This window comes from Mesorhizobium sp. M0048, from assembly GCF_040323405.1.
Taxonomy (GTDB): Bacteria; Pseudomonadota; Alphaproteobacteria; order Rhizobiales; family Rhizobiaceae; genus Mesorhizobium.
On record NZ_JAMYUV010000019.1, the window covers coordinates 1 to 55,040 of the forward strand.

Below are 55,040 nucleotides of genomic sequence, written 5' to 3' on the forward strand. Positions count from 1 at the left end.
ATATATCGACCTGGAACAGAGAACCTTGCAGACCATCGACAACCCGTTCGGCACGAGGTTGTCACCCATGTCTTAGGTACATTCTGTTACCCATGTCTCCGGGCCGTACCTGTTTTTTCTGGTCGGAGTGGCAGGATTTGAACCTGCGACCCCATCGTCCCGAACGATGTGCGCTACCAGGCTGCGCTACACTCCGTGACCAGACCGCGGGCTTATAGCCGCCGCGTTTGGTTACTGCAAGCGCCAATGGAGACGCTTCTGTCGCATTTCTTTCGCTTTCGCCGCCACGTCATACAGGTTTCAGTTTCCTGTCGCACAAACACGGCTTAAAGGGCTTCTGGGTAACCGTCGCCTTGCCTCGAAGCACCTGATTCAGCAGCCTGGAGTTTGCAGCCTTGTCGATGAAGATCGTTAGCGATGTCAGACCAAACACTTTTGAGTTTGAAACCTCGGCACTGATCAAGCCGTCCGGGTTTCGCGAATATGATGCGCGCTGGTGGTTCGGCCATCCCGGCTCGAACGAAACGCCGGAACTCAATCTGATCGGCGTCCAGGCGCTCGGCATGGGGCTCGGCACGCTGATCCGTCGCCTGGGTGCCGGGCCCGACATCGTCACCGGTCACGATTTCCGCTCCTATTCGCTTGCCATAAAGCTGGCGCTGGTTTCCGGGCTGATGGCAGCCGGCGCACGGGTCAAGGATGTCGGGCTGGCCCTGTCGCCGATGGCTTATTTCGCCCAGTTCGCGCTCGACACCCCGTCCGTCGCCATGGTCACTGCCTCGCACAACGAGAATGGCTGGACCGGCGTCAAGATGGGCGCGGCGCGCCCGCTGACTTTTGGTCCGGAGGAGATGAGTGCGTTGAAGGCGATCGCGCTGTCCGGCGATTTCGATCTTGTCGGTGGCGGCTCCTATGACTTCGTTGCGGACTTCCGCAAAACCTACCTTGACGATCTGACAGCGGGAAAGCGTATCTCCAGGAAGCTCAAGGTGGTGGCCGCTTGCGGCAACGGCACCGCTGGGGCTTTCGCTCCCGAGGCACTGGAAAGGATCGGCTGCGACGTGATCCCACTCGACGTCGAGCTCGATCATACATTTCCCAATTACAATCCAAACCCCGAAGACATGCAGATGCTGCACGCCATTCGCGACAAGGTGCTGGAAACGGGCGCCGATGTTGGGCTCGGTTTCGACGGCGACGGCGATCGCTGCGGCGTGGTCGACAATGAAGGCAACGAGATCTTCGCCGACAAGGTCGGTGTCATGCTGGCGCGCGACATTTCGCACCTTTATCCCGGCTCGACTTTCGTCGTCGACGTCAAGTCGACCGGATTGTTCATGACTGACAAGGTGTTGCGGGAAAATGGGGCGGTCACCGACTATTGGAAAACCGGTCACTCCTATATCAAACGGCGCGTCGCCGAACTCGGCGCCGCCGCCGGTTTCGAGAAATCGGGCCATTTCTTCTTCAATCCGCCGATCGGCCGCGGTTATGACGATGGCCTGGTAACGGCCATCGCCATCTGCCAGATGCTGGATCGCAGCCCGCAAAGCAGCATGGCCGACCTCTATCGCGATCTGCCGCTGACCTTCGGCACGCCGACCATGTCGCCACACTGCGCCGACGAGCTCAAATACGGCGTCGTCGAGCGCGTCGTAGGCGATTTTCGCAAGATGAAGAACGACGGCGCGGTCTTCGCCGGCCAGAAGATCGCCGAACTGATCACCGTCAACGGCGTAAGGGTCGTGGCGGAGGACGGCACCTGGGGCCTGGTGCGGGCATCCTCGAACAAGCCGGAGCTTGTGGTGGTGGTGGAGAGCCCGGTATCATCCGAGCGGCGCCGGCAGATGTTCGAAGCCGTCGATGCGGTGCTGCGCCGCAGCCCCGAAGTCGGCGCCTACAACCAGACCTTTTGAGCGGGGCTCGTTTTCATGACCGAACGGATCGTCAGTTTTGTGATGAGTGGCGGCGTCGGCTCGCGGCTGTGGCCGCTGTCGCGCGAGGATAATCCCAAGCAGTTCCATGATTTCTCCGGCGACGGCTCGATGCTGGCCAAGACGCTGCGTCGGCTGACCGCGCGGCCGGAGGGCGAAACGCCGGTCTTCCTGATTGCCTCGGAAAGGCACGCCGACCGCGTTCATGCCGATATTGCCGGTCACGAGCTTTCCGGCGGCGGCCCGCTGTTCGAGCCGACCGGCCGCAACACTGCCGCGGCCGTTGCCCTGGCAAGCCTGCGCACCTGGTCGGAATTCGGCGACAGCCTGGTGCTCGTGGTGCCGTCCGACCATGAGATCGCGACGGCGCAGCAATTCTGGCGGAGCGTCGAAGCCGGTACCGCGGCGGCGCGCGAGGGCAGGCTGGTGGTTTTCGGCATCAAGCCCGCGCAACCCGAGACCGGCTACGGCTACATCGAGGTGGCCGGCGAGCGGGACGGCATCTGCGACGTCTCGCGTTTCGTCGAAAAACCCGATCTCGCCACGGCGCAGAGCTATCTCGAGGCCGGTAACTTCTATTGGAACACAGGCATCTTCCTGTTTCGCGCCAGCGCCATGCGCGACGCATTCATGGCTTTCCAGCCCGACATCTGGAGCGCCACCGAGGCTGCCTATCAGGCGGCGACATCAGACCTTTCGGGCCTCTACATGCCTCTGGAGCTCTATGCCGCCATCCCATCGACATCGATCGACTATGCGATCATGGAGCGCGCCAGCGGCATCGCCATGGTGCCGGCGGGCTTTCGCTGGAACGATCTCGGCTCCTGGCAATCGCTGCTCGACGTCGGCCCCTCCGACAGACAGGGCAATGTCATCGTCGGCGATGTTGTCGCCATCGATTGCGAGAACTCCTATATCCGCAGCGATGGTCGCCTCCTGTCGGCCATTGGCCTGAAGGACGTCGCCATCGTGTCGACCGCCGACGCCACTTTCGTCGCGCCGGTGAGCCACAGCCAGAATGTCAAAAAAATAGTCGAGCAGCTCGAAAAGAGCGGTCGCCTTGAGACCAGGTTCACGCCCGCCGACGATCGCGTCATCGAAAGCGGCGCCTGGCAGCGCCGCGTGCACCATTGGCTGTTCGAGGAGACGGTGCCGTTGTGGTCGACGGTCGGCGTCGATGAGCGCCATGGCGGTTTCCACGAAGCGCTCGGCTTCGATGCCGCCCCGCTGATGAAACCCAAACGCATGCGCACGCAGGCCAGGCAGATCTACGCCTTCGCCGTCGCCAAGGCGCGCGGCTGGAACGGCCCGGCCGATCGGCTGATCAGCCACGGCCTCGAATTCATGGCCAGGCACGGACGTACCGACAATGGCGGCTGGGTACGCACCCTCAACATCGACGGCACCGTCGCCGACGGCGCCGAGGATGCTTACGATCATTCCTGCGTGCTCCTGGCGCTGGCGCATGCCCATATGTGCGGCAATCCCGATGCGTTGCGGCTTGGCGAGGAGACCTTTGCGTTCATCGACGCGCATCTCGAGGACGAACGCCTGACCGGCTTCCGCGAGACCTCGAGCGGCGAGGGCGAGCGCCGCTCCAACCCGCACATGCATCTGCTCGAGGCGTTCCTGGCCTGGCATCAGGCGACCGGCGAGCGCGCTCATCTCCGCCGCGCCGCGCGCATCGTCGATCTGTTCCGCAGCCATTTCTTCGACCCGGAAAGCTGGACCCTTGGCGAGTATTTCGACCATGAATGGCGGCCGGCCCCTGGCGAGAAGGGCACCTGGACCGAACCGGGCCATCATTTCGAATGGGCCTCGCTGCTGGTCGACTTCGCCGGTCGCAGCCGCCAGAGCGACTTGACCGGCCTCGCCAGGAAGCTCTACGCGTCGGCGATCGCCAATGGCCTGAACCGCGCCACGGGCCTCGCCTACGGCGCCGTCTAGCGGCAAGGACAGCCCCGAGACCCCCGCTAGCGCAGCAGGCCGCAGGCCGCACCGATCAAGGCGGCCATAGCGCGGGACGGTTCGGGGGGTCCCGACCTGAAGCCGGAAATCGAGGCGCGGGTCGGCCGGCTGTTCCGCTGGCACATCAATCCGGCACCGCTCGGCCTGTGGATCGACCGCATCGACGAGCGTGGCCGCTCGCTGGCAAACGAGGTGCCGGCCAGCATCTTCTATCATCTCGTCTGCGCGCTGACCCAGTATCTCGACGGCACGGCCCGCAAGGATCAGTACGGGCTGGCGACATCCCCGGTCTCGACATAGACCGACTTCAGCTGCGAATAGAGTGCTAGCGCCGCGAGCGAGTTCTCGCGGCCGATGCCGGACTGCTTGAAGCCGCCGAAGGGGATTTCGACCGGCGTCAGATTGTAGGCGTTGATCCAGCAGGTGCCGGCCTGCAGTTCGGCGATGACACGATGGGCGCGCGCCAGGTCGCGGGTGAACACGCCGGCGGCGAGGCCGAATTCGGTATCGTTGGCGCGCTCGATCACCTCGTCCTCGCTGTCGAACTTCAGCACGCTCATCACCGGCCCGAAAATCTCCTCGCGCGCTATGCGCATCATGTCGGTGACACCGGTGAACACCGTCGGCTCGACGAAGAAGCCACCCTGGAAACCCTGCAGCGAAGGCACATTGCCGCCGCAGGCGAGCACCGCGCCATCCTGCTTGCCGGCCTCGATGTAAGAGACCACCTTGTCGTGCTGCGCCCTCGAGACCAGCGGCCCCATCTGCGTGTCCGGATCGAGCGGATCGCCGATGCGGATTTTCTTCGTCCGTTCGGTCAGCCTCTCGACGAAACAGTCATGGATGCCGCTCTGCACGAAGACCCGCGTGCCGTTGGAGCAGATCTGGCCGGTCGAATAGAAATTGCCGAGCATCGCGCCGCCGATGGCATTTTCGAGGTTGGCGTCTTCGAAGACGATCAGCGGCGACTTGCCGCCGAGCTCCATCGTCGCGTGCTTCATCTTCGAGCCGGCGAGCGACAGCACCTTGCGGCCGGTCGGCACCGAGCCGGTCACCGAGACCTTGGCGACGACATCGTGGCCGACAAGGCCGGCGCCGACATCGCCAAAACCCTGCACGACATTGAACAGCCCGTCCGGCAGGCCGGCCTCGGTGTAGATTTCGGCGAGCGCCAGTGCTGAGAGCGGGGTGTTCTCCGAGGGCTTGAACACCATCGCATTGCCCATGGCGAGGGCCGGTGCGGATTTCCAGCCGGCGATCTGGATCGGGTAGTTCCAGGCGCCGATGCCGACGCAGACGCCAAGCGCCTCGCGCCTGGTATAGGCAAAGGGTCCGCCGAGATCGACAGCCTCGCCATTAAAGGCGGCAACGGCGCCGCCGAAATATTCCAGGCAGTCGGCCGCCGACGGGGCGTCAGCAACCAGCGTCTCCTGGATAGGCTTGCCGGTATCCAGCGTCTCGATGCGCGCCAGATCGGCATTGCGCGCGCGCAAAATGTCGGCGGCACGGCGCAGGATGCGGCCGCGTTCGACCGGCTTCAGCCGCGCCCAGGCGGGTTGTGCCGCACGCGCCGCCTCGATCGCGAGCTCCAGCACGTTCGGCGTCGCCGAGCGCAGCATGGCGATGGTCTCTCCGGTTGCCGGATAGATGACCGGCAGCGCTGCGCCGCGCTCGTCGTCGATATAGCGGCCGTTGACATAATGCGATGCCGTTGGCTGGGCGCGCATGACTGTTCTCCAAATCGTCTTGTCGCGGCATGCGGAATATGCGTCCGCCGGATCATGGCCTATCTGTCCGACACCTGCCAGCGCGGATTGATCCATGGTTCCTGGTTGGAAGGTGGCAGCGGCGTGCGCCCGAGAATGTGGTCGGCGGCCTTCTCGCCAGTCATGATCGACGGCGCGTTGAGATTGCCGTTGGTGACGCGCGGGAAGATCGAGGAATCGGCGACCCGCAGCCCTTCAACGCCAATGACGCGGCATTCCGGATCGACCACGCTCATCGCATCATCGGCACGGCCCATCTTGCAGGTGCCGCAAGGGTGGTAGGCGCTTTCGGCGTGGTCGCGAATGAAGGCGTTGAGGTCGTCGTCGGACTGCACATGCGAGCCCGGCGACAGTTCCTTGCCGCGGTACGGATCGAAGGCCGCTTGCCCGAAGATCTCGCGGGTCAGCCGGATGCAGTGGCGGAACTCCTTCCAGTCGTCCGGATGCGACATGTAGTTGAAGCGGATCACCGGCTTCGATTTGGGATCGGGCGAGCGCAGCGTGACCGAACCGCGCGACTTCGACCGCATCGGCCCGACATGCGCCTGGAAACCATGCGCCTTGGCCGCCGCTTTGCCGTCATAGCGGACCGCGGCCGGGATGAAGTGATACTGGATATCGGGATAATCGACGCCAGCGCGCGAGCGCACGAAGGCGGCTGCCTCGAAATGGTTGGTAGCGCCGAGGCCGGATTTGAAGAACAGCCATTGTGCCCCGATCATCGCCTTCGAAAACGGATTCAGCACCGAGTTCAGCGTGATCGGCTTTGTCGATTCCTGCTGGATGTAGAGCTCCATATGATCCTGCAGATTGCGGCCGACGCCCGGCCGGTCGGCGATCACGGGAATGCCGTTCTCCCTAAGGTGCTGGCCGGGGCCGATGCCGGACAGCATCAGGATCTTGGGCGAGTTGATCGAGGACGCGGCAACGATCACCTCGCGCCGCGCTCTGACTACCTGAATCCGTTTGCGCGCTTCGATCTCGACGCCGGTGGCGCGTTGATTCTCGATGATCACCCGCCGGGCGAAACCCTTGACCAGGATGACATTTTTCCGCCTCAGCGCCGGCCTCAGATAGGCGCTCGCCGCCGACCAGCGACGGCCGCCGCGGATGGTCTGCTCCATCGGCCCAAAGCCCTCCTGCTTCGCGCCATTATAGTCGTCGGTCAGCTCGAAGCCGGCCTGACGGCCTGCCTCGACGAAGGCGCCATAGAGTGGGTTCGTCCTCGAGCCGCGCTGCACAGTCAGCGGGCCGCCATGGCCGCGCCAGCCATCCTCGCCGCCTGCGCTGTCCTCCATGCGCTTGAAATAGGGGAGCACGTCGGCAAACCCCCAGCCGGCCGCGCCCTGTTCGGCCCAGTGGTCGAAGTCGCGGGCATGGCCGCGCACATAGACCATGCCGTTGATCGAGGACGAGCCGCCGATGACCTTGCCACGCGGCGTCGCCAGCACGCGGCCACCGAGGTGCGGCTCGGGCTCGCTGGCAAAGCCCCAGTCGTAGAGGCTCATATTGAGCGGGATCGACAGCGCCGACGGCATCTGGATCAGCGGCCCAATATCGCTGCCGCCATATTCGATGACGATGACCGAATGCTTGCCCTCCTCCGACAGCCGGTAGGCCATGGCCGAGCCGGCCGAGCCGGAGCCGATAATGACGAAATCCGCTTCAAGCATGGTTCATGCGCGCCCGTGGTTCATATGCGCAATGAAATCGGCCAGCGAGACGTTGCCGCCGGTTGCCACTACGAGAACGGTCTTGCCGGTCGCGTCGACCTTACCGCCGAGCAACGCCGCCAGCGAAGCAGCGCCGGATGGTTCGAGCACCAGCTTCAGCCGCTCGAAGGCGATGCGCATGGCGCGCCGCACCGAGGCATCGTCGACGGTGACGCCGCGAACGCCGGCCGCCTTCACCGCTGCGAACGGCGCGTCGCCCGGCCGCCGCGACATCAGCCCGTCGCAGATCGATTTCGGCCCGATCGGCATGGTTTCGATGGCGCCATGCGCCAGCGACGAGCCCATGCCGTCAAAACCTTCGGGCTCGACGCCGATGATCTCCGTGGCGGGCGACAGGTAATGGAAGGCCAGCGAAACGCCCCCGATCAGGCCGCCGCCGCCGACTGAGCAGAACAAGAGATCGGCCTCCGCTTGCCTGGCGGCGAGCTGGTCGAGTGCCTCCAGCCCGGCACCGGCCTGGCCGGCGACGATCTCCGGATCGTCGAACGGGTGCAGCAGCGCCAGGCCTTCGCTCGAGGCGATCTCGCGCGCCTTGGCGGCGGCGACTTCCTCACGCGCGCGCTCGCCATGGTCAGTCAGCACCACGCGCGCGCCGTAGCCCGATGTGGCGTCGCGCTTGGCGGCCGGCGCGTCGATCGGCATGACGATGGTGACGGGAATGCCAAGCGCTTCGCCTGCCGCCGCCAGCCCTTGCGCAAAATTGCCGGAGGAGTAGGCGACGACGCCCTTTTTGGTTTCGTCAGGCGAGAGCTTCTTCAGCCGCCAGTAGGCGCCGCGCACCTTGAACGATCCGGCCCATTGCAGCGATTCGGCCTTAACGAAGACGCGGGCAGCGCCGGTCTCGCGGGCGAGTGCCGCCGATTCCAGCAGCGGCGTGACCTGCGTTGCCTTGGAGGTGACGGCATAGGCCTGCCTGAGATGGTCGAGCGAGGGGACGAGACGGTCTGCCATCATTTGCCTCGCGGAAAGCGCTTCTGCTCTTCGAGCAGGTCGAGGTTCATATGGTTGCGCATGTAGCGCTCCGATGCCTTCTGCAGCGGCTGGAATTCCCAGGGATAATGGGTGCCGTTGCGCAGCGCCGGGTAGACCACCCAGCGGCGTGCCTGGCTGGCACGCACCGCGGCATCGAACGCCGCCATGTCCCAACGCGCCCGCACCTTGTCGGTGAAAGCGGCCACCAAAGCCGCATTGGCCGGATCGGCGGCGAGATTGGTCAATTCCCGCGGATCCGATTCAAGATCAAACAGTTGCGGCGGATCGATCTCGCAATGGATGAATTTGTAGCGGCCCTCGCGCATCGCCACCATCGGCGCGTTGGAGCCTTCGGCGGCATATTCCATCAGCACCGGCGCGGAGCGTTTCTTTCCGTTCAGCAACGGCAGCAGCGACTGGCCGTCGGTCCACGGCGCAATCGCGCTGATGTCGATGCCGGCGAGATCGCAAAGCGTCGGCGTCACGTCGAGGTTGGAAACCGGCGTCTCGATCAGCCCGGCGTGTACGCCCTTGCCGGCGATCATCAGCGGCACCCGCGCCGAACCTTCGAAAAAGCACATCTTGAACCACAGGCCGCGCTCGCCGAGCATGTCGCCGTGATCCGAGCAGAACAGGATGATCGTATCGTCGAGCATTCGCGTGCGCTCGAGTACCGACAGCAATTCGCCGACCTTGTCGTCGAGATAGGAGATGTTGGCGAAATAGCCGCGCCGTGCGCGGCGTATCTGCTCAGCGGTGATGTCGAACCTGTCATAGTCGCTGGCGCGGTAGAGCCGCTGCGAATGAGGGTCCTGCCTGTCGTAAGGAATGAAGCCGACCTCGGGCTCGAGCGCCGGGCAATCCTGGTAGAGGTCCCAGTAGCGCCGCCGTGCGACGTAGGGATCGTGCGGATGGGTGAAGGAAACCGTCAAGCACCAGGGCCGATGTGCGGCATCGTCGGAGACGCGGGCAAAATCGTAGAGCTTCTGCACCGCATGGAAGGCGACCTCGTCGTCATATTCCAGCTGGTTGGTGATCTCGGCGGTACCGGCGCCGCTGACGGAGCCGAGATTGTGATACCACCAGTCGATGCGCTCGCCGGGTTTGCGATAGTCGGGTGTCCAGCCGAAATCGGCCGGATAGATGTCGGTGGTCAGCCGCTCCTCGAAACCGTGCAACTGGTCCGGCCCGACGAAATGCATCTTGCCGGAGAGGCAGGTGTGATAACCTGCGGCGCGCAGATGATGGGCAAAGGTCGGGATCGAAGACGCGAATTCGGCGGCGTTGTCATAGACCCCGGTGCGTGACGGCAACTGGCCGCTCATGAATGCGGCGCGGCCCGGCGCGCAGAGCGGCGAGGCCGTGTAATTGTTGCAAAAACGCGCCGAACGCGCGGCGAGCGCCTTCAGATGCGGCGCGTGCAGGAAGTCCGCCGGCCCATCCGGAAACAGCGTTCCGTTGAGCTGATCGACCATGACGATCAGGATGTTGGGTCGCTTGGATGTCACTGCTTCTGCCGTCCGCTGAGCTTCGTTTCGAGATAGTCCTCGACCAGTGCAATCGCGGTCGCGGCATCGGGAACACCGTCCTTCAGCGCGCGCCTGATATAGAGCCCGTCGATCAGCGCCGCGGTCGCTTCGGCGACCCGATCGGCCTCGCTTCTCGGCAGGATGCCGGCCAGCCCGCTGAGCAGATTGGAATGCAGCCGGCGCGCATAGACCTTGAGCAGCCGGCGGAGTGCTGCCGATTTCTGCGCCTCGACATAGAAGGCGAGCCAGGCGGCGATCGTTTCGGGCTGGAACTGGATGTCGGAGAAATTGACCGCGACCACCGCCGAGACGCGCTGGCGCGCCGTGCCGGCCGCGCGAAGTGCGCAGCGCGTATCGGCGGTGAGTTCGCTGAGGATGTGCCGCATCGTCGCCAACAGCAATTCGTCCTTGACGCCGAAATAATGGTGGGCAAGCGCCGAGGACACGCCGGCGCGCCCGGCGATTTCCGACATCGTCACATCAAGCGAACCGCGCTCGCCGATCGCCGAGATCGTTGCGTCGATGAGCGCCCTGCGGCGCAACGGCTCCATTCCGAGTTTCGGCATTCCTGCTCCGGCCTGTTGGGACAAGATTATTTTTTATTGACGCATCAATCAACAAAAATCCAGCCTGATTTGCTGGCAAAAGCCAGGCACTATGACCAGATGATCAAGATCAAGCGATTGTGCGGTTCTGGCCCCTTCACGAAGCCGGCGGAACGGTTCATGCTTGAACAATGCTGAGGCGGGCCGCGACATACGTTGCCCGGCCCGCAGGATGGAGGTTGCCATGACAGCATGCATCGTCGGCTGGGCGCATTCGCGCTTCGGCAAGCTCGAAGGCGAGACGCTGGAGAGCCTGATCACCAAGGTGGCAGTCGAGGCGCTCGATCATGCCGGCATCGGTCCGGATGACGTCGACGAGATCGTGCTCGGCCACTTCAACGCCGGGTTTTCCGCCCAGGATTTCACCGCGAGCCTGGTCCTCCAGGCCGACGACCGCCTGCGCTTCAAGCCGGCGACCCGCGTCGAGAACGCCTGCGCCACCGGCTCGGCGGCGGTCAGGCAAGGCATCCGCGCCATCGACGCCAATGCCGCCCGTATCGTGCTGGTGGTCGGCGCCGAGCAGATGACGACGACGCCCGGTCCCGAGATCGGCAAGAACCTGCTCAAGGCCTCGTATCTGCCGGAGGACGGTGACACGCCGGCAGGCTTCGCTGGCGTCTTCGGCAAGATCGCCCAAGCCTATTTCCAGCGCTACGGCGACCAGTCGGATGCGCTGGCGATGATCGCCGCCAAGAACCACAAGAACGGCGTCGACAATCCCTACGCGCAGATGCGCAAGGATTTCGGCTACGAGTTCTGCCGGCAGGAAAGCGAAAAAAACCCCTTCGTCGCCGGTCCGCTGAAGCGCACAGACTGCTCGCTGGTGTCGGACGGTGCCGCCGCGCTTGTCCTTGCCGACACGGCCACGGCGCTGAAGATGCGCCGCGCCGTCGCCTTCCGCGCCAATGAGCATGTGCAGGATTTTCTGCCGATGTCGAAGCGCGACATTCTCGCCTTCGAAGGCTGCGAGCAGGCCTGGAACCAGGCGCTGAAGCAGGCGGGCGTGACGCTCGGCGACCTGTCCTTCGTCGAGACGCATGACTGTTTCACCATCGCCGAACTGATCGAGTATGAGGCGATGGGCCTGGCCAGGCCGGGCGAGGGCGCCAAGCTGGCCCTGGATGGCGAGACGGCGAAAGATGGAAGGCTGCCGGTCAATCCGTCTGGCGGGCTGAAGGCCAAGGGCCACCCGATCGGTGCCACCGGCGTATCGATGCATGTGCTGGGCGCGATGCAACTCGTCGGTGAGGCGGGCGGCATCCAGGTGCCGGGAGCAAAGCTCGGCGGCATCTTCAACATGGGTGGTGCCGCGGTCGCCAACTACGTTTCCATTCTCGACCGGATCAGATAAACCCGCCCGCATTTGCGGGAGGTGACATGACAAATCCGGTTCTGGTCGAGGTCTTGCGCGGCGCTCTCGTCGAGAGCGCCCATCGCGGCGCTGTTGCCGTCTTCGACGCCGACGGCAAGCCGGTCTGGGAGATCGGCGACACGGCACAGCCGGTGTTCCCGCGTTCGGCGGTCAAGGCGATCCAGGCGCTGCCGCTGGTCGAGAGCGGCGCTGCCGATGCCTACGGCTTCGGTGACCGGGAGCTGGCGCTGGCCTGCGCCTCCCATTCCGGCGAGCCGCCGCATGTCGAGCTGGCACGCGCCATGCTGGCGAAAGCCGGCCTCGACGAGACGGCACTCGAATGCGGCGCGCATTGGCCGTCGAGCCACGGGGCGACGCTGGCGCTTGCCCGCGCCGGCCGTGCGCCGAACACCTTGCACAATAATTGTTCCGGCAAGCACTCAGGCTTCCTATGCACCTGCGTTCACAGCGGCATCGCCCATCGTGGTTACGTCGAGGCTGGCCATGCCTCGCAGGAGATGGTGCGCGAAGCGATGCAGGCGGTGACCGGTGCTGCCCATGACGCCGATCACCGCGGCACCGACGGCTGCTCGATTCCGACCTATGCCGTGCCGCTGCGCAGCTTTGCCCTTGGCTTTGCCCGCATGGCGACAGGTGCCGGCTTCGAGCCGGTGCGCGCCCGGGCGGCGAAGCGGCTGCTTTCCGCCTGCATGGCCGAGCCGTTTTTCGTCGCCGGCACGGGCAGGTCCGACGTCGCGATGATGGAGGCCGCGCCGGGCCGGATTTTCGTCAAGGGAGGCGCCGAAGGTGTTTTTTGTGCAGCCGTTCCGGAGCTTGGCCTTGGCATCGCGCTGAAGTGCGACGATGGCGCCGGCCGCGCCGCTGAAGTGATGGTCGCAGCCGTGCTGGCTAAGCTTTTGCAAGCCGACCAGGCGCTCGCAGCGAAACTGACCGAACAGGCAAATCCGCCTATCGAAAGCCGGATCGGCGCCAAGGTCGGCGCGCTCCGGCCGACGGCCACCCTCAACTGACGTGGTTGCGCTCGACGGTCAAATGCGCGTAGCCGGCATTGCCTGATGCGGCGAGGTCACCGGTCACTCGCTCGGCCCAGCGTTGGCCGACGATCGCGCCGTTCTGGACTCGGTCGATGACATTGTCGGAGATGATTGCCGTTCCGGCACCTTCGACCACGGTCACGACGATGCCGGTCCCCGCCTTGCGGACGATGTTTCCCGTGGCGACCACATTGCGCATGAACGGTCCCCAGCCGATCTGCATGCCGTAGAGCGGCGCATTCTCGACGACATTGCCGGAAACGGTGGTGTCGGCCTCGACGCTGATGCCGACGCCGAAGCCGGGCGCGTCCGCAGGGTAGGGACCGCTGGTCGACAGATTGCGGACGATGTTGCCGGAGCACACGCCCATGCGGCCGCCTTCGTTGAAGTTGACGATCGAAATACCGTTCGCAGCACCATCGACGATGTTGTTGCCGATGACGGCGCCTTCGAACGAGAATTCGGAATACACGGCCGTCTCGCCCGAACGCGAGCAGGTGTTGCCGGTGATCTGCAAATTGCTGGAACTGTTGGCGCGGATCGCCGAGAACGCGCAATCCGAGACAATATTGCCGGAGATGATGACATTGCCGGCGCGGAACGCATTGATGCCGTTGCCGTTCTGGCCGGTTCCGCCGCTGCGCGCCTGGATGCGCTCGATCCGGTTGCCGCTGACGATGGTGCCGTCTTCCGCTGCCTGCCAGCGGTGCACGAGAATGCCGCCATTGGCGCAGTCGGAGACGCTATTGCCTGATATTTCCAGGCCATCGGCCTCGACCGAATAGATGCCGGCATCGGCCGCACCGGATATCTCCGAGCGCTCGATGCGGCCCGAGGCATGTTCGAGCGCCAGACTGTTCTTGCCGCTGCCGGTCATCTGGCAGTTGTCGACGACCAGATGGGCGATGCGGCGCAGATCGAGCAGGCCTTGCGTGTAGTCGCCCATCCAGCGGTTGCTGCCGTCGAACACCAGCCCGCTGAGTTCGATATGCTCGGCCCGTTCGGCCATAATGAGATGGCCATTGCCACCATAGACGATCCGCGATGCGCCCGGCACGCCGGACAGGCGCACCCGGCCGGGCAGCGACAGGTTGGAAACGATATAGATCCCCGGCGGCAGGAACACCGGCATGTCGCGGTCGTGCGCGTCGCGCAGCAGCTTGGCGAAAGCCTTGCTCTGGTCGTCAAGCGCGCCGGGCCGGACGCCGAGCTCGGTCGCGTTGATCGCCCCGCGCATCGCGGCTTTCTCGATGCCGGCCAGGTTTTTCGCCGCTGCTTTGCCGAGCGAAATCCCCATGACGGCAAAGCCGGCGGTCTGCGCAAGCAGCGTTCGTCTGTTCAACATCGGCACAGATCCTTGCGTCCAACGCTCACGCCGCAGGATTCGTGCCAGACTAGCCCGGTCGAACTCGTGGTGAAAATCTGACGCTTGGCCCCTATTCGATCCTCGTTGGCTCAGCGATCACCGCATTTACCCCGTTGAAGGCAAGTTGCAGGAATGTCTGGTCGATCTCCGCGGGGGACAGCTTCGTATCCCTCTCAAGCCACCAGTGCATCACTTCAAAGAACGCGCCAACGATGAAGCGTGTGGCGATCTCAAGTCTGGCCCCGCCTTGATCACCTTGGATATTCGCCAACTCATGGCGAACCTGCCTGCTTATCCAGCCGCGGATCTCTTCTGGCATTTCGCGCTTTTTCCCGCCCATCAGCGCACGGTGCATCTCCCGCGTGGCAAGAGCATGCTCGAACACCGGACCGCTGAAGGAAAAGCCCTTGGCGTTTCGCTGCGAATAGCGTTCGGCACCGTGCGCCTGCAAGGTCTTCAGATGGTCGTCGATCGTTGCTTTCCTCAAGCGGTCCTTGTCGGGATAGTGTGTGTAGAAAGTCGAGCGGCCGACATCGGCTTCCCTGCAGATATCCTCGACCGTGATCGCCGTATATCCCTTCTCGGCGGTCAGTCTGAAAAGCGCCTGCTGCAGTCGGCTGCGGGTCCTGGCGACCCGACGGTCGATCGGTCCGGCTGGCATCGGCAACATCCTTTTCCGGCCAAAGGACACCAAATCGTCCAGTATTGGGCGCGTCGGTGCGATGTGGCCAGTAAAACTGATACTGGACACACTGTCCAGTATCCTATGCTCTTGCGGAAGGCCCAGCGCGATGCCCGGCTGGCCGGAGATAAAGCAATGCACCAACGTCTTTTCGGAACAATAGTCGGAGGGCATGCGTTAGTCGCGCTCGTCAAAGTGGCCGTGGTGCTCGCGGCATTTTTCTCGTTGGGACAGGCAAATGCGGTCTTTTCCTTGGGAGTTCCCGTCCTCCTGCTTCATGCTGGTGCACTCGTCGTAGTCGCGAGCTTATTGATATGGCAAAGCGCTCACGGGCGGCTGTCCGGAAAGGACCGCAGACCGGCCGCCGGCGAGGAGAAGGCGCTGCATGTCGGCATCACGCTTCATTCCGCCGCCCTGTACGATATGCTGGCGTGGCTTCTGACCTTCGGTCGCGAACGTGCTTTTCGCGAAAGGATATTAAGCTTTGCGGAGCTGAAGCCGGGAGAAGTGGTCCTGGATGTCGGGTGCGGCACCGGCACCACCGCGCTCCTTGCCAGACAAAAGTGGCGCCGGAGGGGCGCGTGCACGGCGTCGACGCCTCCGCCGAAATGGTTGCGCGCGCGACGGCAAAGGCCCGGCGAGCCGGGCTACAAGTCGGGTTCTCGACCGCCACCGCTCAGGAACTGCCTTTCAAGGATGGGGAATTTGATGTCGTCCTCAGCACGCTGATGTTCCACCATCTTCCAAAGAAGGGCCGCGAGGAATTCGGCAGAGAGGCCTTCCGCGTCCTGAGGCCGGGCGGTCGTGTGCTTATCGTCGATTTTGCGAAACCGCCGCGCCAGAAGAGCACCTTTCGGCTCCACCGGCATGGTTACGTCGATTTGGACAAAGTTGCAGCGGATCTCGGCCGGCACGGCTTCAATATCGTTGAGCAAGGCGACGTCGGAACCAAGGGGCTCCGCTACCTAGTTGCGCAACCGGACCTTAGCCTTGCGGCCCTCGAAGCGCGATAGTGCGCCAAGTTGAGGCATTCGCATGGCCAGCTTTACACCCCAAGCAGCTGTCTAATCTCGGGTACTGAACCCCAGATCTTCACCATTAGCCTCTTCATCAGCAATGGCTTGTGGAGTCGCCATTCCAAGCCTAAGTTCGTCAGATGAGCAGGGCCTTCACCCGCGAGGAAGACAGCGAAAACGCCATCGCCGGCATCGGCGAGCGGCCGATCAGCCATCACCGCAATCTGGTCACGGAACGCGGCATGGCGCTGATCGATGCCGAGGTGGCCGCTCTGCGCGACGAACTGGGCAGAGCCGAGAAGAGGGCCGACCGCGAGCGCATCGCGCTGGTGTCGCGTGATCTCCGCTATTGGACGGCGCGGCGTGAAAGCGCCGAGCTTTCGGTGCCCGAACCGGGGAGCGACCTGGTTCGTTTCGGCATGGGTGTCACCCTGGAAAGCGACGACGGCAAGAAGGTGCACTGGAAGATCGTCGGCGAGGACGAAGCCAATCCGGGCAAAGGGACAATTTCCCATATGTCGCCGATGGCGATGGCGCTGTTCGGCAAGAAGGTCGGCGAAGTTGCCGTGGTCAACGGCAAGGAATGGGAGATCGTCAAGCTCTCCGACAGTTAGTCTTCGAGCTTGACGACATGATCACGGAAGAACGCCGCGGCGCCGGCCTCGTCGATTTCGCCGGCGGCGACGCCGATGACGAATTCGTAAAGCATGCCGTCATTGGCCGACAGGGCATAACCATTCACAATCAGAAATGCGCCGGCCGCGACAATGGCCGTGCGTTTGTTGCCGTCGACAAAGGCATGATTTCTGGCAATACCGAAGACATAGGCGGCTGCGAGTTCCTCAACCGACCGGTCTCCGTAGTTGGCCTTGTTTTCGGCGCGAGCGCCCGCCGATTCGAGGGCATTTTCATCCCTCAAGCCTTGTGCTCCGCCGTGTCGGCGCAACTGCTCCGCGTGCATGGCTTCGACTGCACGCCTCGTCAGAAACTCCCAGCTCATTCGGCGAGCTTCTGAAGCGCGACCTTGTATTTATCCATCACCTCGCGGGCGGCTTTCATTTGCCGCTCGAAGCTGTCGTCCACCGGCTTCAGCGCAAGACCGTCACCTGTTTCAACGATTTGAAGCTGGTCGCCGGCCTTCAGGTTCAGACGATCGAGAAGCTCCCTCGGCAGGATCACGCCTTCGGAATTGCCGATCTTGCGAATGGTCGTGTTCATGGTGAGGCATCCTGTTGCAACGCTGATTATAACGCAGTGTGTTTCTTGTTACAACAGACATTATAACAAGGCGTCAGCCGGCCTGCAGCAGCCGGTCCATCAGCCGCTCCGCCGCTTCCGGGATGACCGTGCCGGGCGGGAAGATTTCAGTGGCGCCTGCCTGCCGGACTGCGTCGTAATCCTGCGGCGGGATAACGCCGCCGGCGACGATCAGCATGTCGTCGCGGCCCAACTTCTTCAGTGCAAGCTTGAGTTCGGGAATGAGCGTCAAATGGCCCGCAGCCAGCGACGAGGCGCCGACGATGTGCACGTCATGCTCGACTGCCAGTCTGGCGATCTCGTCCGGCGTCTGGAACATCGGCCCGACGGTGACGTCGAAGCCTAGGTCGGCAAAGGCGGTGGCGATCACTTTCTGGCCGCGATCATGGCCGTCTTGCCCCATCTTGGCGACCAAAATGCGCGGCTTGCCGCCGGACCTCTCCTCGAACGCGACGATCTTGTCCTGCAGCCGGTCGACCACGGGATTGTCGCCGAGCGCGTTGCGATAGACGCCGGAGATCGTCTGCACCGAGGCGACATGGCGGCCGAAAACCTTTTCCAGCGCCAGCGAAATCTCGCCGACCGTGGCGTTGGCGCGTGCGGCCCGGATGGCGAATTCCAGCAGGTTTCCGTTACTCCTGGCAGCACGGGTAAGCGCATCGAGCGCGCGCTCGACGGCGGCGACGTCACGCGTACCTTTCAGCCGCTGCAGCTTCGACAATTGCCGTGCCCTGACCTCGGCATTGTCGATCTTCAGCACGTCGACTTCGATGTCCGTGCCGGGACGGTGGGCATTGACACCGACCACGATCTGTTCGCCGGAATCGATGCGCGCCTGGGTGCGCGCGGCAGCCTCTTCGATGCGCAGCTTCGGTAGGCCCTTTTCGATCGCCGCGGCCATGCCGCCGAGGCTCTCGACCTCCTCGATATGCGCAAGCGCACGCGCCGCCAGATCATGTGTCAGCCGTTCGACATAGGCGGAGCCGCCCCACGGGTCGATAATGCGCGTCGTGCCGGATTCCTTCTGCAGGATGAGCTGTGTGTTGCGGGCGATGCGGGCCGAATGGTCGGTCGGCAGCGCCATTGCCTCGTCGAAGGAATTGGTGTGCAGCGACTGCGTGTGGCCTTGAGTGGCGGCCATCGCCTCGATCATGGTGCGGATGATGTTGTTGTAGGGATCCTGCGCCGTCAGCGACCAGCCCGAAGTCTGGCAATGGGTGCGCAGCGACAGCGAGCGCTCGTCTTTAGGCGAAAAGTTCTTCAGCATCAGGCTGGCCCACAAAAGGCGCGCTGCTCTCAGCTTCGCGACTTCCATGAAGAAATTCATGCCGATCGCCCAGAAGAAAGAAAGGCGCGGCGCGAAACGGTCGATGTCGAGGCCGGCCGCGACGCCGGCGCGCGCATATTCGATACCGTCTGCAATCGTGTAGGCGAGCTCGAGGTCCGCCGTCGCTCCCGCCTCCTGCATGTGGTAGCCGGAGATCGAGATCGAATTGAACTTCGGCATGTGCTTCGACGTGTAGGAAAAAATGTCCGACACGATCCGCATCGAAGGTTTTGGCGGATAGATGTAGGTGTTGCGCACCATGAACTCTTTCAGGATGTCGTTCTGAATGGTCCCAGTGAGATCCTTCTGCGCGACGCCCTGTTCCTCCGCCGCCACAATATAGAGCGCCATGATCGGCAGCACCGCGCCGTTCATCGTCATCGATACCGTCATCTCGTTAAGCGGGATGCCGTCGAACAACTGGCGCATGTCGAGAATGGAATCGATGGCGACGCCGGCCGTGCCGACATCGCCGGCGACGCGCGGATGGTCGCTGTCGTAGCCGCGGTGCGTGGCGAGATCGAAGGCGACCGACAGGCCCTTCTGGCCGGCGGCAAGGTTGCGCCGGTAGAAGGCGTTGGACTCTTCGGCAGTCGAGAAGCCGGCATATTGCCGGATCGTCCAGGGTTGCTGGACATACATCGTCGGATAGGGGCCGCGCACGAAAGGCGGCAGGCCTGGATAGGTATCGAGGTGCGGCAAGCCCTTGAGATCGCCCTGGTTGTAGAGATGCTTGACGGCGATGCCTTCCGGCGTCATCCGCTGGCCTTTGATCTCGACCGGCGCCCGCCGTGGCGGCGACCAGGCGATCTGGCTGAAATCCGGGATCATGGCGCGGCTCCGATCGACTGATCGATGCGGATCGGAAATAGCGGCTCGCACACCGCAACGCCTTCGGTGAAGGCAGGCCGCCGCTCCGCCGCCAGCGTCTCGACCGGACGCTCGGTCTTCGACGGGTGCAGCGTCGTGCCGACGATCGCCCGTTCGCCCGCCTGGTAGGCTGTGTTGCGACGGGCGGAAGCTGCCTGGACGCGCCTCTGGATGTGGCCTTGCTCAAGGCTGGTCAGCACGCCGCCTTCCGCCTCGATCTGCTGGAACTCCTGCCAGGCCGCCGCGCAGAGCTCCGCAGTCAGCGCTTCGACGGCCCCCGAACCGCAAACCGGATCGGCGACGTGGTCGATATTGCTTTCATTGGCCATGATCAGTTGCGCGTTGCGGGCAACGCGGCGGGCAAAACCCGCGGGCAGGCCGTGCGCGATCGTGTGCGGCAGGATGGCGATCGAATCCGCGCCGCCGGCGGCAGCCGCAAAAGCGGCGATGGTGGTGCGCAGGATGTTGGTTTCCGGGTCGGCCGCCGTCATCATCCGGAAGGAGGTTTCGGCATGGACGCTGGCGCTGGAGGGCGGTATCGAGCAGGCCTCCTGGACACGCGCCCACAGCCTGCGCAACGCCCTGACCTTGGCCGTCGAAACGAACTGGTCCTGGTCGACGCTGAGCGCAAAACCGATATGCGGCGCCGCGTAGACGAGCGGCTGGCGCGCCTTCTCGAACAGCCTCAAATAGGAGACGGCCGAGGCGAGCATGGTGCCAAGCTCCTGCGCCTCGGTGGCGCCGGCATTGTGGAATACCCGCCCGTCGGCCTCCAGCAGCACGCCGGGCACACCCATCGAAAAGAAATGCGCCAGCGATTGCGGCATCGAAGCCTGTAAAGCCTCGATCGACATGCGCAGCCTGCCGGTCCCGGCAAAGATCGCCGCCGGATCGATGCCGAAGGAGAGGTTGAGCTTTGCCGGGTCGGAGCGGCGCTTGGTCAAAAACGCCACCAGCCAGTCGGCCACGGCACGGCTCCAGGGATGGGCGTCGATGCGGACCTGGACGCGGTTGAGCGGCACGCCGTCGAGCACGCCCTCCAGCGCCTCCGCCGTCCTCGGCAAGCCATAGCCGAAGGCGTTCGGCGCACCCTCGAAGACAAGCGACAGTCCGGTGGCACCCTGCGCGACGTCTTCCAGCGCCTGCGCACTGGCGCGGCCTATGTCCGGATCGTCGATGCGCTGGCTGACGATCCACGGTGATCCCGGGTTGGCGCGCACGACAGGCTCCGCCGTGACCGAACGCTCGTAGAGCGGCTCGATGCGGATGGCGTCGTCTGTATGCGAGACGAGCTTTTCCTCGAAGGACCCGCCGGCCAGCGCCTTCTCCGCCAGCGCCAGCCATCGTTGCCGGTCGGCGTTCGGAAGTTCGGCATCCTGGGTCAAGGCACCGGCGCCCATCGGTTCTCCTCGTTCTAGCGGCCGCAGCGGCCGACTATGTCAGTCTACGGTCCCCGGCCCGATATCACAATGCAGCACACTTGCCGTGCAACGCGCCTTCCGTGATGGTGACCGTCAACCGATTGCCAAACATGGGCAGGTTCCGCAAGCTCCAAAGGCCATTTTCGACAACGCCCATTGTCGCTGCGCAATGGCCTCACTATACCTGCGGCGGGGCTCCCTTTTCTTCAAGGGATCAGGGCATTCAACCCTATAGGTTTGCGGAGACCGGACACATGGCCGACGATACCAGTATCTTCATAGGGGCCAGCCGCAAGCCGGACGACAGCTATCAGCGGCCCGAACAGCTTTTGCTGCAATATGGCAATCGTCATGGCCTGGTCACCGGCGCGACCGGCACCGGCAAGACGGTGACCCTGCAGATTTTGGCCGAGGGTTTCTCCAATGCCGGCGTGCCGGTATTCTGCGCCGACATCAAGGGCGACCTGTCGGGTATCGCCATGATGGGCACAGCGCAGGATTTCCTGGTCAAGCGGGCCGAGCAGGTCAAGCTCGATCCTTATGAATTCCAGGAATTCCCGGTCATCTTCTGGGATCTGTTCGGCGAGCAGGGCCACCCGATCCGCGCCACCATCTCGGAGATGGGGCCGCTGCTTCTGTCGCGGCTGATGAACCTTTCCGAGGCGCAGGAAGGCATCATGAACATCGCCTTCCGCATCGCCGACGAGGAAGGCCTTTTGCTGCTCGACTTGAAGGACCTGCAGTCACTGCTTGCCAACATCGCCGACCGCGCCGAAGAGATCGGCGCCCGCTACGGCAATGTGACGAAACCTTCGGTCGGCGCCATCCAGCGCACGCTGCTGGTCCTGGAGCAGCAGGGCGCTGCCAATTTCTTCGGCGAGCCGGCATTGCGGATCGCCGACATCATGCGCACCACGCGCGATGGACGCGGCGCCATCAGCGTGCTCGCCGCCGACAAGCTGATGATGAATCCGCGGCTCTATGCGACGTTCCTTCTGTGGCTGATGTCGGAACTGTTCGAGGAACTGCCGGAAGTCGGCGACCCGGACAAGCCGAAGCTGGTCTTCTTCTTCGACGAGGCGCACCTTCTGTTCGACGACGCCCCGAAGGTGCTGGTCGACCGCGTCGAGCAGGTGGTCCGGCTGATCCGTTCGAAGGGCGTCGGCGTTTATTTTGTCACGCAAAATCCGCTGGATATCCCTGAAACCGTGCTGGCCCAGTTGGGCAACCGCGTGCAGCACGCACTTCGTGCCTATACGCCGCGCGAACAGAAGGCCGTCAAGACGGCGGCCGAGACGTTCAGGCCCAATCCCGATTTCGACTGCGCAACCGTGATCACGCAGCTCGGCACCGGCGAGGCGCTTGTCTCGACGCTGGAAGCCAAGGGCGTGCCGTCCATGGTGCAGCGGACGCTGATCCGCCCGCCATCGTCGCGCCTTGGCCCGATCACGCCCGAAGAGCGCCGCAAGCTGATCAATGAGAGCCCGGTCGCGGGACAGTACGACCAGACCGTCGATCGCGAATCGGCCTTCGAGATCCTGCAGAAAAAGGCTAAGGACGCCCAGGAGGCACAGGCGCAGCAACAGGACGCAGGCCGTTCGCGCTGGACCATTCCCGGCTTTGGCAACGACGATCCCCAGCCGACCGGCGGCCGCCGCGCGCCGCGGCCCTCCAACCGCCAGACGGTGGCGGAGGCTGCGATCAAATCCGTGGTGCGCTCGGTCGGCTCGTCGGTCGGACGAGCGATCGTGCGGGGTATTCTGGGGAGCCTGTCCAGGGGCAGGTGAGGGGCATCGGACCCGAAGGCGGGCATCGGTGTTGGCAATTCTGTCCTGGAATCAAGCGCCAGTATCCAGATCTGGAGGACAGCGGACGGCGGCTATGCGGTCATGAGCTGTCACTGGTGGCGTCTGCCCACAGCACGGCAAAATCCGCTGCTCGGCGTAAGCATCGGACCTAAAGGCCGGCACCGGTACAGGCACGCCGACGCGCAGCAAAACCAGCGGGAGCGAGGAAGATCCCGCCCGCGCTTTCGACCAGCTCAGAAGATCGAATTTGTGATCGATTTTATCGGACCGAGCAGGATCGATCCTTCCGGCACGCCGGCGTCGATCGGAATGGCTCTGCGGTTTGCTGTTGCCACCACCGGCTGGCCGACATCGGCTGTCACCACGACCGGGGTCTTGTTCGGCACACGATCGTAGAGATCGATAATGTCCTGGTTCATCAGGCGCACGCAGCCCGACGACACCGACTTGCCGATCGACCGCCATTCCGGCGAGCCGTGCAACCGGTACAGCGTGTCCTGGTTACCCTGGAACAGGTAAAGCGCACGCGCGCCAAGCGGGTTGTCCAGCCCGCCGGGCATGCCGCCATTATCGGCGCTGTATTTTGCGAGCTCGGGCTGGCGGGCTATCATGTCCTCCGGTGGCGTCCATTTCGGCCATTTCTGCTTCCATTGGACCACCGCATCGCCCGACCATTCGAAGCCGGCGCGGCCGAGGCCGACGCCGTAGCGGATCGCCTGGCCGCCGGGGCGCACCAGGTAGAGGAAGTGGTTGGTCGTGTCGACGACGATGGTGCCGGGCTGCTGCCCGGTCGGATCGTCAACGATCTGGCGCAGGAACTGCGGGTCGATCTTGTCGACAGGTATGGCCGGCAGCTCGAAGCCGCCATCCGACATCGGCCCATACATCGTCACGTAGTCGCCGAGCGCCGGCTCGACATAGGTCGGCGGCGGTGGCTCGACTGGCTGCTGCGACAGCGTGGTGCAACTGGAAACCGCGACCGAGGCGGCGCCAAAGGCGGCCGCGTTGAGGAAACCGCGACGGCTCAGGCGAAGAGAGGACGATTGGGGTGTGAACATGATTGCCTTTTTTAAGTCTCAAATCGCAACAAAGCATAAATGCGTCCTGTTGCGCAGGTGCCGAGCAATGCCCGGCGCGATAGGCGGTTCCAATTCTGGCCGCAGGGTGGACAAACAAAGGCAAAGCTGTGACTGGATCGTCACTGTTGCGCCGAGGCAACATGTCCGGCCGTCAAACCCCGGCGACCAGACCTTCAAGGGACGGCAGGATCAGGGCCGGTGGAAAATCCCGGTATTCCTCTGGCTGATTGGCGCGGTTGATCCACACCGTCCTGAAGCCGAATTTGGTGGCGCCGGCGACGTCCCAGCGGTTGGATGACTGGAAAGAGACAGCGCCCGGATAGAGGCGCCAGCCCGTGGTGACCATGTCGTAGACCGACGGATCGGTCTTGAAGCGCCTGACGCTGTCGACGGAAAAGACGTCGTCCAGGACCTGGTCGAGCGCGGCGGATTTGACGGCCGCTTCCAGCATCTCAGGCGAACCGTTGGACAGGATCGCCAGCCTTGCTCCCGATGCCTTGAGCGCCTTGAGCACGGCCGGCACCTCCGGATAGCAGTCCAGCCGCCAATAAGCCTCGAGCAGCTTCGCCCTCAGCCCGGCATCCGCGGATGGAACCTTGCGCAGGGCGAAGTCGAGCGCCTGCTCGGTGAGCTGCCAGAAATCGGCGTAGGCCCCCATCAGCGTCCTGACCCAGGAATATTCCAGTTGCTTGGCGCGCCAGATATCGGACAGCAACTGGCCGTCCGGCCCGATCTGGTCGGCGTGACGGCGCACGGCCGCATGCACGTCGAACAGCGTGCCATAGGCGTCGAAAACGTAAGCCGCGAACTGCATTCGACAGTTTTGAGGCCGCGTAAGGCAAGGCGCAAGCGCTGATTGCAGTCCGCCAGCCCGCTGGCCTCAACAAATCTCAGCCAAGCCGGTTGACGGCGGCCGCCAAAGCATCTTCCAATGCGCCGCAACAAGCATCGAACGGAACCTGGCAATGACACTGGCGACTGCGGCGCAATCCGCGACATGGACCTTCGTCGACGGCGACTGGTACGAGGGCAATGTTGCCATTCTAGGGCCGCGCAGCCACGCCATGTGGCTCGGCACCAGCGTGTTCGACGGCGCCCGCTGGTTCGAGGGCGTCGCTCCCGATCTCGATCGCCATGCAGCGCGGGTAAATGCCTCGGCGATCGCGCTCGGCCTGAAGCCGACGATGAGCACCGACAAGATCGTCGGCCTGACCTGGGACGGACTGAAGAAGTTCGACGGCAAGACGGCAGTCTACATCAGGCCGATGTATTGGGCCGAGCATGGCGGCTATATGGGCGTGCCGGCCGACCCGGCCTCGACGCGTTTCTGCCTTTGCCTCTACGAATCGCCGATGATCTCGCCGGCGGGGTTTTCGGTGACGGTGTCGCCGTTCCGGCGCCCGACCATCGAAACCATGCCGACCAATGCCAAGGCCGGCTGCCTTTATCCCAACAATGGCCGGGCTATCCTCGAAGCCAAGATGCGCGGCTTCGACAATGCGCTGGTGCTCGACATGCTGGGCAATGTCGCCGAGACCGGCACCTCGAATATTTTTCTGGTCAAGGACGGCCATGTCATGACGCCGGCGCCGAACGGCACCTTCCTGTCCGGCATTACCCGCGCGCGCACCATGGCCCTGCTGGGCGAATACGGCTTCACGACGACGGAAAAGACGCTGTCGATCCGCGATTTTCTCGAGGCTGACGAAATCTTCTCGACCGGAAACCACTCGAAAGTCGTGCCGGTCACCCGTATCGAGGAGCGCAATCTGCAGCCCGGACCGGTGGCCAAGAAGGCGCGCGAACTCTATTGGGAATGGGCGCATTCGACTTCGCCCGGCTGACCCGCTAAAAAGCGGCCGGCGCTTCGTTTCCGGAGTTGTTCCAGACCAATCCAGTCCTATGTTAGTCCGGTATCGACACCGGATTTTTCCACGAGGGAGTACGACCGATGGCTTTTGAATTGCCCGCCTTGCCCTATGATTACGAGGCCTTGCAGCCTTATATGTCAAAGGAAACGCTGGAATATCACCACGACAAGCACCACAAGGCCTATGTCGACAACGGCAACAAGCTGGCCGCCGAGGCGGGCATGGGCGATTTGTCGGTCGAAGAGGCCGTCAAACAGTCCTTCGGCAAGAATGCGGGCCTCTTCAACAATGCCGCCCAGCACTACAATCACATCCATTTCTGGAAATGGATGAAGAAGGGCGGCGGTGGCAACAAGCTGCCGGGCGCATTGCAGAAGGCGGTCGACAGCGATCTTGGTGGCTACGACAAGTTCAAGGCCGACTTCATCGCCGCCGGCACCACCCAGTTCGGTTCGGGCTGGGCCTGGGTCTCGGTCAAGGACGGCAAGCTGGCGATCTCGAAGACGCCGAATGGCGAGAACCCGCTCGTCCATGGCGCGACGCCGATCCTCGGCGTCGATGTGTGGGAACATTCCTATTACATCGATTATCGCAACGCCCGGCCGAAATATCTCGAAGCCTTCGTCGACAGTCTCATTAACTGGGACTATGTGCTCGAACTCTACGAAAAGGCCTGATCCGTTCCAGAAAGCCCCGGCAAAACCGGGGCTTTTCTTTTTCACCATCAGAACGACAGTTGCAAAATTTCACGCAAGCGTGAGGCGAAGCGTCGGAATTTTTAAGCCATCCTTGCCGTTTGTCATCGGGGTGGGACCGCATCCTGAATTGCCTTCAACATGGAGCCAAGTGAATGAGAAAGCTTATCCTCGCCATCTCGATGCTCGCCTTCGCCGGTTCGGCGGCATTTGCCGACCCGGTTGCTGACCGGCAGGCGCTGATGAAGGAACGTGGCAAGATCGCCGCCGGCTTGTCGAAAGTGGTCAAGGGCGAGACGCCCTACGACGCAGCTTCGGTGCTGACCGCGTTGCAGGCACTGCAGGCCAATGCCGAGAAATTCCATGCCGGCGTCGACACGCTTTTCCCGGCGGGCAGCGACACCGGCGACACCACGGCGTCTCCCAAGATCTGGCAGGACATGGCCGGCTTCAAGACGGCTGAAGGCAAGTACCTCGCAGACGTCAAGGCAGCGGTCGCCGCAGCACCTGCGGACGCCGAGGCGTTGAAGGCACAGTTCAACACCATCGGCGGCGGCTGCGGCAACTGTCATCAAAACTACAGGGTGAAAAAAGGCTGATGGCGGGCAATGCGCTTGCTGAAGAAACTTGTCGGCGCCGCCCTCGTTCTGGGCGGCGCGGCCGCGATTGCCGGCTGGTTCCTGTCGGCTCCGGTCAGGCTCGATGCCGCAACGCTGGCTGAGCTTGGTCCCGGCGACGCCGCCAGGGGCAAGCGCATCTTCTACGCCGGCGGCTGCACGTCCTGTCATGCCAAGCCCGGCTCGCAAGGCGACGCCCGCCTTCAGCTGGTCGGCGGCCTCGAGCTCAAGACGCCGTTCGGCACCTTCGTGCCGCCGAACATATCGCAGGATGCCAGGGACGGCATCGGCGCCTGGTCCGTCGAGGACTTTGCCAACGCCATGCTGAAGGGCGTATCACCGCCGGCCGAGCATCTTTATCCGGCATTTCCCTATACTTCGTACGCGCGCATGAAGCCGGCCGACATTGCCGATCTCTATGCATTCCTCAAGACCTTGCCCGCGGTCGCCGGCAAGGCGCCCGCCAATTCGCTGGCATTTCCCTTCAATGTCCGACGCGGTCTTGGCTTGTGGAAGCTGCTCTATTTGAGTGACCAGCCGGTCGTTTCCTTTCCCGACGGCACGCCCGACCCGGTGCTGGCCGGCCGCTATCTGGTGGAAGGCCCCGGTCATTGCGGCGAATGCCACACGCCGCGGGACCTCGCCGGCGGCACCAGGAAGGGCCAGTGGCTGGCAGGTGCGGCCGCCGCCGAAGGCAGCGGTATCGTGCCGAACATCACGTCGGGCGAGGGCGGCATCGCCGATTGGTCCGAAGCTGACATCGCCAACTATCTCGAAACCGGCTTCACGCCGGACTTCGATACGGTCGGCGGCGCGATGGTCGACGTGCAACGGAACATGGCCGTGCTGACCCCGGAGGACCGTGCGGCGATCGCCGCCTATCTGAAAGCCGTGCCGCCGCATCCCAACGGCTATCCGGCTCGCAAGAAGCCGGCGAGCTGACGGCCGTTGCGTCAGCGGTCGCCGAGAAAGTCGAAGCCGGTTTCGAAGAAGTGATTGTAGTCGCAGGTCATTTCCTCGCCAGGCGCAATGTCGCGCAAGGCATAGGTCTCCTCCGGCTGCGAGACGTCGCAATTCGGGTCGTCGGCATGGTTCATGTAGCGCGCATCGTCGGCTTCGAAGACGATGTAGTTCGGGTCGCACCGGTCCGGGTAGGCGTAGCGGTCAAGATAGGTTTTCACCGGCCCGGTTTCCCGCTCATAGGTCGTCACCTCGATGCGGCGGTCGTATTTCGGGTCGAGCTTCCAGACCAGCGTGCCGCGGCGAATGTGGTTCTTGGCAAAGACGCCGATGCCCTGGATGGGCGATTTGTCGAGATAGACATCGACGAGCAACATGGCAGATCCCTGGGTGATTGAGTGTTGGCGGCGACCGTGAAAAGGCCGCGCACTGGGTAGCGCGCGACCTTTGCAATTGCGAGCGGAAAATCAACTGTGCCTGCCCAGTATCCGAAGCCTCATAGGCGTCGCATGTCGAGACCCTAGCGCTGTTGCAGCGCCAGCCGGATGCCCAAGGCGCAATAGATGCAGCCGACAGCCTTGCCCTGCCATCTCAGCACCGTCGGGTTTCGGCGCAGGAAAGCGCCGAGGCCGCCCGCACCCACGGCGAAAACCACCGTGCTGACGAGGCCCAACAGAACAAAGATCACGCCCAATGTCGCCAGTTGAAGCATCACCGATCCGTTTTCAGGCCGCACAAACTGCGGAAGAAATGCAAGGAAGAAAAGCGCGGTCTTGGGGTTGAGAATCTCGGTCAAAACAGCCTGCCGAAATGCTTTGGCAGCGGGGATCGCAAGTGCGCCGGCGGCCGGATAGGCAGGCGTTTTCTCGATGATCGCGCGAACGCCGAGATAAATGAGGTAGGCTGCGCCGATGTACTTCACTATGCTGAAAAGCGCCGCCGACGTGGCAATGATCGCCGAAATGCCGACGATCGCCATGAAGGTGTGAACCACGTCGCCGGCCGCGATCCCCGCGCCGGTCGCGATGCCCACCCTGGTTCCAGAGCTGGTTGCTCGCGCCACGGTCAAAAGGGTGGCAGGACCCGGGATGAAGACAAAGCCAAGCACAACCGCGACATACGCAATCAATGTGGCAAGATCGATCATTGGTGGGCTTCTTCGCAACTTCCATCCTCAATGAAGGCATGTAGCGGAACAGCAAGCAATACCTGCCTATCCGCGGTGTTCACGCGGCAAGCTCGGCCTTGCCTGTGACCTTGAGCGCAAAGGCATAGGTGAAGGCGATTTCCTCCAGCCTCGAAAACCGGCCGGAGGCGCCGGCATGGCCTGAATCCATGTTGATCTTGAACAGCACCGCATTCTCACCTGTCTTGCGGTCGCGCAACCGCGCTACCCATTTGGCCGGCTCCCAATAAGTGACGCGCGGGTCGGTCAGGCCGGCCAGCGCCAGAATCGGCGGATAGTCGAGTGCGGCGACATTGTCGTAGGGTGAATAGGCGGCGATGGTCCGGTAATCCTCCGCCGAAGCGATCGGATTGCCCCATTCCGGCCATTCCGGCGGCGTCAGCGGCAGGCTGGCGTCGAGCATGGTGGAGAGCACGTCGACGAAGGGAACCTCGGCGACGACGGCGCCGAAGCATTGCGGCGCCATGTTGGCGACCGCCCCCATCAGCATGCCGCCGGCCGAACCGCCTTGCGCGACGATGCGGTCATGCTGCGTATAGCGTTCGGCGACGAGGTGCTGAGCGACCGCGATGAAATCGGTGAACGTGTTCATCTTGTTCGCCCGCTTGCCGTCGTCGTACCAGCCATAGCCCTTGTCCTTGCCGCCGCGAACATGGGCTATCGCGTAGACAAAGCCGCGGTCGACCAGCGAAAACAGATTGGTATTGAACGCGGCCGGCACGGTGATGCCGTAGGAGCCGTAGCCGTAAAGCAGGCACGGCGCCGACCCGTCGAGCGGCGTGTCGCGGTGATGGAGGAGCGAGATCGGCACCAGTTCGCCGTCGGCGGCAGGCGCCATCAGCCGGCGCGTGACATAGTGCTCCGGGTCGTGGCCGGACGGCACTTCCTGGGTCTTGAGCAGCACCCGCTCGCGGGTGCGCATGTTGTAATCGAAGACCTGCGCCGGGGTCGTCATCGACGAATAGGAAAAGCGCATGATCTCGGTGTCGTATTCGTAGGAGCCGGACAGGCCGAGCGAGAAGGCCTCCTCGTCGAAGGAGATCAGGTGCTCCTCGCCGCTCTTGCGGTCGTGCACGACGATGCGCGGCAGGCCTTCCTTGCGCTCGAGCCGGACCAAGTGATCCTTGAAGCCGATCACCGAAAGGATCAGTCGGCCCGCTTCGTGCGGCACCAGTTCCTGCCAGTTGGCGCGCACCGGATCATGCGCCGGCGCCGTCATGATCTTGAAGTCCTTGGCACCGTCGGCATTGGTGAGGATGAAGAAGATGTCGCCGCCTTCCTCGAGCTCGTACTGCAGGCCGGTCTGGCGCGCCGCAACCAGCTTCGGCTCTGCGAACGGATCGTTGGCGCTCATGATGCGGTATTCCGAGGTCTCATGGTCGTTTATGCCGATCATGATCCACTCGTTGGAGCGCGTGCCGCCGACATCCATGAAGAAGCCGGGATCAGTCTCCTCGTAGATCAGCCGGTCGTTTTCAGGACTGTCACCAAGCGCATGGAACAGCACTTTGGAAGGACGGTGGTTGGGGTCGAGGCGGGTGTAGAAAAAACCGTCATTGCCGGCATCCCAAACACCGCCACCGCCGGTGTTCGGAACCCTGTCCGCCAGGTCATTGCCGCCGGCCAGATCGCGGACGCGCAGCGTGTAGAATTCGGAACCCTTTTCGTCGAAGGCCCACAGCAGCTTGCTGTGGTCGTCGGAATGATCGACGCCGCCCAGCCGGAAATAGGGCTTACCCTCGGCCTCGGCATCGCCGTCGAGCAATATCTGCTTGTCGCCGCCGTGACGCGCCGTGCGGAAGTAACGCGGCTGCTGGCCGCCAAGCTTGAAGGAGGAGCCGTAGGCATAGGGCCCATCCTTCATAGGCACAGAGGAATCGTCTTCCTTGATACGCCCCTTCATTTCCGCGAAAAGCTGCTTCTGCAGCTGAGCCGTATCGGCCATCAGCGCCGTCTGGTAAGCATTCTCGGCTTCGAGGTGGGCGCGGATTTGGCCGTCGAGCAGAGACGGATCCCTGAACATCTCTTGCCAATTGGCGGCCCTCAGCCAAGCATAGTCGTCCGTCCGCGTCATGCCGTGATGCGTGTCGAAGATCGGCCGTTTCTCCGGCTGCGGTGGGGTGGCGGTCGGAAACACTGGGGTTCTGGTCATTGCGTCTCGCTATGGAAGTTACTTGAATAGCGAATGAACACGCCGATCAGCGCGGGTTCAACGGCTATGATCTATTGTCGTGGTGACTCGAGGGGACGGGCTGGAGGAGAGGACAATGAACATTTTTTCTCGGACTGTCGCGGCCCTCGCCGTCGCTGCGACGACCCTGGCCAATGCCGGTCATTCTCATGCAACTGCTTTTGCGGCTTGGCAAGTGGCCAATGTGCCGTTCGGCGACACACTCAATGTGCGCAAATATCCTTCGGGAACTTCGCAGAAGCAGGCCGCCTATCCCAACGCGACGGTTCTGCAGATGACCGGCAAATGCACCGGTGGGATAAATCTGCTCAATCTCGCCAACCATTCGTACTGGCAGCAGAAACAGAAGATCCGCAATCACTGGTGCCAAGTCTGGCATGATCCGGCACAGAACGGCCAGTTCGTCACCGGCTGGGTCTACGGAAAATACATCACTCCGTTTCAGTGACGCGGCACGCCGCTCCCGGCCGACGGCTCACGAGCAACAGTAATGCTTCGCAACCTATGATTTTACTGAATCCGCCGATTGGCCAGGCTGTAATGCTGCCGGCTGGATCAAGCATTGAGCTCTATTTACCTGCTGCAGTCTGTGTAATGGCTGCTTGCCGCCGCGTCAGTCGATGCTGGTCTGACCAGAAAAAACGGCAAGTTTACACTCTGCACGAAAGAGTGAAGCTGAATATGAAAGATTTGACTTGCATCGCTGAATAGAGCGCAAGAAGCGAATTGACTTACTTGACGCCAACGCCCATTAAGGTGCCGCGACGCGAATCGCGGAGGCTTTTTCCTGCACAAGTTCGCGCGATGCCCAACTATCGAAACGGGCGCAAACAGAAACAATTCTCGTTGGGGCCTGAACGCCATGGATATTACCGAAACACCTTCCAGAAACAGTGACGCGCTGATCGAGCTCACCGCCGACGTGGTGGCCGCCTATGTCAGTAACAATCCCGTGCCGGTCGGCGAATTGCCGAACCTCATTGCCGATGTCCATGCCGCTTTGGGGCGCGTCGGCGGGGCCGCCGAGCAGCCGCCTGCCGACAAGCAGAAGCCGGCGGTAAATCCGAAGCGTTCGGTGCATGACGACTACATCATCTGTCTCGAAGACGGCAAGAAGTTCAAGTCGCTCAAGCGTCACTTGATGACCCACTATGATCTCACGCCCGACCAGTATCGCGAAAAGTGGAACCTGGACCCGAGCTATCCGATGGTTGCGCCCAATTATGCGGCCGCCCGTTCGCAGCTCGCCAAGAAGATGGGTCTCGGCCGCAAGCGCAAGGGACGCTGATAACCGGCTCTTCCGGTTTGACACTCAAACGGCGCCTGCGGGCGCCGTTTTGTATTATGGGGTCAAAGGTCGAACCCGCCATGCTGCCGGCAACTGCCGTCCGGTCAGGCGGTCTGCTTCAACGCTGCTTCGGCGTCACGCTTGATGCGCTTGACCATCGAGCGAAGACCATTGGCGCGCTGCGGCGACAGGTGCTCGTCAAGTCCGAGCGCCTTCAATGTGGCCTCCGCGTCGGTCCTCTGTATTTCGCTGGCCGGCCGTCCCGAAAACAGCGCCAGCATGATGGCGACCAGACCGCGCACGATATGGGCGTCGGAATCGCCCTTGAAGGTGATAACGGGGTCGGGACCACCGCCCTGTTCGGTGGTCAACCAGACCTGGCTGACGCAGCCGGGCACCTTGTTGGCCGGTATGCGTTGCTCGTCGGGAAACGGCGGCAGCGCTTCACCCAGTTCAATCACATAGCGATAGCGGTCTTCCCACTCGTCGAGCAGGGAAAAGTCGTCGCGGATGGTCTGGATCGTCGTAGTCATCACCCCGGATATAGTCATCCGGCGCTGCCACGTCACGGAAAAAGAGGAGAAACGCCGCAGGCGCCGAGCGTGGGGAGCCTTGCGGTCTGGCGACGAATTCGGCCGAAACCGTCTCAGTTCTTCGCCGGCAAGTGCAGTTTCGCCGGCAGATCGACTTTCGCGGGCAAGACGATTTCCTCGGGCAGGCTGCCGGTGGTCGTCACCGCATCTGGTTCAGGGGTCTTGTCGTCCAGCATGGCGGCCGCGATCTTGGCGGTTTCCCTGGCCCGGGCGGTGATGGTGTGCATTGCCGATTTACCGGTCTCGCACACGTCCGGCTTGCGCTCGCAGATGCCGGCGATGTCGCCGACGGCTTCGCGTGCCGCAAACAGCGCCTGGAGCGGCCCGACGCTTTCGCGGCCCGCATCATCGGCGCCGACACCCAGCGGCAGCGCCAGAAGCACCAGGGAAAACCAGAAAGCAGCTCTTATCAGAAAGCCCATCTGTCTGTCCTTTATGACGGTCATGCCTCCGAACCACACGACCCTTGTACCGCGATACTGGCACGGAGGCGCAAAGGACGGCTTGTCCCGAAAGCAACAGTTTTCCTCAAATTTTAGGCAGATTCGAAACGAAGCGCTTTGAAGTTCATTTGCCTCGAATGGGTCATATTTCATTCAGCAAATGGTAACCATCCAACCTGTTGTTTCTCCTCGTTATTTTTTGCATTGGTGACAGTTTGGTGCGATTGGCCGCAAGCTTAGGCGCGGGTGGTCCGGATAACGCTCCGTTTACTATGGCGGCAAGTGGCCCCGTTTTTCCCCACCGGGATCCCGATATTTGCTGCCTGCCGGGGGACGATCGGCCCAGCCTTATCCATTCCTTAAACGCTGGATGCGAGTTTCGGATCGACAAAAGCCGCCTGCCAAGCAGGGCCGTTCACGACCGGGTGCGTTGAGTTGAGTGCGATCAAGGCCAGATACGCCGAGTTGCCAGGCGCGATAGCCGCCGGTTGCGAACGGATGGTTCATCCGTCCGTCCTCGGCCAGGACGACCGCCGCCGTGAGAGCCGGTTCATTGGCGTCATGCTGGCGGCTCCCTTCTTCAGCGCGGGTGCAGCGGTGACGCTGGTCACGTCGGGCATGGGCGCGGCCGTGACTGTGGCTGCGATCTTTGCGGCGTTCGGCCTTTGCTGGTTCGCCACCCTGCTGGTGGCTGCATCGGGCAAGATGACCCTGGCCGGCCAACTAGCCTTGGTCGTCGGCAGTGTTGCCCTGGGTGCCCTTATCGCTGCCGCCGGCGGTGTGGCCTCGCCGGTTGCCTTGCTCGCGGTGGCGCTGCCGTTTGAAGCCTGGTGGATCGGCCAGTCGCGGCGTGCCGTGATCTGGGGCGCCATCTCGGCCCTTGTCGCAGTCTTGCTGCAGCCTTTAGCCGGTTCCGTCTTGCCGCTCGGCCAGACCGAAATCGCCGCATGGCACTGGCTGGTGCCGTTGGCCTGGGCGCTCACGCTCATTCCGCGTGTCGCTTCACTTCGTGCCACCGCCAGCGCTCAGCTCGATCCGGCCGGCAGCCACCGGCTCGAAGACCTGATCGACGCCGTCGTGCTGCGAATCGCTGCCCATGGCGAGGTTCTGGACGCCTCGGCTAAGGCACGCACGATGCTGAGGCTGCCACCGGAGCTGCTTTTCGGCACCGGACTTTTCGATCGCATCCATCTGTCCGACCGCGTCCCATATCTCAGTGCGCTGGCCGATATGCGCGATGGCGCCGTGTCGCGCCGGCTCGACCTTCGCGTCCGGCTGCCGCAGAGCAGCGGCGTGACAGCCGACAATTACCGGCCGTTCTCGCTCGAGATGATGCGCGCGCCTGGGCAGGGGACTGTCTTCACGCTTCTTCTGCGCGAAAACGATGAAGTGGCCGGACTGCGCCAGGAGCTTGCCGCTGCCAACGAGGCGGCTGCTTCGGCCGAGGTGGCGAAAGGACGCTTCCTTGCCGTCGTCAGCCATGAGTTGCGCACCCCGCTCAATGCCATCATTGGCTTTTCCGACATGCTGCTGCACGAGATGTTCGGCAGCTTCAAGGATCCGCGCCAGAAGGAATATGTCGGCTTGGTCAGGGATTCGGGCCAGCACTTGCTTGCCGTCGTCACCTCGATACTCGACGTATCGCGGATCGAATCGGGCGCCTACGCGACCGAACCGGAACCGTTCCGCTTCCGCGAAGCGGTCGAGATGTGCCAGTCGATGATGCGCCTGCAAGCCGAGGCAAAGGCCATCGATCTGCAGGCCCAGATCGCGCCGGACGCAGGCGAAATAAATGCCGACCGTCGCGCCGTGCAGCAGATCCTGATCAATCTCGTCTCTAACGCGATCAAGTTCACGCCTGAAGGCGGCAATGTCGTCATCGGCGCCAAGCGCATCGGCTCGCGGCTGCATTTCTGGGTCCGGGACACCGGCATCGGCATCGCCGAGGAAGATTTCGCCAATCTCGGCAAGCCGTTCATGCAGATCCAGAACGACTATACCCGCCGTTTCGAAGGCACAGGGCTCGGGCTTTCGCTGGTGAAGGGGCTGGTGGCGCTGCACGAGGGCACAATGTCGATCGAAAGCATGCCGGGCGAGGGCACCACGGTGACGATCAGCCTTCCCGTGAGCGGCCCGACGGGCCGCTCGGCGGAGAAGACCGGCGTGGTGCCGATGTCCGCGGTCAAAGCCAAGGCGGACGGTGGCAAAGGGGAGAGCAATGGGTCGCTCCGCAAAACAGCCTAAGGCGGTCAAACGCCGCGGCAATGCCTTCGAGCACGGAGCGATGGCGCTGGGCAGCCTGATCTCGCGCAATCCTGTTGTAGTCGGCGGCTCCACCGCGTTCCTGGTGACGCTGTTCTACGTCTCGGCGAACGCGCTTTGGTACCAGCCCTTTCCGCATGCCGGAGCGTTTTTCGCTACCAGAAGCATCGAACGCTTTCCGCGGGCGGATAGCGATGAGCCCGAAACCACCATCAATATCGTGCGTCCGGCCGCTGCGCCGATCAAGAGCGACCCGGTCGTCGAGCAGGTCCAGGGCATCTTGAAGGATCTCGATTTCTATTCCGGCACCATCGACGGTATTCCCGGACCGAATACGCGCAAGGCCATCCAAGCCTATCAGCAGAAAGTCGGATTGAATGCCTCCGGCGAGATCGACGGCGTCCTGCTGGATCAACTGGGCGCCACGCCAAAGACCGCGGCCGTGGTTCCGCATCCCGTGCCGCGGCCGGTCGAAACGGCCGCTGCTCCGGCCGCCATTCCGGTATCCGCACCGGCAAATGCAGCAGCGCAAACGCCTGATCCCCGCATCGTCAAGATCCAGGCCGGACTGAAAGCGTTCGGCAATGAGGACATGCAATTGGATGGCGTCGTAGGCGCGCGCACCAAGGCCGCGATCAAGGAATTCCAGGCGCTGTTCGGCTTGCCGGAGACCGGCGAGCCAGACGAGATCGTCTACGTCAAGATGCGCGAGATCGGCCTGACCAACTGAGGGCCGAAACCTAGTCTCCCGGCCTATTTAAGCCATTGCTCCGGGTCACGCATTCCATGGACTATCGCCACGGCTAACACGCCGTAGGGCATGGGCTCGTAAATCACGATGTAGCGCCCCTCGACCAGAATGCGGGCGGTGGCGCTCAATTCCGGTCGAGCTGCGCCCATTTTGGCGTGCTCGCAAGCCAATTCCAGCCTGTCGAAAATGCGTCCGATCAGCTTGTCAGCCGCCTTCTCGTTATCGACGGCAATGTGATGCCAAATATCTCGCAAATCCTGAGAAGCTCGCGGGGTGAGCCGGTATTCAGCCACGGACTGCGCGTTCGGCCTTCAGAGCGCGTAAGAAAGCCGTACGATTTACGTGTTGACCTTCGCCACTTGCCATCCCTTCGTCATAGGCCCTTTTGAGGCGTTCCAGTTCAAGAGTGCGGAATTCCTCGCGCTGCTCCCATAGACGTAGTGCTTCCCTGACGATTTCACTGTTGGAAGCATAGTCTCCGCTGTTCACGGCGTCTTGTAGACGGGCGGCCTGCTTGGGGGTAAGCGACACAGTAAGAGTGCGCATGGGCTGGGCTTTCATACCGGGCACTATAGCATTTTTCACAGAGGCCAACAAGTTTTGTTAGACTTTGTTGGTAAATCGTCGCATTCCGGGACTTGCTTTGATGGCCAACCGTTGCTCGCGAATAAGTGAAAATCTCGACACCACAAACCCGAAATCGTACAGGGTCCCGCCATGCGGGTAACCACCGATCTGTGGGTGTCGGCCCTGTTGCGCCGGGTTTTTAGCGCCGGCGGCTTTGCCGCCGTGGTCAAGCGCGGCGCCACGGAAGCCGGCGCAGTTTTCGTGTTGGCGCGTGGCCGGCTAGGAGAGATGGCGCTGTTCGGGCCGGCGCCGCAGACGAGCTACGATTCGGCCAGGCCGGACGACCGTTTTTTCAGTCTGCTTGGCGAAGGCGACGATGCCGCCATTTTCGACGCGCAGCTGGAGCGCGAGAAGAAATTCGATCCGGATATTTGGGTGATCGAGATCGAGGCGGGCGTCGTTCCCGTCGAGGAGCTTATCTCGGTCAAGGCGTCGTAACGGCAAGCCTTCAGATGCGAAGCGCCTTTGGGGTGGCGGTTACATCGGCGCTGTTCGGCTTGCGCAGGTCGGCATTTGCCGCGACGCGCCCGGGCTTGCGAACGATTTTCGACACGGTGTCGGCCTTCCAGCCGCGGAGCCTGTCCAACGCAGCGTCGCGGTGCAGCAGGCGGTAGCGGTCGAGGAAGATGCGGATCGCCTGCGGGTGCGGAAACTCGGTCGGATAGATGGCAGCCGTGATCAGGAACGCCTTGTCTTCGCTGAGGTCGAGCGCGCGCAAGGCGAAAAGTAGCGGTGTGTAATTTTGGCTCGCGGTGAGCGTCCGCGCCGTTGAAAAATCGACTTCGAGCGCATCGGCGAGCGCTGTCTGAAAGAATGCCGCATTGCCGGTCAGCGCGGTTTCGCGCAGCTTGACGTAGGTTTGTGGCTCGACGAACGGTCTGATGGCGGTGCCGCGCTCGGAGCGCATCATGGATCGCAACCGGCGGCGTACGGTTTCGGCGGCGTCGGCCGCCTCTTGTCTGTTTGCGTCGCTCGCGACCATTTCCGCGTTTTCGGACGGGGCAATGGCAGTTGCTTCCGGCTGCTGCTGCGACCGCACCAGCGTCGGCCTTTCAAGCACTTTGATGAGATCGGCGATGGTTTGGTTGAGATCCTTGCGGCGGGCAATGGCACGGGCATGCGGCAGGCCGTGACGCCCGATCAGCGCGATCAGGTCGATGTCGCTGAGGGCACGCGAGCGGATGAGTAGCGGAGCGGCGATGTCGACCCGCTCCTGGCAAAGCCGCCGCACCAGCGCGGCGGGTGCATATTCGCATTCGGAAAGGGCCGCTGCGACGTAGCGGCGCGATTCGACCGAGACATTCTCGAAAAGCGGCAGCGTCAGGTCTTCGAGCTGCGCGATCTCCCGGCGCGAAGGGCGGGTGAGCGAACAGAATGCCGATACCGCGGCGCGAAACAGCCTTTCGGCCTTTCCCGATTCAGCTCCTGCTGCGATTTGCCTGAAATCCGAAGCTGACACGAAGGATACGCCCGACACTCGACACGATCTGGAGGGCGCTCTGCCGGGCTGTACCGGTTTCGCGTTTCCCAAGAACAAAGATCAATTTAGCGGCGATCCGTTAGCGCTCCGTTAACCTACTGCCTTCTTAATCGACTATGGAGGCGTTGCGTTGTGCTCCGGGGCAACCGAGAGGAATACGCGAACCATGGGCATGGTACTGTATTTCGTGCCGCGAACGGCGGCAACCAATCGAGCACAACAAGCCGCGCCGGCGGCAGTGATCATCTTTCCCGGGGTGCGCTACGAGCAGCGGCCGCTGACGGGCGAAACGCGGCCGACCGGCCCCGACAAGCCGGGACCTTCGGGAACATTGCCCGTACCGCATCACTGAGCATCGGAACCGGCCTAAAAATCCTGCAGTTCGCAGGAACTCTGTTCGAGAAACCGCGAGACGATCGGCTTCCAGCTGTCGTCGGGCACGAACGAACGGATGACGAATACGCCTTCCTCTATCGGCGCCTCGACGAAGATGGCCCCTTGCAGTTCCTCGGGAAGATCCTTGCGGACCTCGATCATCTGGGCCGGCGTCAGCACAACGGTGTCGAGCACGCCTGCGGTCGCGCTGTGGTCGTTGAACGAGTAGATGTTGTGGCCGCCGCGGTCATAGACCGATATCGACCAGAACGGCACCTTTCCCGGCGCCTTGACCCGCACCATCCCCTCGGCAAGGTCGAAGCGGCAAGCCGCCGCATAAAACAGCGGATCGACCGATTTCACCACCGGCGCGCCGCCGGCTTCCGCGTCGAGCCTGGTCATCTTGTAGAGATCCGAAGCCATGGCCAATCGCGACCAGGCGTCGCGTTCGGAGAACTCGGGGACGAGCAGCAGCACGACGATGTGCACGATGCCGGCGCCGAGCAGGCCGAGCAGCACGGCATGCAGCAGGCTACGCATTGCAGCCGACCTTCTGGATCTGCGGCAGCGTGACGTCCGACAGACCGGTGCTGCTGGCGATCGGTGTGTCGTAGAACGTGAGCACCAAATACATCTTGCCGGCGCCGCTGGTCAGCAGCCAGTTGCCGGGCGCAGGGCGGTTGCCGACGGAAATGACCACCGAATTGTCGGCCTGGCGCAGCACTTGATAGGACTGCAGCGCAGCCGGCCTCGGCGTGCCGGTCTCGACCACCCCAAGCGACTGGTCGGCGGCATAAAGCGTCCAGAACCGGGCGGTGGGAAAACCGCCCGCAATCTTGTAGGCGCATTGCCGCTTGAGCTGTTCGCCGCCGGAATCGCGTTCGGCTATGAAGGACAGTCCTTCCGCCTGTCCGAGCGCCAGCACGCCTTCGCGAGCCACGCGGGCCTTGGAATAGGGATCCGCCGTCGGCGTGCCGATATCCGGCAAGGCGGTCCATTGGCCGATCCTGATGGCGCCGACGCCATCCTGCAGCTTCAGCGCGTACCAGACGCTGGCGCCACCGCCACCGATGGCGATGGCAAGCGAAAGCAGCGTCAGGAAGGCGTTCTTGAGCATGAGGAGCCGGGAGAACCGAAGGCCGGGGACAGAAAGATTGCCGCCCGGGGATATCTCGGCGCAGGGGCTTATGGCAAGCGGCCCCGCGGAATTGGCCGCCACAGCGCCGACAGGGTCTCCGGTGCAGCGGGCGCGTTGAGCACGGGTGCCGCCTGGAAAAGCCTGGTCAGTTCTTTCAGGGTCCGGGTGGTCCGGCTGGACAGCACCGGCGGACGCTCGGCGGCGGCATCGGCTGCTGCCTGTTCGGCGTTCTTCTTTTCCGCTTCCTCGGCCTTGGCGGCGATTTCGGCATCGACGAAGGGGTGATCGATACCGGGGATCGGTTTCAGGTCTATGTTCTGGTGCGCATAGAGCATCAGCCGCTGCCACACCATTGCCGGCAGCGTGCCGCCGGTCATCTTGTTGGTCGCGGTGAAGTCATCGTTGCCGAGCCAGACGGCGGCTGTGTAGTTGCCGGTAAAGCCGACGAACCAGGCATCGCGGTAGGATTGGGTCGTGCCGGTCTTGCCGGCGACGACGATGTTTGGAAGGGCCGCGCGCCGGGCCGTGCCGATCACCGGCACCGCCGCCAGCATGGTGTTCATGTATTTGAGCGCCTGCTCCGACAGCACCCGGTGCGGCGGCGGCGCGTCCTTGGCGAAGTCGTAGACCACCTCGCCGGTACGGTTGAAGAGTTGGCTTATGCCGTGCCGGGTTCCGGCAAAGCCGTTCTGGGCGAACACGCTGTAGCCCGTCGCCTGGTCCATCACAGTCATGCCCGACGTGCCGAGCACCATGGTCTTGTGCGATTCCAGCGGCGACTCGACGCCCATCGCCTCGGCCATCGCCTTGATCGGCTTGATGCCGAGATAATCCTTGGCCAGCCGCACCGGCACGGTGTTGATCGATTTGGCCATCGCCGTGATCAGCGTCACCTTGCCGGCCGACCCGCCATTGTAATTGTGGGGCGACCAGCTGCCCCAGGAGATGGGTCCGCCGGACACCACCGAATCCGGCGTGAAGCCATGCTCCATCGCCGTGGCATAGACATAGGGCTTGAACGAGGAGCCGGTCTGGCGAAGTGCCTTGGTGGCGCGGTTGAACTGGCTGGCGCCGTAGTCGCGGCCGCCGACGATCGCCCGGACGGCGCCGTTGGTCTCGATGACGACGATGGCGCCCTCGGTGACGTTGTATTCCTTGCCGAACTGGCGGAGGTGGAACTCCATCGATTCTTCGGCCGCCTTCTGGATGTTGGCGTCGAAGGTGGTGTGGGCGACAAGCGAGTGCGGGCCGCCTTTGGCGGCGATCTTCTTGACCTCGTCGAAGGCCCAGTCGAGGTAATAATCGGGGCTCTTCTGCTCGCCGCGGTCGACGATTTCGGCCGGGTGTAATCTTGCCTGCAGCACCTGGCCTTCGGTCATGAAGCCGGAATCGACCAGATTGGACAGTACCACATTGGCCCGCGCCCGGGCGGCGGGCAGGTTTATGTGCGGCGCGTATTTGGTCGGCGCCTTGAACAAGCCGGCCAGCATCGCCGCCTCGGCAAGGTTCAGGTCCTTGACGCTCTTGCCGAAATAGAAATCCGCTGCCGCCTCGATGCCGAAAGTGCCGCCGCCCATATAGGCGCGGTCGAGGTAAAGCTGCAGGATTTCCTTCTTCGACAGATTGGCTTCGAGCCACAGCGACAGGAAGGCTTCCTTGATCTTGCGCTCGAAGGTCCGTTCATTGGTCAGGAACAGGTTCTTGGCCAGCTGCTGGGTGATGCTCGAGCCGCCCTGGACGACGGAATTGGCCCGCACATTCTCGAATATCGCCCGCGACAGGCCGAGCACATCGATGCCGTAATGGTCGAAGAAACGGCGGTCCTCGGTGGCCAGCACCGCCTTGATGACATGGTCGGGCATCTCGTCGACCGGCACCGAATCGCGCTGGATGATGCCGCGCTGGCCGATCTCGTTGCCGTAGCGGTCGAGGAAGGTGACGGCGAAGTCGCCTTGCGTGCGCCAGTCGCCGGCGGTTATCTGGAAGGCCGGCAAGGCCAGCGCCAAAAGGACGACGATGCCGCCGGCACCGAGCGTAAAGCCTTCACTCAACAGTTCGATCAGGCCGCGGCGCCAGCCGCCGACGCGGAAACGCCGCGAGAAGATGGTGGCCGCTTCCCAGAACTGGCGCGCCCTGAAGCCGAATTCGTAGACAGAGGAATCGATCCACGCATCCACCGCCAGCAGCCTTGCGGCGATCGGACCTCTTCTCTTGCGTGGTTCCAAAGGACTGGCCATTCCAGGATCCGGCTGCGGCGACGCCGCCAACTGAGAAACCGCATGCCGGCAATTTCACGGCGGCGCGCCTTTCAAGACTATTCGTCCATTTTGGTGCTGCCTACAAGGGCGATGAAGGTTCCGCGCTTGCGTGGGTGCCGAGGATTGGCAGCGTCACATGGGACGCTTGTCCGCGATCTTTTTCGGGTCGCGGCCTAACGTGCCGGCGTTGGCTTTCCTGTGCTTGTCGGCAAGCCTGCGAACGCGATCGAAGCGGCTTTCCTCGGCCACTTCGATTTTCGCCGCTGCATTTGGCTTCGGGACGAGTGCGATCATTGATCGATCTCCTTGCCGATGGTGCGCGCCGGGGAAGATACCCCGGCGGCTGTCTTTCAGGCTTGTTTCCGGCAGTGGCTGGTCAATAGCCCATGCCGCCGGGCGAAGCAGCGGCTTCCTTCGCCGGAACGTCGGTGATCATGGCTTCCGCCGTGATCAGAAGCGCCGCAATGGAGCCCGCGTCCTGCAGCGCCGTCCGTACCACCTTCGCCGGGTCGACGATGCCGGCCTTGATCATGTCGACATAGACCTCGTTCTGGGCATCGAAGCCCTGATTGTGATCCTTGCTGTCGGCGAGCTTGCCGACGACGATCGAACCTTCGACGCCGGAATTCTCGGCGATCTGCCGGATCGGCGCTTCGAGCGCTCTCGACACGATCGCAATGCCCGCTGTCACATCGGCATTGGCTCCGGTCATCCCGTTCAGCACAGCCTTGGCGCGCAGCAACGCGACACCGCCGCCCGGAACGATGCCTTCTTCAACGGCCGCGCGCGTGGCGTTCAGCGCATCGTCGATGCGGTCCTTCTTTTCCTTGACCTCGGATTCGGTGGCGCCGCCGACGCGGATGACGGCAACGCCGCCCGCCAGCTTGGCGAGACGTTCCTGCAGCTTCTCCTTGTCATAGTCGGACGTGGTTTCCTCGATCTGCCCCTTGATCTGCTGGACGCGCGCCTGGATGGTGGTCTTCTCGCCGGCGCCGTCGATGATCGTGGTGGTGTCCTTCTCGATCAGCACGCGCTTGGCGCGGCCGAGCATGTCTATGGTGATGTTCTCCAGCTTGATGCCGAGATCCTCGGAAATCATCTGTCCGGCGGTGAGCACGGCGATGTCTTCCAGCATGGCCTTGCGGCGGTCACCGAAGCCAGGCGCCTTGACGGCCGCGACCTTGAGGCCGCCGCGCAGCTTGTTGACGACCAGCGTCGCTAGCGCTTCGCCCTCGACGTCCTCGGAGATGATCAACAGCGGCCTGCCGCTTTGCACCACGGCTTCGAGGATGGGCAACAGCGCCTGCAGATTGCCGAGCTTCTTTTCGTGGATGAGGACGTAAGGGTCTTCCAGCTCGGCGCGCATCTTTTCGGCATTGGTGACGAAATAGGGCGAAAGATAGCCGCGGTCGAACTGCATGCCTTCGACGACGTCGAGTTCGGTTTCGGCGGTCTTGGCCTCCTCGACAGTGATGACGCCGTCATTGCCGACCTTGTCCATCGCCTTGGCGATCATGGCACCGACGCTGGTGTCGCCATTGGCGGCAATGGTGCCGACCTGCGCGATCTCGCCTGAGGACTTGACCTTCTTGGCGCGCGCCTGGATTTCCTGGACGACGGCGCTGACGGCAAAGTCGATGCCGCGCTTGAGGTCCATCGGGTTCATGCCGGCGGCAACGAATTTGGCGCCCTCGCGCAGGATGGAAGCGGCAAGCACCGTGGCGGTGGTGGTGCCGTCGCCGGCGAGGTCGTTGGTTTTCGAGGCCACTTCGCGCACCATCTGTGCGCCCATGTTTTCGAACTTGTCGGAAAGCTCGATTTCCTTGGCCACCGTCACCCCGTCCTTGGTGATGCGCGGCGCGCCGTAGGCCTTATCGATGATAACGTTGCGGCCCTTGGGGCCGAGCGTCACCTTGACGGCGTTGTTGAGAATTTCGACGCCGCGCAGCATGCGGTCACGCGCGTCGGTGGAGAATTTGATTTCCTTGGCAGACATGATTTTTTCCAGTTCGGTTGTCGTGGCACGGCGCTTGCAGCGCCTGAATCAAAGCTCGGAGCGTCCTTGCGCGTCCGGGAGGGCGCGCGGCCTTCCAATCAGGCGGCCTTCTTGGCAGCCACGGTCTTGTCGACGGTGCCCATCTCGCTTTTGTCGACGATGCCCATGATGTCGGCTTCCTTCATGATCAGAAGGTCCTCGCCGTCTATCTTGACCTCGGTGCCGGACCATTTGCCGAACAGGATGAGGTCGCCGGTCTTGACGTCGAGCGGGATCAGCGCGCCGCCTTCGTCCCGCGCGCCCGGCCCCACGGCGATCACTTCGCCTTCCTGCGGTTTTTCCCTGGCATTGTCGGGGATGATGATGCCGCCCTTGGATTTGGTGTCGCTTTCGGCGCGCCGAATGACGACGCGATCGTGAAGTGGCCGGAATTTCATGGGGACTCTTTCTGGGGCCAGCTTAGGCGGCCGCCCCTCTCTATAGGCGCCTTGGCACTCGATTGATAGGAGTGCCAAAAAATATTCATAGGGCACATCAAATATTGAATTTATTATCTTGCCTGGCCATCCCCCGGTGTTCGGGCCTTGCCGAATATTATTGAAATTGAATTTCTGTCTTTGAACACCTATTTTACGGTGAAGTTCACATTCACGACTTTCGCTGCAAGGGAGATTTTACCGATGGCCGAAGGCAATCAGAACATCATGGAAAAAGCTCAGGCTCGCTTCATGGAAAATCAGAAGAAAACGGCGGAGCGGAACAAAGCAACTGCCGAATACGTCTCGGAGGCCAAGGCCAGGGTCATCAAAACGGCAAGGCTGAGGGAATTGCGACTGGCCAAGGAAGAGGCGGACCGCGCGGCGGAAGCTCTGAATCCGGTCGCACCAAAGAAGAAGCGGGCGTCGCGGACAGTCAAGAAGGCCGTATCCGCATCGACGGAGGCAAAATCATGAGCCTGACATTTCCCAATCCCAGCCGCAGCTACGACGAGGCAAGCAAACGCATTCGCTTCGTCGGCCATGACGGCATGTTCCAGATTTCCTTCTCTGTCGCAACCGATGCCATCTCCAAGATGCAGCCGGGAACGGCGGCCTCAGAAGCTACCTACCTGGCAGCCTTCGACACGGCTTCCAACTCGATCCACGATGTCGCCAGGAATGCCTATGCCCGCACCCGCAGGAGCATATATGTGCTGACTGCGGCTGATTTTCGCTAGATCCGTCGCGATCCGTCCACAAGACGCTTTCTCAGGGCTTCCGGTTCGCCTTCGCTCGCCGCTTGACGTCGCGACCGTTCAGCCGGTCACGGGTCCGTGACGCGGAGGGCTGCGGCGTCGCGCATTCCAGGAGCAGGGCTTATTCCCGAGGTCATGAAGGTTCATAATCCGTATGAGACGCGCTGATTCGCGCTTTTGCCGGGATGCCGTCATGCAACGCAGCTACGCAGCCGGGAGGTCGACGCGACGGGCGAGGGCAAAGACAATGACCGCGCCGGCCCTCGAATTGCAGAAAGCCATATTCGAGGCAGTGAACGACGATCCCGATTTGTCGGCGGCACTGGGCGACGCACGATTGTTCGACCGTGCGCCGGAAAATGTTGCATTTCCCCACATGACCGTCGGCCGCACCAGCGTCTACGACTGGGCAACGGGGACGGAGAACAACGCCGAGCAGTTGCTGACGCTGCATATCTGGTCAAAGTCCGAGGCCAGCAAGGAAACCACCGACATCATGGACCTGCTCAGCGCCCGCCTGCGAGATGCGGCGCTCTCGCTTGGCGAACATCGTCGCGCCCATCTCAAGCCCGAATTCGCCGAAGCCCGCTACGACGAGGACCTTTCGGCCCATCATGGGCTGCTGCGCTTCCGCGCGGTGATCGAGGAAGACGGCTGACCGTCGGGCACTTTCCGTAAAATCGGGCTATTTTGTTCTTGCTTTGTGCCGGCAGCTATGCTATTAATTTGGCTATGGTGCTGATTGGCGCCAATGACCCGTCGCAGAGCGGGTTTTTTTATTTCCGGTCGGTTCGGCTGAATCTGCCTTCGGTTGCCGGATCAATTCTCGAGTTGGGGCAAACCTAAAGCGATTGCCTTTTCACCGCCAAACGATGCGCGGTTGTCGGCGGAGGATCGGAGGGCTAGGTTAAACTTTGGCGATTTCGCGGGATGGGCGGCGAAATGGCAGTCCGGTAATCTCGCGCTTCAGGGGTGTGGCGGGCATGCATTCGAGCGTTCACCGTTCATATCACGTTCAGCACCGGCGCGTTAGAACGCTGGCCATGAAAACCCTTCGCTCCCACTTCCGGACCGCGGCACTAGCGCTCTCAGCCGCCGGCCTGCTTGCGTCGCAAGCGATGGCGATCCCCGCTGGCACCCTCGAGCAGCCCCAGTCGGTCCTCCTCGCCGCGTCCGACTGCTACGCGATCGGCCAGCAGGTGGCGGAGCAGAATGGCGGCACTTTGGCCAAGGCCTCGCAGTCGACACGCGGCGGCCAGCCGGTCTGCGTCATCGTCGTGCTCGTTCCGGGCAAGGACGGGCAGCGTCCCCGTCGCTCGGAGATCGTCGTTCCGCTGAACTGAACCGTGCCGTTTCCCAGTCTGCCGGAATCGGCCTATATCTGAACAGCTTCAACAGGCCTTCTGCATGCGCGTACTCGTCGTCGAAGATGACAAGGATCTCAACCGGCAGATCGGCGACGCGCTGGTCGATGCCGGCTATGTCGTCGACCGCGCTTTCGATGGCGAGGAAGGGCACTTTCTCGGCGACACCGAGCCCTATGATGCCGTGGTGCTCGATATCGGCCTGCCGCAGATGGACGGCATCAGCGTGGTCGAGCGCTGGCGGCGCGGCGGCCGCAAGATGCCGGTGCTGATCCTGACGGCACGCGACCGCTGGAGCGACAAGGTTGCCGGCATCGACGCCGGCGCCGACGACTACGTCACCAAACCCTTCCACATCGAGGAAATTCTGGCCAGGGTGCGCGCTCTGATCCGGCGCGCTGCCGGGCATGCCTCGTCCGAGCTGACCTGCGGGCCGCTGCGTCTCGACACCAAGGCCTCCAAAGCCGACGTCGACGGCGTACCGCTGAAGCTGACCTCGCACGAATTCCGCTTGCTTGCTTACCTCATGCACCATATGGGCGAGGTGGTGTCCCGGACCGAACTGGTCGAGCATCTCTACGACCAGGATTTCGACCGCGATTCCAACACGATCGAGGTCTTTGTCGGGCGGCTTCGCAAGAAGATGGGCATCGACATGATCGAAACCGTTCGCGGCATGGGCTACCGCATGCGTAAGCCGGAGGCGTAACGCGGAACCGCTTCCTACAAGACCCGCCGTCTCGAACACGCCGTCGCTGCGGTCGTGGCCGCGTTCGCTGGCGTTTCGCGTCATCGCCTTTTCCACGGTCTGGGCGATCCTCACTCTGGTGGTCATCTTCACCTTGATCACCACGCTCTATCGCCAGGCCAGCGAGCGCGGTTTCGACAGCCTGCTTTCGGCGCATCTGTTCAACCTGATCGGCTCGGTGGGCGTTTCCGAAGGCGGCCAGTTGACGGGCGCCCCCGACCTCGGCGATTTGAGGTTCTCGGAGCCGAATTCCGGCTGGTACTGGTCGGTCGAGCCCGCCTCGGAAGGCGTGCACGGCGATCTCCATTCGTCGTCGATGACCAAGGCGATCCCGTCGCCAAGCGTTGCCGAGGTGCCCTTCAATGCCAGCTTCCAGCGCAGCTATTCAGCGGACGGCATCGAAGGCGAGCAGTTGGAGGTGTTCGAGAGCGAGTTCGTCCTCGATGCGAAAAATCGCGCCGCGCGCTTCCGTGTCATGGGCAACCAGACCGAGCTCGAGCAGGAAATCGCTACCTTCCAGCGGCGCCTGTTGACCTATCTGTCGCTGTTCGGCGTCGGCATGATCGCCATCAACGCGATTGCGATCCTGCTCGGCCTGCAGCCGCTGCGCCGGGTCAGGAATGCCCTTGCGATGGTACGCGAAGGAACCGCGCAGCGCCTCGACGGCCGTTTCCCGGCCGAGATCGAGCCGCTCGCCAACGAGACCAATGCGCTGATCGAGAACAACAGGCGTATCGTCGAGCGGTCGCGCACGCAGGTCGGCAACCTGGCGCACTCGCTGAAGACGCCGCTTGCCGTGCTGCTCAACGAGGCGCGGGCGCTGGGTGGCGCCAAGGGGCAGCTGATCGCCGAGCAGGCTGCTTCCATGCAGAAGCAAGTGGACCATTATCTGCAACGTGCCCGCGTCGCCGCGCAGCGCGACAGCGTCGTCTACCGAACGCCGGTGATACCGCTGGTCCAGCGCATGGTGCGGGTGCTGCAGAAGCTCAACCCGCAGACGGCGCTGTCGCTGTCATTGCCGGCCACCGACATCGTCTTTGCCGGCGAACGCGAGGACCTGGAGGAGTTGCTCGGCAATCTGCTCGACAATGCGATGAAATGGGCAAGGAGCGCGGTCGCCGTTTCCGTGAAGCCAATCTCCAGCAAGGGTGGCGCCAGCAAGGAGGGCGCGGCCAATCTATTCGAGATAGCCATCGAGGATGACGGCCCCGGCATTCCCGACGACAAGGCGCGCGAGGTATTGCAGCGCGGCCGGCGTCTCGACGAGACAAAACCGGGCAGCGGGCTCGGACTTGCCATTGTCGCCGACCTTGTCAACGAGTATGGAGGCTCTCTGGCGCTGGAACGATCCGTCATGGGTGGATTGAAGGCGATGGTTCGATTGCGGAGCCTTCAGTAATGCTTTTCCAGGTGGCCGGCTGCGGCCAAATTTCCGACAAACATCGACATTATGGCCGCGCCAGCCTGATGACAGCGCGGCGGTCCAGCTCAAGAAAGCCGGTATTGGCATGAAGATTCGCGTCGCGCTCGTTTCCGCCTTGCTCGCCATCTCCGGCTGCACGACGCTCAGCAAGGGCCCGGCCGTTACGGCAACGCCGGCCGCCACGCCCCCCAGCGGCGCCAAGGTGGCGACGACGATCATCTCCGCCATGGGCGGCGGCCTCGTCGGCGGCTCTATCGGCGCCAGCCTGAGCGAGACCGAGAAACGCAGCGCGCTCGAGGCGGAATACAAGGCGCTTGAATACACGGCGAGCGGCCAGAAAGTGGCTTGGAAGAGCGACAGTTCGGCCCATCGCGGCGAAGTGGTTGCCGCCCAGCCCTATCGCGTCGGATCGCAGGACTGCCGGCAATACACCCATACGGTGTTTACCGGCACCGCCGGCGCCACCGCGCGCGGAACCGCCTGCCGCAATGCCGACGGCAGCTGGACGCCGCTGACGTAGCTGGTCCGGCCGTTGGTGCGCCGATCCCGATCGGCACCAAAGCACGTCGCGTTCGGCCCCGCCAAAGCGTCGCAGCACGCTTGTGTTGGCAGGGCAGGGGTCTCGTTCTATTGGAAGAGCCATGCTGTTCTGGGTCATAGCCGCAATCCTGACGCTGGGCGCAAGCCTGGCGGTGCTGCTGCCGTTGGCCGGTGGATCGAAGAACGCGTCCGCTGCCGGCGATCACGACCTCGAAGTCTATCGCGACCAGCTGGCCGAGCTTGACCGCGATATGGCGCGTGGCCTGATCCAGCCGATGGAGGCCGAAGAGGCTCGCGCCGAAATCGCCCGCCGCATCCTTCGCCTGAGCAATGCCGGCCAAGCCGGCGAGACGGCGACGCAGCCGTCGCGGTCGACAAGACTGGTGGCGACGGCTGCCGTGCTGGCGGTTCCACTGGTCAGCTGGGGCCTCTATGGCCATCTCGGCTCACCCGACCTGCCATCGCAGCCACTCAGCGAACGCCTGGCCAAGAACCCCGCCGACAGCTCGGTCGACGAGCTGATAGCCCGCGCCGAGGCGCACCTGGCGGCCAACCCATCCGATGGCCGTGGCTGGGACGTTCTGGCGCCGGTCTATCTGCGCATGCAGCGATACGCCGATGCGGTGACCGCCTATCGCAACGCCATCCGCCTCGACGGCGACAGCGCCGCCCGTCAGGCGGGTCTTGGCGAGGCGATCGCCAATGCGGCCGGCGGCATTGTCTCAGCCGAAGCGCAGGCGGCGTTCGAGGCGGCGTTGAAGCTCGATCCGGCCAATCCGAAGGCCGCGTTCTATCTCGCGATGGGCATGGCACAGGAGGGCCGCATAGCTGAAGCCACGGCGGCCTGGCAAAAGATGCTTGCCGCCTTGCCGCAGGGCTCGCCGTGGCGCGGCGCCGTCGAGCAGGCGCTGGCTGAATCCGCCGCCCGCAACGTCGCTTCCGGAGCGCCCGCGAAAGGACCGAGCGCCGAGGATATCGATGCTGCCTCCTCGATGTCGCCGCAGGACCGACAAGCCATGATCAGCACTATGGTTGCCGGCCTCGACGAAATGCTTCGGCAAAATCCGCGCGACGAGGAAGGGTGGATGCAGCTCGTTCGTTCTTATGTCGTGCTGGGCAAGACAGATCAGGCACGTGACGCGCTCAATCGCGGTATTGCCGTCTTTGGCCCCGATAGCGACCAGGCCAGGAAATTCACCGCCTTTGCCGCCTCGCTCGGCGTGACGGCGACGGAGTAGACGATGACGCGCAAGCAGAAACGACTGTCGGTGATCGCCGCGGGGCTGGGGTTTCTCGGTGTTGCCACCGGGCTGACCTTCTATGCGCTTGGCCAGAAGGCCTCCTATTTCTACATGCCGGCCGATCTGGCCACCGCCAGCCTTCAGCCGGGCCAGCGCATCAGGCTCGGCGGCCTCGTCGAAAAAGGCACGGTCGAGCGTAGCCAAGGCGCCACCGTCGCCTTTTCGGTGACCGACAACCAGAAGGACGTCAAGGTTACCTATACCGGCATTCTTCCCGACCTTTTCCGGGAAGGGCAGGGCGTGATCACCGAAGGCTCGTTTGGCCCTGACGGCATCTTTGTCGCCGACAGCGTGCTCGCCAAGCATGACGAGACCTATATGCCCAAGGAAGTGGCCGACGGCCTCAAGGCCAAGGGCGTGTGGCAGGAGAGCAAGAGTGACTGAGCAGGTTCCGCAAAAGTGTTCCACGGTTTTGCGGCAAGAACCTGCGGCAAGATCTAGCGGGTGCGGCGACAATGGTTGAAACCGGACATTTCGCCCTGGTCCTGGCGTTTGCGCTGGCCCTGGTGCAGACGGTGGTGCCGGTGTTCGGCGCGCGCACCGGCAACCACAAGATGATGGCCGTCGGCGCACCCGCCGCGCTGACCGGCTTTGCCTTGACGGCGCTGTCCTTCGTAGCGCTGGCGACCGCCTATGCAGGGTCCGATTTTTCGGTTGAGAGCGTCTGGGAGAACTCGCATTCGCTGCAGCCGCTGATCTACAAGATCACCGGAACCTGGGGCAATCACGAAGGTTCGATGCTGCTCTGGGTGCTGATCCTGACCTTCTTCGGCGCGCTTGTCGCCGTTTTCGGCGGCAATCTTCCGGCGACGCTCCGGGCCAATGTGCTTGCCGTGCAGGGAGCGATCGGCGCCACGTTCTTCCTGTTCATCCTGACGACGTCGAACCCGTTCGTCAGGCTCAATCCGGCGCCCATCGAGGGCCGCGATCTCAACCCGATCCTGCAGGACCTCGGCCTCGCCATCCATCCGCCGCTGCTCTATCTCGGCTATGTCGGTTTCTCGATCTGCTTTTCCTTCTCTGTCGCTGCCCTCATCGAGGGCCGCATCGACGCTTCGTGGGCGCGCTGGGTAAGGCCGTGGACATTGGTTGCCTGGATGTTCCTGACCGGCGGCATCGCCATGGGCTCCTATTGGGCCTATTACGAGCTCGGCTGGGGCGGCTTCTGGTTCTGGGATCCGGTCGAGAACGCATCGTTCATGCCGTGGCTGGCGGGCACGGCGCTGCTGCATTCGGCCATCGTCATGGAAAAGCGCTCGGCGCTGAAGATCTGGACGCTGCTTCTGGCGATCCTGACCTTCTCACTGTCGCTGCTCGGCACCTTCCTGGTGCGTTCCGGCGTGCTGACCTCGGTGCACGCATTCGCCACCGATCCGACGCGTGGCGTTTTCATCCTCTGCATCCTGACGCTGTTCATCGGCGGCTCGCTGGCGCTGTTTGCCTTGCGCGCCTCCCGGCTGACGGCCGGCGGCCTGTTTCACCCGATCTCGCGCGAAGGCGCGCTGGTCCTGAACAATCTGTTCCTGACCACCGCCACCGCCACCGTGCTGGTCGGCACGCTCTATCCGCTCGTCGTCGAAGCCCTGTCTGCCGACAAGATTTCCGTCGGCGCGCCGTTCTTCGACCTGACATTCGGCCCGCTGATGGTGCCGCTCTTGGTCGTCGTGCCGTTCGGGCCGCTGCTCGCCTGGAAGCGCGGCGACATTTTCGCGGTCGCCCAGCGCCTGATGGCGGCTTTCGCCGCGGCGCTGCTCGCCGTACTGGTGACGGCCTTGTTCATCGATGGCGCATCGGTGTTCGCAGCGCTCGGGGTCGGCCTTGCCTTCTGGCTAATCTGCGGTGCGCTCACCGATCTCGCCGTCAAATCCGGCTTCGGCACCGTCGCGCTCGCCACCATGCTCAGGCGCTTCGCCGGCCTGCCGCGCTCGGTCTTCGGTACAGCGCTTGCGCATCTCGGTCTCGGGCTGACGACGCTCGGCATTGTCGGCACGCTTTGCTTCGGCACCGAAAAAATCCTGTCGATGCATGCCGGCGAGACCGTCGAACTGTCCGGTCACAAGCTGCGCTTCGAGGGGCTCTACCCGGCCCAGGGGCCTAACTACAGTGAGGATCGCGGCCGCTTCGCCCTGCTTGGCGCCGACGGCAGCGTCGCAGGCGAGATCACCTCGGCCAAGCGCTCATATCCGGTGCGCCAGATGACCACGACCGAATCCGGCATCAGGACGATCGGCTTCAGCCAGCTCTATCTTTCGCTTGGCGACGAGGGCAGCGATGGCTCGGTGGTCGTTCGTCTGTGGTGGAAGCCGCTGGTGACGCTGATCTGGGGCGGCGGACTGGTGATGATGGCGGGCGCGGCGATGTCGCTGCTCGACCGCCGCCTGCGCGTCGGCGCACCGTCGCGCCGCAAGCCTGCAGGCGCCATGCCATCGGCGAGCCCGCAATGAGAAGGAGCACGCTGGCCTCGCTGGTCCTGCTGCTGGCGCTGTTGTTCGCCGGCGCCGCGCAGGCGGTCAAGCCCGACGAGGTGCTCGCCGACCCGGCACTCGAGGCGAGGGCGCGCGCTTTGTCGGAAGGCCTGCGCTGCATGGTCTGCCAGAACCAGTCGATCGACGAGTCCGATGCCGATCTTGCCCGTGACCTGCGCATCCTTGTGCGCCAGCGCCTGGTCGCCGGCGATACCGATCAGCAGGTGATGGACTATGTCGTTTCGCGCTACGGCGAGTTCGTGCTGCTGAAGCCACGCTTCAATCTGCGCAATGTCTTGCTCTGGGGGACGCCAGTTCTTCTGCTGCTCGTTGGCGGGACGTGCATCCTGCTGGCCGCCCGCTCGCGCCGCTCGACGGCGACCAGTGCCCTGACCGCGGACGAGCAGGCGGCGTTGGACGCGATACTCCGCCGCGATTGATCGATACATTACGAAAGTTTCATGTACCGGAAATGGCGCCGTAATGTGCGGCTCTCTATTTCCTTTGTCGAGGATGCCAACCAAGGGGCGTCCCTTGAAAAGAGGATACGAGAACCATGAATGTTGCCCCCAATTCATCTCTTCGCACTCGCAAACGCCTGCTGGCCGCAGCCGCATCCCTGGCCATTGCCGGCGCGATCGGCTTCGGCGCCGTTGCCACCGGGACAGCCCCGGTGCTGGCCGACGCCGTGCGTGTCGAGGCACCGCAGGTCCCAAGCTTCGCCGATGTGGTCGAGCGCGTTTCGCCGGCGGTTGTCAGCGTGCGCGTCAAGGCCAAGATCCAGCCGACGGCCGATGACGGTTCCGACCAGATGGACGACGAAGACGGCTTAGGCAATCTTCCCGATAACCCGCAGCTGCGGCGTTTCTTCCGCGAATTCCGCGGCTTTGGCGATCAGGGCCCGAACGGAATGCGCCGTTTTGGACATCGTGACCGCAACAACGACCAGCCGCGGCCGGTGGCGCAAGGGTCCGGCTTCTTCATCTCCGATGACGGCTATCTCGTCACCAACAACCATGTCGTCGAGGAGGGCACCGCCTTCACCGTGGTGACCAATGACGGCAAGGAGCTTGACGCCAAGCTGATCGGCACGGATCCGCGCACCGATCTTGCCGTGCTCAAGGTCGATGATGGCAACAGGTTCACCTATGTCGACTTCGCCGATGATTCCAAGGTTCGCGTCGGCGACTGGGTGGTGGCTGTCGGCAATCCGTTCGGCCTCGGCGGCACGGTTACCGCAGGCATCGTTTCGGCCCGCGGCCGCGATATCGGCGCCGGTCCCTATGACGACTTCATCCAGATCGACGCCTCGGTGAACCGCGGCAATTCGGGCGGCCCGACCTTCAACCTCAACGGCCAGGTTGTCGGCATCAACACCGCGATCTTCTCGCCGTCGGGCGGCAGCGTCGGCATTGCCTTCGACATTCCCGCTTCGACCGCCAAGCAGGTCGTGCAGGACCTGATGAGGAACGGTACCGTCCAGCGCGGCTGGCTC

55 protein-coding genes, 1 tRNA gene and 1 pseudogene (1 of these 57 running past the window's edge) are annotated in these 55,040 nt (G+C 63.1%); 29 read left to right on the plus strand and 28 right to left on the minus strand.

From position 1 onward, the window contains the following. Positions 1-119: 119 nt before the first annotated feature. Positions 120-196 (minus strand) — tRNA-Pro (locus tag NKJ84_RS17430). Between the two features lie 205 nt (positions 197-401). Here NKJ84_RS17430 and NKJ84_RS17435 point away from each other — a divergent pair. Both NKJ84_RS17435 and NKJ84_RS17440 read left to right on the plus strand, forming a co-directional pair. Further along, positions 402-1,916, plus strand: coding sequence for a phosphomannomutase/phosphoglucomutase (locus NKJ84_RS17435; RefSeq protein WP_502896120.1), 1,515 nt, complete (start codon positions 402-404; stop codon positions 1,914-1,916). A 15-nt stretch (positions 1,917-1,931) separates the two neighbouring features. Further along, positions 1,932-4,202, plus strand: a pseudogene (locus NKJ84_RS17440) (AGE family epimerase/isomerase). Here the strand turns inward: NKJ84_RS17440 and betB are convergent. From betB to betI, 5 genes are read right to left on the minus strand one after another with little or no spacing between them, the layout of a single operon-like run. Next, positions 4,166-5,629, minus strand: a complete 1,464-nt coding sequence (gene betB / locus NKJ84_RS17445; protein WP_352507457.1) for a betaine-aldehyde dehydrogenase — start codon at positions 5,627-5,629, stop codon at positions 4,166-4,168. The pseudogene NKJ84_RS17440 and the gene betB sit on opposite strands and share 37 nt — an antisense overlap. Before the next feature lie 59 nt (positions 5,630-5,688). After that, complete coding sequence (betA, locus tag NKJ84_RS17450; protein ID WP_352507458.1) at positions 5,689-7,341, minus strand: choline dehydrogenase; 1,653 nt, start codon at positions 7,339-7,341, stop codon at positions 5,689-5,691. 3 nt (positions 7,342-7,344) lie between these two features. Continuing rightward, on the minus strand, positions 7,345-8,352 hold the full coding sequence (locus NKJ84_RS17455) for a threonine/serine dehydratase family protein (protein WP_502900894.1): 1,008 nt from the start codon (positions 8,350-8,352) through the stop codon (positions 7,345-7,347). Then, entirely contained in the window at positions 8,352-9,881 is a 1,530-nt protein-coding gene (gene betC / locus NKJ84_RS17460) for a choline-sulfatase (RefSeq protein ID WP_352507460.1), read from the minus strand. The genes NKJ84_RS17455 and betC overlap by 1 nt, the downstream gene beginning before the upstream one ends. Then, a complete protein-coding gene (betI, locus tag NKJ84_RS17465; RefSeq protein WP_352507461.1) occupies positions 9,878-10,468 on the minus strand; it encodes a choline-binding transcriptional repressor BetI in 591 nt (196 codons plus the stop codon). The genes betC and betI overlap by 4 nt, the downstream gene beginning before the upstream one ends. A 223-nt stretch (positions 10,469-10,691) precedes the next feature. Here betI and NKJ84_RS17470 point away from each other — a divergent pair, with 223 nt between their 5' ends. Together NKJ84_RS17470 and NKJ84_RS17475 are read left to right on the plus strand one after the other, a co-directional pair. Then, entirely contained in the window at positions 10,692-11,858 is a 1,167-nt protein-coding gene (locus tag NKJ84_RS17470; RefSeq protein WP_352507462.1) for an acetyl-CoA acetyltransferase, read from the plus strand. Between the two features lie 26 nt (positions 11,859-11,884). Next, entirely contained in the window at positions 11,885-12,889 is a 1,005-nt protein-coding gene (locus NKJ84_RS17475) for an asparaginase (protein ID WP_352507463.1), read from the plus strand. On the opposite strand, the gene NKJ84_RS17480 is transcribed toward NKJ84_RS17475, so the two are convergent. Next, on the minus strand, positions 12,882-14,258 hold the full coding sequence (locus NKJ84_RS17480) for a TIGR03808 family TAT-translocated repetitive protein (RefSeq protein ID WP_352507464.1): 1,377 nt from the start codon (positions 14,256-14,258) through the stop codon (positions 12,882-12,884). The two genes, NKJ84_RS17475 and NKJ84_RS17480, sit on opposite strands and share 8 nt — an antisense overlap. A gap of 91 nt (positions 14,259-14,349) precedes the next feature. Beyond that, complete coding sequence (locus tag NKJ84_RS17485) at positions 14,350-15,135, minus strand: TetR/AcrR family transcriptional regulator (RefSeq protein ID WP_352507465.1); 786 nt, start codon at positions 15,133-15,135, stop codon at positions 14,350-14,352. Positions 15,136-15,569: 434 nt separating this feature from the next. On the opposite strand from NKJ84_RS17485, the gene NKJ84_RS17490 reads away from it, so the two are divergent. Beyond that, entirely contained in the window at positions 15,570-15,974 is a 405-nt protein-coding gene (locus NKJ84_RS17490; RefSeq protein WP_352507520.1) for a class I SAM-dependent methyltransferase, read from the plus strand. A 143-nt stretch (positions 15,975-16,117) separates the two neighbouring features. After that, positions 16,118-16,591: a GreA/GreB family elongation factor gene (locus NKJ84_RS17495; protein ID WP_352507466.1), complete on the plus strand. Its 474-nt coding sequence runs from the start codon at positions 16,118-16,120 to the stop codon at positions 16,589-16,591. On the opposite strand, the gene NKJ84_RS17500 is transcribed toward NKJ84_RS17495, so the two are convergent. The 4 genes from NKJ84_RS17500 to NKJ84_RS17515 form a co-directional block, all read right to left on the minus strand. After that, the gene (locus NKJ84_RS17500; protein WP_352507467.1) at positions 16,588-16,977 is read right to left on the minus strand and encodes a type II toxin-antitoxin system death-on-curing family toxin; all 390 of its coding nucleotides are present in this window, start codon (positions 16,975-16,977) and stop codon (positions 16,588-16,590) included. The genes NKJ84_RS17495 and NKJ84_RS17500 overlap by 4 nt on opposite strands. Continuing rightward, positions 16,974-17,195 carry an AbrB/MazE/SpoVT family DNA-binding domain-containing protein gene (locus NKJ84_RS17505; protein WP_095496758.1) on the minus strand — a complete coding sequence of 74 codons (222 nt, stop codon included), beginning with the start codon at positions 17,193-17,195 and terminating at the stop codon, positions 16,974-16,976. The genes NKJ84_RS17500 and NKJ84_RS17505 overlap by 4 nt, the downstream gene beginning before the upstream one ends. 73 nt (positions 17,196-17,268) lie before the next feature. Further along, positions 17,269-19,392, minus strand: a complete 2,124-nt coding sequence (gene scpA, locus NKJ84_RS17510) for a methylmalonyl-CoA mutase (RefSeq protein ID WP_352507468.1) — start codon at positions 19,390-19,392, stop codon at positions 17,269-17,271. Next, positions 19,389-20,831 carry a methylmalonyl-CoA mutase subunit beta gene (locus NKJ84_RS17515; RefSeq protein ID WP_352507469.1) on the minus strand — a complete coding sequence of 481 codons (1,443 nt, stop codon included), beginning with the start codon at positions 20,829-20,831 and terminating at the stop codon, positions 19,389-19,391. The genes scpA and NKJ84_RS17515 overlap by 4 nt, the downstream gene beginning before the upstream one ends. Before the next feature lie 275 nt (positions 20,832-21,106). Here NKJ84_RS17515 and NKJ84_RS17520 point away from each other — a divergent pair, with 275 nt between their 5' ends. Next, on the plus strand, positions 21,107-22,639 hold the full coding sequence (locus NKJ84_RS17520) for a helicase HerA-like C-terminal domain-containing protein (RefSeq protein WP_352507470.1): 1,533 nt from the start codon (positions 21,107-21,109) through the stop codon (positions 22,637-22,639). 254 nt (positions 22,640-22,893) lie between these two features. On the opposite strand, the gene NKJ84_RS17525 is transcribed toward NKJ84_RS17520, so the two are convergent. Both NKJ84_RS17525 and NKJ84_RS17530 read right to left on the minus strand, forming a co-directional pair. Next, the gene (locus tag NKJ84_RS17525) at positions 22,894-23,718 is read right to left on the minus strand and encodes a L,D-transpeptidase (protein WP_352507471.1); all 825 of its coding nucleotides are present in this window, start codon (positions 23,716-23,718) and stop codon (positions 22,894-22,896) included. 172 nt (positions 23,719-23,890) lie between these two features. Next, positions 23,891-24,553 (minus strand): haloacid dehalogenase type II, encoded by a 663-nt coding sequence (locus tag NKJ84_RS17530; RefSeq protein WP_352507472.1) that lies wholly within the window; start codon positions 24,551-24,553, stop codon positions 23,891-23,893. 151 nt (positions 24,554-24,704) lie between these two features. Between NKJ84_RS17530 and NKJ84_RS17535 the strand changes: the two genes are divergently transcribed. The 4 genes from NKJ84_RS17535 (at position 24,705) to NKJ84_RS17550 (ending at position 27,864) form a co-directional block, all read left to right on the plus strand. Then, positions 24,705-25,583, plus strand: a complete 879-nt coding sequence (locus tag NKJ84_RS17535; RefSeq protein WP_352507473.1) for a branched-chain amino acid aminotransferase — start codon at positions 24,705-24,707, stop codon at positions 25,581-25,583. 107 nt (positions 25,584-25,690) lie between these two features. Continuing rightward, on the plus strand, positions 25,691-26,287 hold the full coding sequence (locus NKJ84_RS17540) for a superoxide dismutase (protein ID WP_023677850.1): 597 nt from the start codon (positions 25,691-25,693) through the stop codon (positions 26,285-26,287). A 173-nt stretch (positions 26,288-26,460) separates the two neighbouring features. Further along, positions 26,461-26,904, plus strand: a complete 444-nt coding sequence (locus NKJ84_RS17545; protein WP_254819933.1) for a c-type cytochrome — start codon at positions 26,461-26,463, stop codon at positions 26,902-26,904. Positions 26,905-26,913: 9 nt separating this feature from the next. Beyond that, positions 26,914-27,864, plus strand: coding sequence for a cytochrome c (locus tag NKJ84_RS17550; protein WP_352507474.1), 951 nt, complete (start codon positions 26,914-26,916; stop codon positions 27,862-27,864). A gap of 11 nt (positions 27,865-27,875) precedes the next feature. Here the strand turns inward: NKJ84_RS17550 and NKJ84_RS17555 are convergent, their stop codons facing one another. The 3 genes from NKJ84_RS17555 to NKJ84_RS17565 all read right to left on the minus strand — a co-directional run bounded on the left by NKJ84_RS17555 (position 27,876) and on the right by NKJ84_RS17565 (position 31,220). Next, entirely contained in the window at positions 27,876-28,259 is a 384-nt protein-coding gene (locus tag NKJ84_RS17555; protein WP_352507475.1) for an SET domain-containing protein, read from the minus strand. A gap of 143 nt (positions 28,260-28,402) precedes the next feature. Further along, complete coding sequence (locus NKJ84_RS17560; RefSeq protein ID WP_352507476.1) at positions 28,403-29,029, minus strand: LysE family translocator; 627 nt, start codon at positions 29,027-29,029, stop codon at positions 28,403-28,405. Positions 29,030-29,108: 79 nt separating this feature from the next. Then, the gene (locus NKJ84_RS17565; RefSeq protein ID WP_352507477.1) at positions 29,109-31,220 is read right to left on the minus strand and encodes a S9 family peptidase; all 2,112 of its coding nucleotides are present in this window, start codon (positions 31,218-31,220) and stop codon (positions 29,109-29,111) included. Between the two features lie 115 nt (positions 31,221-31,335). On the opposite strand from NKJ84_RS17565, the gene NKJ84_RS17570 reads away from it, so the two are divergent. Both NKJ84_RS17570 and NKJ84_RS17575 read left to right on the plus strand, forming a co-directional pair. Next, on the plus strand, positions 31,336-31,707 hold the full coding sequence (locus NKJ84_RS17570; protein WP_352507478.1) for an SH3 domain-containing protein: 372 nt from the start codon (positions 31,336-31,338) through the stop codon (positions 31,705-31,707). 414 nt (positions 31,708-32,121) lie between these two features. Continuing rightward, entirely contained in the window at positions 32,122-32,547 is a 426-nt protein-coding gene (locus tag NKJ84_RS17575) for a Ros/MucR family transcriptional regulator (protein ID WP_023677844.1), read from the plus strand. A 104-nt stretch (positions 32,548-32,651) separates the two neighbouring features. On the opposite strand, the gene NKJ84_RS17580 is transcribed toward NKJ84_RS17575, so the two are convergent. After that, on the minus strand, positions 32,652-33,080 hold the full coding sequence (locus NKJ84_RS17580) for a SufE family protein (protein ID WP_352479545.1): 429 nt from the start codon (positions 33,078-33,080) through the stop codon (positions 32,652-32,654). A 113-nt stretch (positions 33,081-33,193) separates the two neighbouring features. Next, the gene (locus NKJ84_RS17585) at positions 33,194-33,562 is read right to left on the minus strand and encodes a DUF5330 domain-containing protein (protein ID WP_352507521.1); all 369 of its coding nucleotides are present in this window, start codon (positions 33,560-33,562) and stop codon (positions 33,194-33,196) included. Positions 33,563-34,081: 519 nt separating this feature from the next. Here NKJ84_RS17585 and NKJ84_RS17590 point away from each other — a divergent pair. After that, positions 34,082-35,827: an ATP-binding protein gene (locus NKJ84_RS17590; protein ID WP_352507522.1), complete on the plus strand. Its 1,746-nt coding sequence runs from the start codon at positions 34,082-34,084 to the stop codon at positions 35,825-35,827. Continuing rightward, positions 35,802-36,575 (plus strand): peptidoglycan-binding domain-containing protein, encoded by a 774-nt coding sequence (locus tag NKJ84_RS17595; RefSeq protein WP_352507479.1) that lies wholly within the window; start codon positions 35,802-35,804, stop codon positions 36,573-36,575. Before NKJ84_RS17590 ends, NKJ84_RS17595 begins: the two co-directional genes overlap by 26 nt. Positions 36,576-36,598: 23 nt before the next feature. Here the strand turns inward: NKJ84_RS17595 and NKJ84_RS17600 are convergent, their stop codons facing one another. After that, positions 36,599-36,889 carry a type II toxin-antitoxin system RelE/ParE family toxin gene (locus NKJ84_RS17600; protein ID WP_254819939.1) on the minus strand — a complete coding sequence of 97 codons (291 nt, stop codon included), beginning with the start codon at positions 36,887-36,889 and terminating at the stop codon, positions 36,599-36,601. Further along, positions 36,882-37,157: a type II toxin-antitoxin system ParD family antitoxin gene (locus NKJ84_RS17605; protein WP_502895544.1), complete on the minus strand. Its 276-nt coding sequence runs from the start codon at positions 37,155-37,157 to the stop codon at positions 36,882-36,884. Before NKJ84_RS17605 ends, NKJ84_RS17600 begins: the two co-directional genes overlap by 8 nt. Before the next feature lie 156 nt (positions 37,158-37,313). Between NKJ84_RS17605 and NKJ84_RS17610 the strand changes: the two genes are divergently transcribed. After that, positions 37,314-37,661, plus strand: a complete 348-nt coding sequence (locus tag NKJ84_RS17610; RefSeq protein WP_254819941.1) for a DUF1491 family protein — start codon at positions 37,314-37,316, stop codon at positions 37,659-37,661. Positions 37,662-37,671: 10 nt separating this feature from the next. On the opposite strand, the gene NKJ84_RS17615 is transcribed toward NKJ84_RS17610, so the two are convergent. After that, positions 37,672-38,682 (minus strand): hypothetical protein, encoded by a 1,011-nt coding sequence (locus tag NKJ84_RS17615; RefSeq protein ID WP_352507480.1) that lies wholly within the window; start codon positions 38,680-38,682, stop codon positions 37,672-37,674. 187 nt (positions 38,683-38,869) lie between these two features. Here NKJ84_RS17615 and NKJ84_RS17620 point away from each other — a divergent pair, with 187 nt between their 5' ends. Then, complete coding sequence (locus tag NKJ84_RS17620) at positions 38,870-39,055, plus strand: hypothetical protein (RefSeq protein WP_352507481.1); 186 nt, start codon at positions 38,870-38,872, stop codon at positions 39,053-39,055. A gap of 14 nt (positions 39,056-39,069) precedes the next feature. On the opposite strand, the gene NKJ84_RS17625 is transcribed toward NKJ84_RS17620, so the two are convergent. The 6 genes from NKJ84_RS17625 to NKJ84_RS17650 form a co-directional block, all read right to left on the minus strand. Continuing rightward, a complete protein-coding gene (locus tag NKJ84_RS17625) occupies positions 39,070-39,618 on the minus strand; it encodes a DUF1254 domain-containing protein (protein ID WP_254819944.1) in 549 nt (182 codons plus the stop codon). Continuing rightward, a complete protein-coding gene (locus NKJ84_RS17630) occupies positions 39,611-40,195 on the minus strand; it encodes a DUF1214 domain-containing protein (protein WP_352507482.1) in 585 nt (194 codons plus the stop codon). The genes NKJ84_RS17625 and NKJ84_RS17630 overlap by 8 nt, the downstream gene beginning before the upstream one ends. 68 nt (positions 40,196-40,263) lie before the next feature. Continuing rightward, a complete protein-coding gene (locus tag NKJ84_RS17635; RefSeq protein ID WP_352507483.1) occupies positions 40,264-42,453 on the minus strand; it encodes a transglycosylase domain-containing protein in 2,190 nt (729 codons plus the stop codon). A 153-nt stretch (positions 42,454-42,606) separates the two neighbouring features. Then, positions 42,607-42,768, minus strand: coding sequence for a hypothetical protein (locus NKJ84_RS17640; protein ID WP_352507484.1), 162 nt, complete (start codon positions 42,766-42,768; stop codon positions 42,607-42,609). An 82-nt stretch (positions 42,769-42,850) separates the two neighbouring features. Beyond that, positions 42,851-44,470, minus strand: a complete 1,620-nt coding sequence (gene groL / locus NKJ84_RS17645; protein WP_352507485.1) for a chaperonin GroEL — start codon at positions 44,468-44,470, stop codon at positions 42,851-42,853. A 98-nt stretch (positions 44,471-44,568) separates the two neighbouring features. Further along, a complete protein-coding gene (locus tag NKJ84_RS17650; protein WP_352507486.1) occupies positions 44,569-44,907 on the minus strand; it encodes a co-chaperone GroES in 339 nt (112 codons plus the stop codon). Positions 44,908-45,150: 243 nt separating this feature from the next. Between NKJ84_RS17650 and NKJ84_RS17655 the strand changes: the two genes are divergently transcribed. The 12 genes from NKJ84_RS17655 to NKJ84_RS17710 all read left to right on the plus strand — a co-directional run. Next, the gene (locus tag NKJ84_RS17655; protein WP_352507523.1) at positions 45,151-45,423 is read left to right on the plus strand and encodes a hypothetical protein; all 273 of its coding nucleotides are present in this window, start codon (positions 45,151-45,153) and stop codon (positions 45,421-45,423) included. After that, positions 45,420-45,686: a DUF1488 family protein gene (locus NKJ84_RS17660; protein ID WP_254819951.1), complete on the plus strand. Its 267-nt coding sequence runs from the start codon at positions 45,420-45,422 to the stop codon at positions 45,684-45,686. The genes NKJ84_RS17655 and NKJ84_RS17660 overlap by 4 nt, the downstream gene beginning before the upstream one ends. A gap of 265 nt (positions 45,687-45,951) precedes the next feature. Beyond that, positions 45,952-46,362 (plus strand): DUF3168 domain-containing protein, encoded by a 411-nt coding sequence (locus NKJ84_RS17665; protein ID WP_352507487.1) that lies wholly within the window; start codon positions 45,952-45,954, stop codon positions 46,360-46,362. A gap of 385 nt (positions 46,363-46,747) precedes the next feature. Continuing rightward, on the plus strand, positions 46,748-47,047 hold the full coding sequence (locus NKJ84_RS17670) for a hypothetical protein (protein ID WP_352507488.1): 300 nt from the start codon (positions 46,748-46,750) through the stop codon (positions 47,045-47,047). 64 nt (positions 47,048-47,111) lie between these two features. After that, the gene (locus tag NKJ84_RS17675; protein ID WP_023718390.1) at positions 47,112-47,777 is read left to right on the plus strand and encodes a response regulator transcription factor; all 666 of its coding nucleotides are present in this window, start codon (positions 47,112-47,114) and stop codon (positions 47,775-47,777) included. An 82-nt stretch (positions 47,778-47,859) separates the two neighbouring features. Next, positions 47,860-49,215 carry an ATP-binding protein gene (locus NKJ84_RS17680; RefSeq protein WP_502900473.1) on the plus strand — a complete coding sequence of 452 codons (1,356 nt, stop codon included), beginning with the start codon at positions 47,860-47,862 and terminating at the stop codon, positions 49,213-49,215. A gap of 109 nt (positions 49,216-49,324) precedes the next feature. Continuing rightward, a complete protein-coding gene (locus NKJ84_RS17685) occupies positions 49,325-49,759 on the plus strand; it encodes an RT0821/Lpp0805 family surface protein (RefSeq protein ID WP_352507489.1) in 435 nt (144 codons plus the stop codon). A gap of 121 nt (positions 49,760-49,880) precedes the next feature. After that, positions 49,881-51,017: a c-type cytochrome biogenesis protein CcmI gene (gene ccmI / locus NKJ84_RS17690; protein ID WP_352507490.1), complete on the plus strand. Its 1,137-nt coding sequence runs from the start codon at positions 49,881-49,883 to the stop codon at positions 51,015-51,017. Between the two features lie 3 nt (positions 51,018-51,020). Then, positions 51,021-51,464, plus strand: a complete 444-nt coding sequence (ccmE, locus tag NKJ84_RS17695) for a cytochrome c maturation protein CcmE (protein WP_023677821.1) — start codon at positions 51,021-51,023, stop codon at positions 51,462-51,464. 71 nt (positions 51,465-51,535) lie between these two features. Next, a complete protein-coding gene (locus NKJ84_RS17700; RefSeq protein ID WP_352507491.1) occupies positions 51,536-53,524 on the plus strand; it encodes a heme lyase CcmF/NrfE family subunit in 1,989 nt (662 codons plus the stop codon). Further along, complete coding sequence (locus tag NKJ84_RS17705; protein ID WP_254819960.1) at positions 53,521-53,985, plus strand: cytochrome c-type biogenesis protein; 465 nt, start codon at positions 53,521-53,523, stop codon at positions 53,983-53,985. The genes NKJ84_RS17700 and NKJ84_RS17705 overlap by 4 nt, the downstream gene beginning before the upstream one ends. A 116-nt stretch (positions 53,986-54,101) precedes the next feature. Beyond that, positions 54,102-55,040 carry the 5' portion of a Do family serine endopeptidase gene (locus tag NKJ84_RS17710; protein WP_352507492.1) on the plus strand. The gene runs 606 nt beyond the window's last position, so only the first 939 of its 1,545 coding nucleotides appear in the window; the start codon lies at positions 54,102-54,104; its stop codon lies off the right edge, out of view.

Excerpts from the sequence above, each read along its gene's own strand:
- NKJ84_RS17585 (WP_352507521.1), bottom strand. The coding sequence starts at position 33,562 with ATGGGCTTTCTGATAAGAGCTGCTTTCTGGTTTTCCCTGGTGCTTCTG.
- betI (WP_352507461.1), bottom strand. The coding sequence starts at position 10,468 with ATGCCGAAACTCGGAATGGAGCCGTTGCGCCGCAGGGCGCTCATCGAC.
- NKJ84_RS17670 (WP_352507488.1), top strand. The coding sequence starts at position 46,748 with ATGAAAACCCTTCGCTCCCACTTCCGGACCGCGGCACTAGCGCTCTCA.
- NKJ84_RS17570 (WP_352507478.1), top strand. The coding sequence starts at position 31,336 with ATGAACATTTTTTCTCGGACTGTCGCGGCCCTCGCCGTCGCTGCGACG.
- NKJ84_RS17705 (WP_254819960.1), top strand. The coding sequence starts at position 53,521 with ATGAGAAGGAGCACGCTGGCCTCGCTGGTCCTGCTGCTGGCGCTGTTG.
- NKJ84_RS17595 (WP_352507479.1), top strand. The coding sequence starts at position 35,802 with ATGGGTCGCTCCGCAAAACAGCCTAAGGCGGTCAAACGCCGCGGCAAT.
- NKJ84_RS17475 (WP_352507463.1), top strand. The coding sequence starts at position 11,885 with ATGACAAATCCGGTTCTGGTCGAGGTCTTGCGCGGCGCTCTCGTCGAG.
- NKJ84_RS17455 (WP_502900894.1), bottom strand. The coding sequence starts at position 8,352 with ATGGCAGACCGTCTCGTCCCCTCGCTCGACCATCTCAGGCAGGCCTAT.
- NKJ84_RS17530 (WP_352507472.1), bottom strand. The coding sequence starts at position 24,553 with ATGCAGTTCGCGGCTTACGTTTTCGACGCCTATGGCACGCTGTTCGAC.
- betB (WP_352507457.1), bottom strand. The coding sequence starts at position 5,629 with ATGCGCGCCCAGCCAACGGCATCGCATTATGTCAACGGCCGCTATATC.
- NKJ84_RS17630 (WP_352507482.1), bottom strand. The coding sequence starts at position 40,195 with ATGCTCAAGAACGCCTTCCTGACGCTGCTTTCGCTTGCCATCGCCATC.
- NKJ84_RS17490 (WP_352507520.1), top strand. The coding sequence starts at position 15,570 with ATGGTTGCGCGCGCGACGGCAAAGGCCCGGCGAGCCGGGCTACAAGTC.
- NKJ84_RS17700 (WP_352507491.1), top strand. The coding sequence starts at position 51,536 with ATGGTTGAAACCGGACATTTCGCCCTGGTCCTGGCGTTTGCGCTGGCC.
- NKJ84_RS17565 (WP_352507477.1), bottom strand. The coding sequence starts at position 31,220 with ATGACCAGAACCCCAGTGTTTCCGACCGCCACCCCACCGCAGCCGGAG.
- NKJ84_RS17515 (WP_352507469.1), bottom strand. The coding sequence starts at position 20,831 with ATGGGCGCCGGTGCCTTGACCCAGGATGCCGAACTTCCGAACGCCGAC.
- NKJ84_RS17685 (WP_352507489.1), top strand. The coding sequence starts at position 49,325 with ATGAAGATTCGCGTCGCGCTCGTTTCCGCCTTGCTCGCCATCTCCGGC.
- NKJ84_RS17665 (WP_352507487.1), top strand. The coding sequence starts at position 45,952 with ATGACCGCGCCGGCCCTCGAATTGCAGAAAGCCATATTCGAGGCAGTG.
- betA (WP_352507458.1), bottom strand. The coding sequence starts at position 7,341 with ATGCTTGAAGCGGATTTCGTCATTATCGGCTCCGGCTCGGCCGGCTCG.
- NKJ84_RS17550 (WP_352507474.1), top strand. The coding sequence starts at position 26,914 with ATGCGCTTGCTGAAGAAACTTGTCGGCGCCGCCCTCGTTCTGGGCGGC.
- NKJ84_RS17590 (WP_352507522.1), top strand. The coding sequence starts at position 34,082 with ATGGTTCATCCGTCCGTCCTCGGCCAGGACGACCGCCGCCGTGAGAGC.
- NKJ84_RS17605 (WP_502895544.1), bottom strand. The coding sequence starts at position 37,157 with ATGAAAGCCCAGCCCATGCGCACTCTTACTGTGTCGCTTACCCCCAAG.
- NKJ84_RS17555 (WP_352507475.1), bottom strand. The coding sequence starts at position 28,259 with ATGTTGCTCGTCGATGTCTATCTCGACAAATCGCCCATCCAGGGCATC.
- NKJ84_RS17500 (WP_352507467.1), bottom strand. The coding sequence starts at position 16,977 with ATGAGCTGGGAGTTTCTGACGAGGCGTGCAGTCGAAGCCATGCACGCG.
- NKJ84_RS17560 (WP_352507476.1), bottom strand. The coding sequence starts at position 29,029 with ATGATCGATCTTGCCACATTGATTGCGTATGTCGCGGTTGTGCTTGGC.
- NKJ84_RS17620 (WP_352507481.1), top strand. The coding sequence starts at position 38,870 with ATGGGCATGGTACTGTATTTCGTGCCGCGAACGGCGGCAACCAATCGA.
- NKJ84_RS17635 (WP_352507483.1), bottom strand. The coding sequence starts at position 42,453 with ATGGCCAGTCCTTTGGAACCACGCAAGAGAAGAGGTCCGATCGCCGCA.
- NKJ84_RS17480 (WP_352507464.1), bottom strand. The coding sequence starts at position 14,258 with ATGTTGAACAGACGAACGCTGCTTGCGCAGACCGCCGGCTTTGCCGTC.
- ccmE (WP_023677821.1), top strand. The coding sequence starts at position 51,021 with ATGACGCGCAAGCAGAAACGACTGTCGGTGATCGCCGCGGGGCTGGGG.
- NKJ84_RS17485 (WP_352507465.1), bottom strand. The coding sequence starts at position 15,135 with ATGCCCTCCGACTATTGTTCCGAAAAGACGTTGGTGCATTGCTTTATC.
- NKJ84_RS17505 (WP_095496758.1), bottom strand. The coding sequence starts at position 17,195 with ATGAACACGACCATTCGCAAGATCGGCAATTCCGAAGGCGTGATCCTG.
- NKJ84_RS17575 (WP_023677844.1), top strand. The coding sequence starts at position 32,122 with ATGGATATTACCGAAACACCTTCCAGAAACAGTGACGCGCTGATCGAG.
- NKJ84_RS17520 (WP_352507470.1), top strand. The coding sequence starts at position 21,107 with ATGGCCGACGATACCAGTATCTTCATAGGGGCCAGCCGCAAGCCGGAC.
- NKJ84_RS17470 (WP_352507462.1), top strand. The coding sequence starts at position 10,692 with ATGACAGCATGCATCGTCGGCTGGGCGCATTCGCGCTTCGGCAAGCTC.
- ccmI (WP_352507490.1), top strand. The coding sequence starts at position 49,881 with ATGCTGTTCTGGGTCATAGCCGCAATCCTGACGCTGGGCGCAAGCCTG.
- NKJ84_RS17660 (WP_254819951.1), top strand. The coding sequence starts at position 45,420 with ATGAGCCTGACATTTCCCAATCCCAGCCGCAGCTACGACGAGGCAAGC.
- NKJ84_RS17495 (WP_352507466.1), top strand. The coding sequence starts at position 16,118 with ATGAGCAGGGCCTTCACCCGCGAGGAAGACAGCGAAAACGCCATCGCC.
- NKJ84_RS17655 (WP_352507523.1), top strand. The coding sequence starts at position 45,151 with ATGGCCGAAGGCAATCAGAACATCATGGAAAAAGCTCAGGCTCGCTTC.
- NKJ84_RS17610 (WP_254819941.1), top strand. The coding sequence starts at position 37,314 with ATGCGGGTAACCACCGATCTGTGGGTGTCGGCCCTGTTGCGCCGGGTT.
- NKJ84_RS17650 (WP_352507486.1), bottom strand. The coding sequence starts at position 44,907 with ATGAAATTCCGGCCACTTCACGATCGCGTCGTCATTCGGCGCGCCGAA.
- scpA (WP_352507468.1), bottom strand. The coding sequence starts at position 19,392 with ATGATCCCGGATTTCAGCCAGATCGCCTGGTCGCCGCCACGGCGGGCG.
- NKJ84_RS17545 (WP_254819933.1), top strand. The coding sequence starts at position 26,461 with ATGAGAAAGCTTATCCTCGCCATCTCGATGCTCGCCTTCGCCGGTTCG.
- NKJ84_RS17625 (WP_254819944.1), bottom strand. The coding sequence starts at position 39,618 with ATGCGTAGCCTGCTGCATGCCGTGCTGCTCGGCCTGCTCGGCGCCGGC.
- NKJ84_RS17675 (WP_023718390.1), top strand. The coding sequence starts at position 47,112 with ATGCGCGTACTCGTCGTCGAAGATGACAAGGATCTCAACCGGCAGATC.
- NKJ84_RS17640 (WP_352507484.1), bottom strand. The coding sequence starts at position 42,768 with ATGATCGCACTCGTCCCGAAGCCAAATGCAGCGGCGAAAATCGAAGTG.
- NKJ84_RS17535 (WP_352507473.1), top strand. The coding sequence starts at position 24,705 with ATGACACTGGCGACTGCGGCGCAATCCGCGACATGGACCTTCGTCGAC.
- NKJ84_RS17580 (WP_352479545.1), bottom strand. The coding sequence starts at position 33,080 with ATGACTACGACGATCCAGACCATCCGCGACGACTTTTCCCTGCTCGAC.
- NKJ84_RS17540 (WP_023677850.1), top strand. The coding sequence starts at position 25,691 with ATGGCTTTTGAATTGCCCGCCTTGCCCTATGATTACGAGGCCTTGCAG.
- groL (WP_352507485.1), bottom strand. The coding sequence starts at position 44,470 with ATGTCTGCCAAGGAAATCAAATTCTCCACCGACGCGCGTGACCGCATG.
- NKJ84_RS17525 (WP_352507471.1), bottom strand. The coding sequence starts at position 23,718 with ATGTTCACACCCCAATCGTCCTCTCTTCGCCTGAGCCGTCGCGGTTTC.
- NKJ84_RS17435 (WP_502896120.1), top strand. The coding sequence starts at position 402 with ATGAAGATCGTTAGCGATGTCAGACCAAACACTTTTGAGTTTGAAACC.